Origin of the sequence: Sinobacterium norvegicum (assembly GCF_923077115.1) — a bacterium.
GTDB classification, from domain to species: Bacteria; Pseudomonadota; Gammaproteobacteria; order Pseudomonadales; family Sinobacteriaceae; genus Sinobacterium; species Sinobacterium norvegicum.
The window spans coordinates 57672-114877 of the sequence record NZ_CAKLPX010000004.1; the positions used below are offsets into that span (position 1 = coordinate 57672).

The 57206-nt window shown below is 51.5% G+C and carries 58 protein-coding genes, 1 tRNA gene and 1 other RNA gene (2 of these 60 cut by a window edge); 19 read left to right on the forward strand and 41 right to left on the reverse strand.

Features of this window, described 5'->3' with window-relative positions; all coding sequences use genetic code 11:
- A protein-coding gene (locus L9P87_RS14795) for an acyltransferase family protein (RefSeq protein WP_237445535.1) crosses the window boundary here: on the forward strand, nt 1-1445 show its 3' portion. 487 nt of this gene lie to the left of the window's left edge; 1445 of the gene's 1932 nt are visible here — the last part of the coding sequence; its start codon lies off the left edge, out of view; its stop codon occupies nt 1443-1445.
- Between the two features lie 85 nt (nt 1446-1530).
- Here L9P87_RS14795 and L9P87_RS14800 read toward each other — a convergent pair whose 3' ends face one another.
- The 13 genes from L9P87_RS14800 to rppH form a co-directional block, all read right to left on the reverse strand.
- Nucleotides 1531-2883, reverse strand: coding sequence for a tetratricopeptide repeat protein (locus L9P87_RS14800; RefSeq protein ID WP_237445536.1), 1353 nt, complete (start codon nt 2881-2883; stop codon nt 1531-1533).
- Between the two features lie 11 nt (nt 2884-2894).
- Nucleotides 2895-3500 carry an energy transducer TonB gene (locus L9P87_RS14805; RefSeq protein ID WP_237445537.1) on the reverse strand — a complete coding sequence of 202 codons (606 nt, stop codon included), beginning with the start codon at nt 3498-3500 and terminating at the stop codon, nt 2895-2897.
- Nucleotides 3500-3907, reverse strand: coding sequence for an ExbD/TolR family protein (locus L9P87_RS14810; protein WP_237445538.1), 408 nt, complete (start codon nt 3905-3907; stop codon nt 3500-3502). Before L9P87_RS14810 ends, L9P87_RS14805 begins: the two co-directional genes overlap by 1 nt.
- Before the next feature lie 13 nt (nt 3908-3920).
- Nucleotides 3921-4451, reverse strand: coding sequence for a MotA/TolQ/ExbB proton channel family protein (locus tag L9P87_RS14815; protein WP_237445539.1), 531 nt, complete (start codon nt 4449-4451; stop codon nt 3921-3923).
- Entirely contained in the window at nt 4451-5839 is a 1389-nt protein-coding gene (locus tag L9P87_RS14820; protein ID WP_237445540.1) for a MotA/TolQ/ExbB proton channel family protein, read from the reverse strand. The genes L9P87_RS14815 and L9P87_RS14820 overlap by 1 nt, the downstream gene beginning before the upstream one ends.
- Nucleotide 5840: 1 nt before the next feature.
- Complete coding sequence (locus tag L9P87_RS14825) at nt 5841-6623, reverse strand: DUF3450 domain-containing protein (protein WP_237445541.1); 783 nt, start codon at nt 6621-6623, stop codon at nt 5841-5843.
- A gap of 349 nt (nt 6624-6972) precedes the next feature.
- Complete coding sequence (locus tag L9P87_RS14830) at nt 6973-7479, reverse strand: dihydrofolate reductase (protein ID WP_237445542.1); 507 nt, start codon at nt 7477-7479, stop codon at nt 6973-6975.
- Nucleotides 7480-7561: 82 nt separating this feature from the next.
- Entirely contained in the window at nt 7562-7990 is a 429-nt protein-coding gene (locus L9P87_RS14835) for a DUF3010 family protein (RefSeq protein ID WP_237445543.1), read from the reverse strand.
- A gap of 107 nt (nt 7991-8097) precedes the next feature.
- Nucleotides 8098-8892, reverse strand: a complete 795-nt coding sequence (locus L9P87_RS14840; RefSeq protein WP_237445544.1) for a thymidylate synthase — start codon at nt 8890-8892, stop codon at nt 8098-8100.
- A 26-nt stretch (nt 8893-8918) separates the two neighbouring features.
- Nucleotides 8919-9737, reverse strand: a complete 819-nt coding sequence (gene lgt / locus L9P87_RS14845) for a prolipoprotein diacylglyceryl transferase (RefSeq protein ID WP_237445545.1) — start codon at nt 9735-9737, stop codon at nt 8919-8921.
- Nucleotides 9738-9764: 27 nt separating this feature from the next.
- Entirely contained in the window at nt 9765-10559 is a 795-nt protein-coding gene (locus L9P87_RS14850; protein ID WP_237445546.1) for a sulfite exporter TauE/SafE family protein, read from the reverse strand.
- 59 nt (nt 10560-10618) lie between these two features.
- Entirely contained in the window at nt 10619-12913 is a 2295-nt protein-coding gene (ptsP, locus tag L9P87_RS14855) for a phosphoenolpyruvate--protein phosphotransferase (protein ID WP_435531799.1), read from the reverse strand.
- The gene (gene rppH, locus L9P87_RS14860) at nt 12913-13404 is read right to left on the reverse strand and encodes an RNA pyrophosphohydrolase (RefSeq protein ID WP_237445547.1); all 492 of its coding nucleotides are present in this window, start codon (nt 13402-13404) and stop codon (nt 12913-12915) included. Before rppH ends, ptsP begins: the two co-directional genes overlap by 1 nt.
- A 204-nt stretch (nt 13405-13608) precedes the next feature.
- Between rppH and L9P87_RS14865 the strand changes: the two genes are divergently transcribed.
- Complete coding sequence (locus tag L9P87_RS14865; RefSeq protein ID WP_237445548.1) at nt 13609-14271, forward strand: histidinol-phosphatase; 663 nt, start codon at nt 13609-13611, stop codon at nt 14269-14271.
- A gap of 52 nt (nt 14272-14323) precedes the next feature.
- Here the strand turns inward: L9P87_RS14865 and L9P87_RS14870 are convergent, their stop codons facing one another.
- The 8 genes from L9P87_RS14870 to L9P87_RS14905 form a co-directional block, all read right to left on the reverse strand.
- Nucleotides 14324-15526: a class I SAM-dependent rRNA methyltransferase gene (locus L9P87_RS14870; protein WP_237445549.1), complete on the reverse strand. Its 1203-nt coding sequence runs from the start codon at nt 15524-15526 to the stop codon at nt 14324-14326.
- 119 nt (nt 15527-15645) lie between these two features.
- The gene (gcvH, locus tag L9P87_RS14875) at nt 15646-16035 is read right to left on the reverse strand and encodes a glycine cleavage system protein GcvH (RefSeq protein ID WP_237445550.1); all 390 of its coding nucleotides are present in this window, start codon (nt 16033-16035) and stop codon (nt 15646-15648) included.
- A 122-nt stretch (nt 16036-16157) separates the two neighbouring features.
- On the reverse strand, nt 16158-17801 hold the full coding sequence (locus L9P87_RS14880) for an ABC transporter permease (RefSeq protein ID WP_237445551.1): 1644 nt from the start codon (nt 17799-17801) through the stop codon (nt 16158-16160).
- 2 nt (nt 17802-17803) lie between these two features.
- On the reverse strand, nt 17804-18874 hold the full coding sequence (locus L9P87_RS14885; protein ID WP_237445552.1) for an extracellular solute-binding protein: 1071 nt from the start codon (nt 18872-18874) through the stop codon (nt 17804-17806).
- 156 nt (nt 18875-19030) lie between these two features.
- The gene (locus L9P87_RS14890; RefSeq protein WP_237445553.1) at nt 19031-20269 is read right to left on the reverse strand and encodes a UbiH/UbiF/VisC/COQ6 family ubiquinone biosynthesis hydroxylase; all 1239 of its coding nucleotides are present in this window, start codon (nt 20267-20269) and stop codon (nt 19031-19033) included.
- Between the two features lie 3 nt (nt 20270-20272).
- Nucleotides 20273-21538, reverse strand: a complete 1266-nt coding sequence (ubiH, locus tag L9P87_RS14895; protein WP_237445554.1) for a 2-octaprenyl-6-methoxyphenyl hydroxylase — start codon at nt 21536-21538, stop codon at nt 20273-20275.
- Nucleotides 21531-22859: a Xaa-Pro aminopeptidase gene (pepP, locus tag L9P87_RS14900; RefSeq protein ID WP_237445555.1), complete on the reverse strand. Its 1329-nt coding sequence runs from the start codon at nt 22857-22859 to the stop codon at nt 21531-21533. Before pepP ends, ubiH begins: the two co-directional genes overlap by 8 nt.
- Nucleotides 22860-22941: 82 nt before the next feature.
- Complete coding sequence (locus L9P87_RS14905) at nt 22942-23622, reverse strand: UPF0149 family protein (protein ID WP_237445556.1); 681 nt, start codon at nt 23620-23622, stop codon at nt 22942-22944.
- 215 nt (nt 23623-23837) lie between these two features.
- On the opposite strand from L9P87_RS14905, the gene L9P87_RS14910 reads away from it, so the two are divergent.
- From L9P87_RS14910 to L9P87_RS14925, 4 genes are all read left to right on the forward strand, one after another.
- Nucleotides 23838-24068, forward strand: coding sequence for a TIGR02449 family protein (locus tag L9P87_RS14910; protein ID WP_237445557.1), 231 nt, complete (start codon nt 23838-23840; stop codon nt 24066-24068).
- 4 nt (nt 24069-24072) lie between these two features.
- Nucleotides 24073-24393, forward strand: coding sequence for a cell division protein ZapA (locus L9P87_RS14915; protein ID WP_237445558.1), 321 nt, complete (start codon nt 24073-24075; stop codon nt 24391-24393).
- A gap of 115 nt (nt 24394-24508) precedes the next feature.
- Nucleotides 24509-24685: non-coding RNA, 6S RNA (ssrS, locus tag L9P87_RS14920), on the forward strand.
- 36 nt (nt 24686-24721) lie between these two features.
- A complete protein-coding gene (locus L9P87_RS14925) occupies nt 24722-25306 on the forward strand; it encodes a 5-formyltetrahydrofolate cyclo-ligase (RefSeq protein ID WP_237445559.1) in 585 nt (194 codons plus the stop codon).
- A 5-nt stretch (nt 25307-25311) separates the two neighbouring features.
- Here L9P87_RS14925 and L9P87_RS14930 read toward each other — a convergent pair whose 3' ends face one another.
- Together L9P87_RS14930 and ilvA are read right to left on the reverse strand one after the other, a co-directional pair.
- Nucleotides 25312-25461, reverse strand: coding sequence for a hypothetical protein (locus L9P87_RS14930; protein ID WP_237445560.1), 150 nt, complete (start codon nt 25459-25461; stop codon nt 25312-25314).
- Nucleotides 25462-25682: 221 nt separating this feature from the next.
- A complete protein-coding gene (ilvA, locus tag L9P87_RS14935) occupies nt 25683-27197 on the reverse strand; it encodes a threonine ammonia-lyase, biosynthetic (RefSeq protein ID WP_237445561.1) in 1515 nt (504 codons plus the stop codon).
- A gap of 126 nt (nt 27198-27323) precedes the next feature.
- On the opposite strand from ilvA, the gene rpiA reads away from it, so the two are divergent.
- Nucleotides 27324-27998: a ribose-5-phosphate isomerase RpiA gene (rpiA, locus tag L9P87_RS14940; protein WP_237445562.1), complete on the forward strand. Its 675-nt coding sequence runs from the start codon at nt 27324-27326 to the stop codon at nt 27996-27998.
- Between the two features lie 67 nt (nt 27999-28065).
- Here the strand turns inward: rpiA and L9P87_RS14945 are convergent, their stop codons facing one another.
- Together L9P87_RS14945 and L9P87_RS14950 are read right to left on the reverse strand one after the other, a co-directional pair.
- Complete coding sequence (locus L9P87_RS14945) at nt 28066-28731, reverse strand: fumarylacetoacetate hydrolase family protein (protein ID WP_237445563.1); 666 nt, start codon at nt 28729-28731, stop codon at nt 28066-28068.
- Nucleotides 28728-30131, reverse strand: a complete 1404-nt coding sequence (locus tag L9P87_RS14950; protein ID WP_237445564.1) for an FAD-binding oxidoreductase — start codon at nt 30129-30131, stop codon at nt 28728-28730. Before L9P87_RS14950 ends, L9P87_RS14945 begins: the two co-directional genes overlap by 4 nt.
- A gap of 153 nt (nt 30132-30284) precedes the next feature.
- Here L9P87_RS14950 and serA point away from each other — a divergent pair, with 153 nt between their 5' ends.
- Complete coding sequence (serA, locus tag L9P87_RS14955) at nt 30285-31514, forward strand: phosphoglycerate dehydrogenase (RefSeq protein ID WP_237445565.1); 1230 nt, start codon at nt 30285-30287, stop codon at nt 31512-31514.
- Nucleotides 31515-31579: 65 nt separating this feature from the next.
- On the opposite strand, the gene thiI is transcribed toward serA, so the two are convergent.
- A complete protein-coding gene (thiI, locus tag L9P87_RS14960) occupies nt 31580-33022 on the reverse strand; it encodes a tRNA uracil 4-sulfurtransferase ThiI (RefSeq protein ID WP_237445566.1) in 1443 nt (480 codons plus the stop codon).
- 332 nt (nt 33023-33354) lie between these two features.
- Here thiI and glnA point away from each other — a divergent pair, with 332 nt between their 5' ends.
- The 3 genes from glnA (at nt 33355) to ntrC (ending at nt 37593) form a co-directional block, all read left to right on the forward strand.
- The gene (glnA, locus tag L9P87_RS14965; protein ID WP_237445567.1) at nt 33355-34758 is read left to right on the forward strand and encodes a glutamate--ammonia ligase; all 1404 of its coding nucleotides are present in this window, start codon (nt 33355-33357) and stop codon (nt 34756-34758) included.
- Between the two features lie 338 nt (nt 34759-35096).
- Nucleotides 35097-36170, forward strand: a complete 1074-nt coding sequence (gene glnL / locus L9P87_RS14970; RefSeq protein ID WP_237445568.1) for a nitrogen regulation protein NR(II) — start codon at nt 35097-35099, stop codon at nt 36168-36170.
- Nucleotides 36157-37593, forward strand: coding sequence for a nitrogen regulation protein NR(I) (gene ntrC, locus L9P87_RS14975; protein ID WP_237445569.1), 1437 nt, complete (start codon nt 36157-36159; stop codon nt 37591-37593). Before glnL ends, ntrC begins: the two co-directional genes overlap by 14 nt.
- A 58-nt stretch (nt 37594-37651) precedes the next feature.
- Here the strand turns inward: ntrC and L9P87_RS14980 are convergent, their stop codons facing one another.
- The 6 genes from L9P87_RS14980 to L9P87_RS15005 form a co-directional block, all read right to left on the reverse strand.
- Complete coding sequence (locus tag L9P87_RS14980) at nt 37652-38119, reverse strand: tRNA (cytidine(34)-2'-O)-methyltransferase (RefSeq protein ID WP_237445570.1); 468 nt, start codon at nt 38117-38119, stop codon at nt 37652-37654.
- Between the two features lie 93 nt (nt 38120-38212).
- The gene (locus tag L9P87_RS14985; RefSeq protein ID WP_237445571.1) at nt 38213-39034 is read right to left on the reverse strand and encodes a mechanosensitive ion channel family protein; all 822 of its coding nucleotides are present in this window, start codon (nt 39032-39034) and stop codon (nt 38213-38215) included.
- Between the two features lie 28 nt (nt 39035-39062).
- Nucleotides 39063-40289, reverse strand: coding sequence for an NAD(P)/FAD-dependent oxidoreductase (locus tag L9P87_RS14990; protein ID WP_237445572.1), 1227 nt, complete (start codon nt 40287-40289; stop codon nt 39063-39065).
- Between the two features lie 106 nt (nt 40290-40395).
- Nucleotides 40396-40866, reverse strand: a complete 471-nt coding sequence (gene secB, locus L9P87_RS14995; RefSeq protein WP_237445573.1) for a protein-export chaperone SecB — start codon at nt 40864-40866, stop codon at nt 40396-40398.
- 31 nt (nt 40867-40897) lie between these two features.
- Nucleotides 40898-41161, reverse strand: a complete 264-nt coding sequence (gene grxC, locus L9P87_RS15000) for a glutaredoxin 3 (RefSeq protein WP_237445574.1) — start codon at nt 41159-41161, stop codon at nt 40898-40900.
- A 4-nt stretch (nt 41162-41165) separates the two neighbouring features.
- Nucleotides 41166-41684 (reverse strand): rhodanese-like domain-containing protein, encoded by a 519-nt coding sequence (locus L9P87_RS15005; protein WP_237445575.1) that lies wholly within the window; start codon nt 41682-41684, stop codon nt 41166-41168.
- Nucleotides 41685-41831: 147 nt separating this feature from the next.
- On the opposite strand from L9P87_RS15005, the gene gpmI reads away from it, so the two are divergent.
- The 4 genes from gpmI (at nt 41832) to L9P87_RS15025 (ending at nt 46942) form a co-directional block, all read left to right on the forward strand.
- A complete protein-coding gene (gpmI, locus tag L9P87_RS15010; protein WP_237445576.1) occupies nt 41832-43379 on the forward strand; it encodes a 2,3-bisphosphoglycerate-independent phosphoglycerate mutase in 1548 nt (515 codons plus the stop codon).
- 14 nt (nt 43380-43393) lie between these two features.
- A complete protein-coding gene (locus L9P87_RS15015; RefSeq protein WP_237445577.1) occupies nt 43394-44512 on the forward strand; it encodes a murein hydrolase activator EnvC family protein in 1119 nt (372 codons plus the stop codon).
- A gap of 139 nt (nt 44513-44651) precedes the next feature.
- Entirely contained in the window at nt 44652-45992 is a 1341-nt protein-coding gene (locus L9P87_RS15020) for a S41 family peptidase (protein WP_237445578.1), read from the forward strand.
- 56 nt (nt 45993-46048) lie between these two features.
- Entirely contained in the window at nt 46049-46942 is an 894-nt protein-coding gene (locus tag L9P87_RS15025) for a divergent polysaccharide deacetylase family protein (protein ID WP_237445579.1), read from the forward strand.
- Here the strand turns inward: L9P87_RS15025 and hisF are convergent.
- From hisF to yrfG, 3 genes are all read right to left on the reverse strand, one after another.
- Nucleotides 46937-47710 carry an imidazole glycerol phosphate synthase subunit HisF gene (gene hisF, locus L9P87_RS15030; protein WP_237445580.1) on the reverse strand — a complete coding sequence of 258 codons (774 nt, stop codon included), beginning with the start codon at nt 47708-47710 and terminating at the stop codon, nt 46937-46939. The two genes, L9P87_RS15025 and hisF, sit on opposite strands and share 6 nt — an antisense overlap.
- A gap of 132 nt (nt 47711-47842) precedes the next feature.
- Nucleotides 47843-48250, reverse strand: coding sequence for an RNA-binding S4 domain-containing protein (locus L9P87_RS15035; RefSeq protein ID WP_237445581.1), 408 nt, complete (start codon nt 48248-48250; stop codon nt 47843-47845).
- 3 nt (nt 48251-48253) lie between these two features.
- On the reverse strand, nt 48254-48919 hold the full coding sequence (yrfG, locus tag L9P87_RS15040) for a GMP/IMP nucleotidase (protein WP_237445582.1): 666 nt from the start codon (nt 48917-48919) through the stop codon (nt 48254-48256).
- Between the two features lie 105 nt (nt 48920-49024).
- Between yrfG and nudE the strand changes: the two genes are divergently transcribed.
- Nucleotides 49025-49582, forward strand: a complete 558-nt coding sequence (gene nudE / locus L9P87_RS15045; RefSeq protein ID WP_237445583.1) for an ADP compounds hydrolase NudE — start codon at nt 49025-49027, stop codon at nt 49580-49582.
- A 170-nt stretch (nt 49583-49752) separates the two neighbouring features.
- Entirely contained in the window at nt 49753-50010 is a 258-nt protein-coding gene (locus L9P87_RS15050) for a hypothetical protein (protein WP_237445584.1), read from the forward strand.
- A 35-nt stretch (nt 50011-50045) separates the two neighbouring features.
- On the opposite strand, the gene L9P87_RS15055 is transcribed toward L9P87_RS15050, so the two are convergent.
- Nucleotides 50046-50564, reverse strand: coding sequence for a protein disulfide oxidoreductase (locus L9P87_RS15055; RefSeq protein ID WP_237445585.1), 519 nt, complete (start codon nt 50562-50564; stop codon nt 50046-50048).
- 163 nt (nt 50565-50727) lie between these two features.
- On the opposite strand from L9P87_RS15055, the gene L9P87_RS15060 reads away from it, so the two are divergent.
- Complete coding sequence (locus L9P87_RS15060) at nt 50728-51681, forward strand: glucosaminidase domain-containing protein (protein WP_237445586.1); 954 nt, start codon at nt 50728-50730, stop codon at nt 51679-51681.
- 39 nt (nt 51682-51720) lie between these two features.
- On the opposite strand, the gene L9P87_RS15065 is transcribed toward L9P87_RS15060, so the two are convergent.
- From L9P87_RS15065 to L9P87_RS15085, 5 genes are all read right to left on the reverse strand, one after another.
- On the reverse strand, nt 51721-53079 hold the full coding sequence (locus L9P87_RS15065) for a mechanosensitive ion channel family protein (RefSeq protein ID WP_237445587.1): 1359 nt from the start codon (nt 53077-53079) through the stop codon (nt 51721-51723).
- Nucleotides 53080-53118: 39 nt separating this feature from the next.
- Nucleotides 53119-53194: transfer RNA gene (locus tag L9P87_RS15070), tRNA-Phe, on the reverse strand.
- Nucleotides 53195-53304: 110 nt separating this feature from the next.
- Complete coding sequence (locus tag L9P87_RS15075; RefSeq protein WP_237445588.1) at nt 53305-53577, reverse strand: oxidative damage protection protein; 273 nt, start codon at nt 53575-53577, stop codon at nt 53305-53307.
- Nucleotides 53578-53649: 72 nt separating this feature from the next.
- The gene (gene mutY / locus L9P87_RS15080; RefSeq protein WP_237445589.1) at nt 53650-54729 is read right to left on the reverse strand and encodes an A/G-specific adenine glycosylase; all 1080 of its coding nucleotides are present in this window, start codon (nt 54727-54729) and stop codon (nt 53650-53652) included.
- Nucleotides 54730-54833: 104 nt separating this feature from the next.
- Complete coding sequence (locus tag L9P87_RS15085; RefSeq protein ID WP_237445590.1) at nt 54834-56969, reverse strand: AsmA family protein; 2136 nt, start codon at nt 56967-56969, stop codon at nt 54834-54836.
- Nucleotides 56970-57163: 194 nt separating this feature from the next.
- On the opposite strand from L9P87_RS15085, the gene hisB reads away from it, so the two are divergent.
- On the forward strand, nt 57164-57206 hold the beginning of the coding sequence (gene hisB, locus L9P87_RS15090) for an imidazoleglycerol-phosphate dehydratase HisB (RefSeq protein WP_237445591.1). The gene runs 551 nt beyond the window's last position; 43 of the gene's 594 nt are visible here — the first part of the coding sequence; it begins with the start codon at nt 57164-57166; its stop codon lies off the right edge, out of view.

Below are 57206 nucleotides of genomic sequence, written 5' to 3' on the forward strand. Positions count from 1 at the left end.
AGCATAAGCGCGCTGCAATCATCCTATTACTGCTGCTATCGCTGGTCGTCAGCCTCGTTTTAATTAGCAGCCAGCCAACCTCAACGTTTTATCTACTTCATACTCGAGCATGGGAAATGCTGATCGGCAGCCTGCTAGCAATTGCTCCTATTAATTTAGCCATGCGCCAGCGGCCAATATTGTGTGAAGTTATTTCTCTGTCAGGTCTGATCACTATTGTTAGTTGCATCTTCTTTTATGACGACACAACTGTCTTTCCTGGAGCCGCAGCAATACCCCCTACCGTGGCTGTTGCCGCTATTATTTGGGCAAACAGCTACAGCAACACGTGGGTTAAACGGCTTTGCACCCTCCCCCCCGCTATCTGGGTCGGGTTAATATCTTACTCGCTATACCTCTGGCATTGGCCGGTGATAGCCTACACTCACTATTACCATGTTGGCGAATTCACTCTCGCGCTGAAACTCGGCCTTATTGCTGTTAGCCTTATATTGGCCTACCTGTCCTGGCGATTCATTGAAACGCCTTTTCGTCTGAAACAACTTTTCCCCAGCAATAACGCCATTTTAATAGCGGCAGCCATCGCGTTGATTGCCATCGCTGTTGTGTCACAGACTATCCGCAGAGACGGTGGTTATCCTGAACGACTACCCGAGCATGCCTTTAAGTTTGCCCAGGCATTATCCCGGAGCGATGATCAAAGACGTTGCGCCAACCTTACTAACAGCGCCATTCGGGAGGGCAACATCTGCCAGTTTGGCAACAACCAGGCTAAGCCAACGCTATTAATTTGGGGTGACAGCCATGCTGAGGCCTTGCTTGCGTCTATGAAAAGCGCCGCCGAAGAATCTAATACTGCGGTATTGTTTGCCAGCAAAAGTAACTGCCGGCCAATCCTAGTACCCAGTGAGCCGCATGGCAGGTGCCAACAATTTAATAACAGCATGTTTGCCTTAGCGAGCAACCATGGCATCACTGACGTATTATTGGTTAGCCATTGGAACCGTGCCAGCTATAACGCAGCAAGCTCCGATTCTTTGGCCAGTGCTGAACGCAACGAATTCAAACAACAATTTAATGCCACCGTAGATAAGCTACAAGCTCAAGACATTAGGGTTTGGGTTGCCAAGCAGGTACCGGTGCAAAATACCTTGGACGTGGCACATGAACTCACCAAGCTCGCGATGCAGGGGCTGCCTACAGATACCATCAACCTGCCCATTGCTGACCACCTTCACAAGCAACGCTATGTTAACAATGTCATTGATGCCAGTACCGTCAACGCCCTCGATCCAACACCCTATCTCTGTAGCGAACAATGGTGCCCTGCGGAAGAGAATGGCCTTGCCCTGTACAAAGATTCTGACCATTTATCGGCTCAGGGTGCCCTGAAGCTTGAGCCTATGTTCAAGCAGCTGTTTCTACAGATCAAACAAGCTAAATAAGGGGCTTATTTAGCAGATAATTTCGTCATAAAAAAAGGCGATACTGCCAAGCAGTATCGCCTTTTTATTGAGCGTTTAAGCGAGCTTAAACCTCCAGTGATGCCCTGCGATCAATTTCGCTTTGCAGGTACTTCAACCACTGCTCCTTCATGTTTTTACTGCGCTTATCATCGATAGACTTAAAGACTTTCTTGGCATCATCCAACTTGTTCTGGTTGAACAGTGCCATACCGAGAACGATCTGGGTATTATCTTTGCGTCGGATGCCGCCCTTCTTCAGCGCCTTACGCGCCGCGTCTGCCGCCTTACCGTACTGATCGTCATCGAGATAAACATTGGCTAGTCGCGCCCAGTTTTCACCCTTGGGTGACAGCTTTGCTGCTTTTTCCATCGCTGGAATAGCCTTGTCGACTTCCTGCGCGGCACGATAGGAGTTGCCCAGCACTTCGTAGTTCTTCGCCGTAGGCTCGATCTTCTTCTCTTTCATACCCTTTTCGATGACTTTCGCCGCCTTATAGGGAGTGTCAGAGCCGAGGAACAGATACGCCATATTGAGCAAGTCTTGCTGACGACTCAACATATTAGCCACATAAGCTGTCTCAAGAGCGATCAACTGACGTTTCTCGTTGTTAAGCTCACTGTACATACCGGAGAGCTGAACAAGGTAATCTTTCTTGGGCCAGCGACGAGTCAATTCCTCGAGCACCCAAGCGACCTTCTTCATATCGCCTTTCTCGTAATACAGTACACGCATCAGTAGATACCAGTTTTCCTTCGGCTCTTTGCCTTTGGCCTGGGTAATCTTCATCGCCTGTTCGATCTGGCTCAAGGCCTTATCGTAGTTCTTAGTCTGGTAATAAGCCTGCGCTAACAAGACGCGAGCCGTGGTGTTTTCGTTGGCCGTGGGCTCAACCTTAAACCAGTTTTCCAGCGTCTTAATGGCGTTCTTATAATCTTCGGTGACGAAGTACAACTGACCCATTTGGTATTTGGTGGAGTTTTCCATCGCCAGCGGGATATTAGGCGACTGCGCTAAAATCTTGCGGTAGGAATCCAATACCTTGGGATAATTCTCTTGGCTGTAATAGATAAAAGAATAGAAGTTGTACATCTGAGCAATTTCATAAGCGTTGAATTTGCTACTGCGGCCCTTGAGTTTATCGAGAACGGCAACCGCCTCTTTAAACTGCTCCGCCTCGGCATATTCCTGCGCCTTTTCTAACTGCTCGAAAACCTTGGCGCTCAGCGCCGGGGTCTTGCGGGTTTTTTCAGTATTCTTGGTTTTCTCCGCCGCCATTACCTGGCCGGGAAGACTCCCCTGATATCCGACTTCCTGCATCACCACGGGGCTGGCAACCTGCAGCAGTGACAACACCGCGCCGGTTGCAACTACGCGAGCCAACGGTCGAACCGGCTTTAAACATCTTGCAAGTTTCATAAGACCTCCCGTTACTTCTGTAGCTGATAGGTGAATTTGTTACGCACGCCCGGTACTTCTTGGGCCACACCATCAACAACACGCGGCTTGTACTTGAACTTCAAAGCAGCCTTGACTGAGGCGCGGTTGAAGATACTGCCGGGCTGACAATCTACCGGTTCAGGGTCGCGTATCGAGCCGTTCTTAGTCACGGTATATTCGACGATGCAATAACCCTCGGTACCACGCTCAGCGGCACGGCGGGGATAGATTGGCTGAACCTTTACAATTGGCAGATACTCACCATCGGCACTGGTCAAACCCTTCAAGCCCAACTTAACGTCAGCTTTGGGGGTAAAGGCCATATTCATGCCACCGATTTCAACGTCGATATCTTCAAGATCCGGCGTCTCAAGCTCGGGTGGTGGTGTCTCTGGGTCTTCTGGCTTATCAGCCTTTACTTCTTTGGTGCGAGAGTCTATTTCTGTCTCAGGCATGTCAATCGATGCAATCTTGGTCGGGCCTGAATCATCCAGTGGTGATTCAGAGAACTCGATCAGCGAGTACATGATGACAAATAAGCCGGCAGTCACCATGGCGCCGAGAGCGGCACCAATGGTTAAACGCATAATATTCATTAAGAGTCCTCCGCAGCTAGGGCAATATCGGTAACACCGGCTTCCTTAGCAGCATCGGTAATCAGTGCAAAAATCTCTGCAGTTGACTTCTTATCAGCCTGTATCACCACAGCACCCTTGGGGTTTTCTGCGTGCATACGCTCAATAATAGACTTAACAAAGCGTTTATCGACTTCTTTCTTATCTATCCAAATCTTATCGCTGGCGTTAATCGCGATAAGTATATTCTGGTTCTTGACCTGATTGCGGGTTTCCGCAGTCGGTCTTTCAACATCGATACCGGGCTCTTTAATAAACGAGGCGGTAACGATGAAGAAGATCAACATGATAAAGACAACGTCCAACATAGGCGTTAAATCAATCTGTTGCTCTGCTTCTGGCTTGCGAGCCGAAACGGACTTGGGCATAACAAAAACTCCCCTAGTGATCCGTGGTTAAATGGTCAGCCAACAGCTGATTTTCACGCTCTGCCACTTTCGCCAAATAAGTGTTAATGAAGACGCCGGACAGCGCCGCCACCATACCAGCCATGGTCGGGATAGTCGCTTTCGAGACACCGCCGGCCATAGACTTGGCATCGCCACCGCCGCTGACGGCCATGACATTAAACACTTCAATCATACCGGTCACGGTGCCCAACAAACCCAACAGTGGGCAGAGGACAACCAGTGCATTAATCATCGGTAGACTTTGATTAATATTGAGCGACACACGTGAAATCAACGCTTGACGAATGGCGTGGGCATTCCAGGATTTACGCTCTTGGCGGTTTTCCCAGTCTGACATTGCAGAGTCGATATCGGTTCGAAGCGCGGTACGGTAATACCAAATGCGCTCGAAGGCCAATGTCCACATGACCAAGGTCATGGCGGCGATCCACCAAAGTACGGGGCCACCAGACTCCATAAAAGCCATTAAACGAGTATAAGCATCGAGAATCGTGTAATACATTAGCCGTTCCTCAGTTCAGCCTCAGTATGCTCGGCAATAATACCGGCAGTCTGCTCTTCTAATACGTGGATAATACGCTTAGAACGGCTGGCAACCATGGTGTGCAACAATACGGTTGGGATGGCAACAACCAGACCTAATACCGTGGTGATCAACGCGCTTGAAATACCGCCGGCCATAGCCTTTGGATCACCGGCACCGAAGATGGTAATCGCCTGGAAGGTTAAGATCATACCGGTAACAGTACCGAGTAGACCCATCAACGGAGCAACCGCTGCGATGATTTTTAGGGCGCCTTGGTAGTTCTCTAAGCTCGGAATCTCTTTCAACACGGCTTCGTGTAGTTTCAATTCCAGCGTCTCGGTATCCATATTCGGGTTAGACTTGCTAACAGCCAATACGCGACCCAGAGGGTTGTTCTCTTTCACTTCGCTAGACTTCAGCTGCGAGGTAACCTTGCCGCTGATAGCCGTCAATACTACGATGCGCCAGATAGCTAAGATGAAGGCAACAATACCCAAGGCTGAGATGGCGTAACCAACATAGCCACCCTGATGCCAGCGCTCTTCAATAGACGGGCTGTTGATCAGCGCCGCTAGGAAAGAACCACCTGTTGGACCAGTGGGGTCAAGACCAACGGCGCTTAGACCATCGGTAGAGGTTGCTGCTTTTGCAGCCGCAGAGCGGACAGCGCCGGCAGGCTGACGTGCTAGCTGGGAAAGCTTGCCGTCTTCAAATTTAAGGTAGTTACCCTCTTCGGTGACAGCGTTAAAGCTACCGAAGCGAACCACTGGCTGCTCAACTTTGTCGCCATTAGGCATGGTAACGGTGGCGTCAAACTTGGCAACACGGCCCGATTCGATCATTTCGCGCTGTAGCTCAAACCAAAGCTTTTCGATCTCGGCAATGGTAGGCAGCTCATCGGAAGCGGTCATCTTGGCCACTAGACCATCGAGGAATACATCGCGGTCTGGATACTGAGCAGAGCTCAATGATACGTCGAAGTTTGAACGTGCATCACCGGCAGCAGAGGTTAGGTGGCCGAACAATTCGTTCAGTGTACCCTTACGCTCGTTGTAACGAGCCTCAACTTCAGTCACTTTCACTTCGTTTTCTTCAAACTGCTTCTCGCGAGTTTGCGAAACACCTTCGAGACGAGCAAGCTCAGCACGCGCTTCTTTTAATAGACGCTCTTGATTCTGCTTCTCTTTGGCGAAGCGAGCTTCACGAACTTTGTTTTCTTTGTTTTCTGCATAGCGACCAGATTCAACCTTCTTAAGCAGTTGATTCAGGGTCAGGTCGTCGGCAGCAAAACTACCGGCAGAGGCAACCAAGGCTACACTGGCAACAACGGCGGCAATGGATTTTTTCAATACTGATAATTTCATCTTACTTCGCGGCCTCCGGAGCAGCTACAGGGACAGTCATGATGTTGATAGAAGCTTGCTTCTTAGCAACACGCAGACCCTGACGGATAGCATTCTTATACTGGCTGTTATCTAAGGTAACCCACTGACGGTTTTGCTGATCCCAGGCACCTGATTGTTCAGCATCGGTGGTCTGATAAAGCAGACCGATACGACCAATACGCAGGATTTCTACGTCGCGAGCTTCGCCGTCGATTTCTACGCTGTCTTTATACGCTTCAATCTTACGGCCATATTCGTTTTCGATTTTGTAAGCTTCCAATACCTGACGGAATTTCTCAGCGTCGGTAAGGCTGGCTAGATCGAGATTGCCGCGCAAGAACTCAACACGCTGTTGGCGCTCTTCTAATAGGAAGGGAACATCCAGGGCTACATAATCATCGAGGGCGGCGATCATACGCTCTACCAATGGTAAGATTTGACGCTTAACCTCGGTTACCTGTTCGATGGAATTCTCAATGCTGTCGATACGTTTGTTCTGGTTATCGATTTGACGATCGAGGCGGGCGATATAGACCTTGAGGCCTTCTACCTGCTTTAGTACGTCTTTGTATTCTTGCAGACGGTCACGGGTTTGGTCGCTGATCTTGTCGATCTTAACTTGAGATTTTTGTGCAGCTGCGGTCTTGGCCTGTCCTACCTGGAATACTTTATCCAGATCATCTGCACCAACAGATTGAACCACCAACGCGCTTGCGGCTACGGATGTAGCAAGCGCTAACGTTTTGAATCGATGCATCTTCATAGATGTTCCCTTGGGTTATCTCACGAAATTTATTATTTACAACGTTACTGCAGGGGGGTTACTACTACAGGACGATTTTTCTATGAGTCGCATTCTAATAACTATACACCCTGTTAAGCAATGATCTTCGACAGGTGAAAAGCAAAAGGGTAGTGAGGTAACAAACTGAAGCGGAAAATACTGGAATCTACGTGGAATTGCGTATCAATATAGCGGTTTCGGTAACACCGATAGTTATGTTTTACATTTTTCGTAGTTATGTAGGTGGATAATTACGCATTGTTAAGCTATATGCCAAATACGCTGCGTCAGTATTTCTACTTACGTAACGTATTTGTTACCTTTATGCTCACGCACGAGTATAAAGGCAGAAACTGTAGTCATAGGGGTTGGGTCCCTCGGCGGCAAATCGCTCAATTGAGACCTGGTTCCACTGCGCCCAATCGAGCTCGGGGAAGTAGGCGTCCCCCTCAACGCTGTCACTGTGCACCTTGGTCAGGTATAGATTATCGGTATAGGGTAGCGCCTCTTCGTATAACTGCGCGCCTCCGATAACCATCACCTCGTCTCCGCCCTCGATGATAGCGATACTCTCGGCCATGGCCAACGCCTCGGCCAGACTGTGAACCACCTTTACTCCCTCTGCCTGATAGTCGCTGTTGCGAGTGACGACAATATTGGTGCGACCGGGCAACGGCCGGCCAATCGAGTCGAAGGTCTTGCGCCCCATAATAACCGGCTTGGCCATGGTGACCCGCTTGAAGTACTTGAGATCGTTGGGGAGATACCAGGGCAACTGATTATTACGGCCGATGACGCGGTTGTCTGCCATCGCAACAATAAGAGATATTTTCATAGCGTATTTCACAGGTGAGGAGTGGTCGTAGCGCTTCTGAATGAAGTGCTACGTCTGATACCGAGAGAGGTGTTCTCCCTTCTTACTTAGCCAACCAGCAACCGACATAGGCGGTGATAAAGGCCTGCTCTTGAAACATCTTTAAACCGGTATCGGCAAACAAGATGGGCATCGGCTGCTCTTTCAATTGAGCCTTGATCTCGGCGGCAGTAACAATCTCGACCGGCAGATCATCTATCAACTGCAGTGCCGCTTCCATTTTGAAACCATGGGCGCTGCCGGCAAACTTGCCCTTGGGCTGGCGCTGTTTGATCACGACTTTCTCGACGCCGTAGTCTTCCGCCAACTTCTTCACGGCGAACTGAAAACTGCGCAATTGCTCAGCACTGTTGATATCGACCAAATTCAACTTTCGCGTGCGGCAGTCTGGCAGGCCAAACAACTGGCCGGTTTGCTCAAGCAGACAAATATTTGCCTCATTAGCCTTCATCTCTATACCGAGAATTTTCATGCAAAACCCCTAATCAATAAATGGCGCCATTATAACAACATTAAGCCACAGCACACGTAATAGCGATGGCGGTAACCAATAAAGCGCCGTGTCTGTGTATTCGCCGCTTAAACGGCCACCTTGCCAGCAATATGTGGCTGGGCAACATAATCGACCAGCTCGAAATCATCGAAGGTAAAAGCGAACAAGTCCTTCACATCGGGGTTCATCTTGATTGTAGGCAGTGCCGTCGGTGTTCTGCTGAGTTGTAAATCAACCTGCTCCAAGTGGTTGGAATATAGGTGGGCATCGCCGAAGGTGTGAATAAAATCGCCAACCTCTAAATCACAGACCTGTGCCACCATCATGGTTAACAACGCATAGGAGGCGATATTAAACGGCACACCGAGGAATATATCGGCGCTGCGCTGGTACAGTTGGCACGATAATTTGCCGTCGGCGACATAAAACTGAAACAGGCTGTGACAGGGCGGCAGCGCCATATTTTCGACCTCTGCAACATTCCAGGCACTGACGATGTGACGACGGGAATCTGGGTTGCTCTTAATTTGATTAACCAGATTTTCGATCTGATCAATAGTGCCGCCATCGGGCGTTGGCCAACTGCGCCACTGATGGCCATAAACTGGGCCTAGCTCACCGTTTTCATCCGCCCACTCATCCCATATTTTCACCCCGTGCTCATTGAGGTATTTAATATTGGTATCGCCACTGATAAACCACAGCAACTCATGAATAATCGAGCGCAGGTGAAGCTTCTTGGTGGTCAACATCGGAAAGCCATCGGCAAGGTCGAAACGCATCTGGTAACCGAAAACACTGCGCGTACCGGTGCCGGTACGGTCAGACTTATCACCGCCGTTGTCGCGCACATGTCGCATCAGATCTAAATATTGCTGCATTATCGTTCCTTAAATTTAATCGGGCACTAGGCCGCTTTTGGCTTAGGAATTAACTGGTCGGCGTTACGCTTGTAGGCATACATCATCATCGCAATACCAATAAAAATCATTGGCAGCGACAGTTCTTGGCCGCGGCTCATCCAGCCAAAGGCTTCCAAGCCAAGATGGGCGTCGGGCTGACGGAAGAACTCGACGATAAACCTAAACAGACCATAGGTGATTAAAAACAAGCCAGAAACTGCCGCCCGCGGCCTCGGCTTGGCGGAGAACCAAAAGAGAATCACAAACATCGCAATGCCCTCCAGGCCCGCTTGATACAGCTGCGAGGGGTGCCGCGCCAGCTGCTCTGGGTCGGCAGGAAAGACCATTGCCCAAGAAACATCGGTGGGGCGCCCCCACAATTCTTGGCCAATGAAGTTGCCGATACGACCGAGGCCGAGACCGATAGGCACTATCGGTGCAATATAGTCGAGTAATTCAAACGGCTTGACCGCCGTTTTTTTGGCAAAGGCCCACATTGCGACAATGACACCGAGTAGACCGCCGTGAAAGGCCATGCCCCCCTCCCAAACACGCACCAACCACAGCGGGTCCGCCAGAAAGCGATCCATACCATAAAAGAACACATAACCTAAGCGGCCGCCGACGACGATACCGATGGCACAATAGAAGATTAAATCATCGACCTGCTCTCGCTCTGTCAGCGGGTAGCGACCGGTGGCTGCCCGACGACTGGCCACCCACCAGCCGCCGGCAAGACCAAACAAATACATCAATCCGTACCAGTGAACTTCCAGCGGCCCTAATGCAATGGCTACAGGATCAATTTGTGGGTAAGTCATCATAGCGTTTAATCACATCTCAAAGAGTTACTAAATATTTCTCAGTATAAATTGGCTGCCTATCAGCAACAAAAACAGCGCGAATACCTTTTTTAATTTTTCCGGCTCTAACCGGTGAGCCAGCTTGGCACCCTGGCGAGCAAAAATGGTACTGGTCAGCACAATACCAACAAATGCTGGCCAATAAATATAGCCGGTACTGTATGCCGGCAAGCCTTGCTCGCCCCAGCCCTGCACCATGCTGCTGGTAGCACCGGACAGCGCGATAGGCAGGCCGCAGGCGCTCGAAGTCGCCACTGCTCGTTGCATTTGTACGTTACACCAGCTAAAAAACGGCACAGAAATGGAGCCGCCGCCGATACCAAAGATCGCCGACACCCAACCAATCGCTCCTCCGCTGGCAAACAATAGCGGCGCGCTAGGTAATTCTCGGCTAGGGTTGGGCCTCAGTGACAGACCCATTTGAATGGCGACGATAATAACAAAGATTCCGATCGCAAGCTGCAAAGTTTGCCCCGATAAATGGTGAGCAAATTGAGCGCCAAGCCAGGCACCTAACAAAATGCCCGGCGCCATGCGGATAAACACCACCCAATCGACGGCACCTTTTTCATGGTGAGTCTTCACCGAGCTCAGCGAGGTAATCATAATAGTCGCCAGCGAAGTGCCGACGGCCAAATGGGTTAGCACCTCAGCCGACACCCCTTGCAGCGCGAAGGCAAAGACCAACGCAGGCACGATAATCAAACCACCGCCGACGCCAAATAAACCGGCAATGAGACCGGCAAAGGAACCCAGTAGTAAATAGATAACAATTGACATCATTGGTTCAAACTCTTTATGGCTTAAATCGATAATCAGCGAAAATTAGGCGCAAGGTGTATTCAATGCCTGTTGGGCCGTAGCAACTTGTTAATTCCCATCTTCTGCAACGCGCTATCGACATAGGACTCCACCTCAGAGGCGCACTCCATTCCCTGCACTCCCGCCCACAAGGCGTCGGCCTGATCTTTGCGCATGCTGCGCAATACTGATTTCACTCTGGGCAGGCTGCTGGAACTCATCGACAATACGTTATAACCCATGGCCACTAACAACACAGCCGTGGCGGGGTCACCGGCCATTTCCCCACAGATTGACACCGGCTTACCCGCCGCGGCAGCCGCCTGAGCGACTGACGCCAAGGCTTGGAGCACCGCAGGGTGATAGGCATTATACACCGATGAAACCCGCGCATTATTACGATCCACTGCTAGTAAATACTGGGTTAGATCGTTAGACCCCACTGACAAGAAGTCTACCTTCTTAGCCAAGATACCAGCCTGGTAAACCGCCGCCGGCACCTCGATCATCACTCCCACAGGCGGCATTCGACACACCACTCCCTCATCGGCTAATTCTTTGTGCGCCCGATGAATTAACGCCAACGATTCATCAAGCTCTCGAACACTGCTAATCATCGGCAGCAGAATTCGCATATTATTGAGGCCGACACTGGCCCGGATCATGGCGCGCACCTGAGCCAAAAATATCTCTGGGTGATCCAAGGTTACCCGAATACCTCGCCACCCGAGGAACGGATTATCCTCTTCAATCGGAAAATACGGCAAGCCTTTGTCGCCGCCGATATCGAGGGTTCGCATTGTCACCGGACGCCCTTTGAAGGCCTCCAGCTGGCGGCGATAAATAGCCACCTGTTCCGATTCCGAAGGGAAACGATCATGCAGCAGAAAGGACACCTCAGTACGATACAGCCCGACCCCCTCGGCCCCTCGCTCGATGGCGTGGTGTAACTCTGTTTCCAAGCCGGTGTTGGCCAACAATGGCGTGTGATGACCGCAAAGCGTTTCACAGGGCAGATCTTTTAAGGCCTCGAGACCTCGGCTGACCAGTTTCTCTTCCTGCAGAATCAGCTCGTAGTCGCGACGAATTTCATCGCTGGGGTTGGCCAGGACAGAGCCACTATAACCATCGAGAATCAACTGACAACTATCGAGCTGCGTATGCGGCAGGTCGACCACCCCCATCACAATCGGAATGCCCAGTGCCCTGGCCATAATGGCCACATGGGAATTACTCGAGCCCTTCACCGACACCAGGCCGATCAATTTTTCCTCTGGCACCTCAGCCAGCATCGAGGCAGTGATTTCCTCGCCAACCAAAATAGTATTGTCCGGGTATTCCGCCCGCTGCGCCTCTACCGCGCGCAGATAACTGATCACTCGGCGCCCCAGGTCCTTAATATCGACGGCGCGCTCACGCAGATAAGGATCATCCATTAAATCGAAGACCTTGGCGTGCTCGCGGACAGTTTTTGCCACCGCCCACTGCGCCCACTGTCCCTGCTCTATCTTGGCCACCACCTCGCCGCCAAGAGCCTTGTCGTCAAGCATGCTGAGATATACGTCGAATAAAGCCAACTCTTCCGGTCGCAGCTGGTTTTTAACGTTGCTCTTCATCTGCTTGATATCGCGGCGCACCATGGCCAAAGCCTTACCAAAGGCCAGGGTTTCCCCCTTGCTGTCCTCTGTCGCTCGGCGAGGTATCGACTTTAAATCAAGCTGTTGCGAGATAACCACAGCGCGACCAATGGCCACACCCAGGCCGCCTGCGGTACCCTTAAATGTTGTCCCTCGCAACGGGCTATCGACGCCGTCAATGGCACCGGTGGCCTCCGCGTGAGCAATAAGCGCCGACAACTGGGCGGACATGGTCACCAGAAAGGCTTCATCGGCCTCATCGAAGCGTCTTATTTCTCGCTGCTGCACCACCAACACACCAAGTACATTCCGGTGGTGAACAATGGGTACACCCAAAAAGGCGTGATAGGCCTCTTCGCCAAGTTCTGGAATCGGCTCAAAATTGGGGTGTTTGGAGGCATCTTCAATGTTGACCGTCTCCTCACGAGCGGCCACAAAACCTACCAAGCCCTTATCGACGGCCAGGGTGACCTTGCCCTTACAGGATTGGTTAAGACCCTCGGTCGCCATCAACTGATAGCGGTTAGTCTTGGCGTTGAATAAATAGACGGTACAGACTTCGGTGCGCAGCGCTTGCTGCACTCGATTGACAATAATATCGAGGACTGTCTGAAGGTCTCTGGCGCTGTTGACCTCTTGCACGATTCTGCGCAGATCGACTAATTTATTGCCCTCGTCCATCCTTGATGATTTTTTCACTACGCCCCCGCTCGATACAGCCGATAATGTCTCGGCGCCAGCTCTTTCATCGCCTTGCGATACACCTCTCGCTTAAACGAAATCACCTGGCCTAACGGGTACCAGTAACTGACCCAGCGCCAGCCGTCGAACTCTGGCCGCTGCTGACAACTGACATCGATCGACTCGTCCGGTGCCAACATCTGCAGCAAAAACCACTTTTGTTTTTGGCCGATACAAATTGGTGGTGAGTCATGCCGGATCAAGCGCTGCGGTAGACGATAACGCAACCATCCCCGCGTACAGGCCAATACCTTAACATCACTGGGCTGCAGGCCGATTTCTTCGCGCAACTCGCGGTACATTGCCTGCTCGGGAGTCTCTCCCTCACCAATACCGCCCTGAGGGAACTGCCATGATGTCTGGCCTACTCTTTTAGCCCACAGCACCTGACCGCGATGATTCGCCAGCACGATACCTACATTGGGTCTAAAACCATCAGCGTCTATCACCACCGCTCCTTTTTATCAGTGAATAATCAGCATATTAGCCATTCAATACTATAGCTAAACACAAATTTGTTAATGCTGCTATTGTTCCACAACTCAGGCCATTCACAAAACCCTCATTGAGCCTCTGTAAAATTGCCGGTATGCTTTGCGCCAATCAACAAGCGCACTGCAGTTCTATTACACCCGCTTTAGAAGGTACTCTCTGTGACTCTAGCTATTTTCGACCTCGACAACACCCTTATCTCCGATGACAGCGACCACCAGTGGGGCGAGTTTCTTATCGCCAAGCAACTGGTTGACGCCGAGGCTTTTAAAATAGCCAACGATCAATTTTACGAGGACTACAAGGCTGGCTGTCTCGATATAGTAAAATACCAAGAGTTTGCCCACGCACCACTGACCAAATACAGCCAGCAAGAGCTGGCCGAGCTGCACCAGCAATTTATGCAGGAGGTCATTGAGCCGTTGATTCTGCCTAAGGCTGTTGCCCTTATTGATCAGCACCGCCAGCAGGGCCACACCCTCTTGATTATCACCGCCACCAACCTGTTCGTCACCGGCCCCATTGCCGAGCGTCTCGGTATCCCCAATATTCTTGCCACCGAGGGCGAAATAATCGATGGCCGCTACACCGGCAAAATGCAGGGCACGCCCTGTTTCCAAGCCGGCAAAATCACTCGCCTGGATCAGTGGTTGTCTGAGCGTGATGAAGCAACTGCCGACGCCTATTTTTACAGCGACTCACACAATGATTTACCGCTGCTGGAGCAGGTCGACAACCCGGTTGCTGTAGATCCGGACGAGACACTCAGAGCCACTGCAGAGCAGCGCGGCTGGAAAATCATCAGCCTGCGTGACCAACAATAACAGACATAAAAAACGGCGCTGATAAGCGCCGTTTTTTTATGCTCCGCCGAAGTTAATCCGCCGGTAGAATTCTCGCCATTACCGTCTTAATGTATTCCGTCTCTGGTATAGAGGGGTGGATCGGGTGATCGCAGCCCTGGCCGAAACGCTCAAGTAACTGCGATTGGCGGTCGATATGACGAGCCGCGCCGCGGACCACGTCGGTCAATTTATCAACCGGCAGATGCATCGAACACGAGGCAGAGAACAGAATGCCATCCTTCTCTAGCAAGCGGATAGCCAGCTGATTGATCTTGGCATAGGCTTTTTCACCCTTGGCCGCATCTTTTTTACGCTTGATAAAGGCCGGCGGATCGACAATCACGATATCGAACTTCTCGCCCTCAGCGAGCAATGCCTGCAATGCTTCGGCAGCGTTGCCCTGCAGTGTGCCTACCTTGTCGGCAACACCGTTAAGCTCGGCATTTTTTTCAACCCAGTCAAGAGCCTTTTCCGAGCTGTCGACACAAACCACCTCGCTGGCGCCAGCCACCGCGGCTTGAATACCCCAACCACCGATATAACTGAACACATCCAGCACACGCTTCCCCTTAGAGAGCTGTTGCAGGCGAGCACGGGCGGGGCGGTGATCGAAAAACCATCCTGTCTTTTGGCCGCTGAGAATGGGGGCAATAAACTTAACGCCATTTTCAATGAGTTCAACCTCATCACCAATCTCGCCATGCACAACCTCAACATACTTATTAAGGCCTTCAGCATCGCGGGCGCCGGTGTCATTCTTCATCACAATGGCGCGGGGCGACAGTACTTTCAACAGCGCCTCAACCACCTGATCCTTGACCAGCTCCATGCCGGCTGTCGCTATTTGAACACAGACGACATCTTGGAATCGGTCGACAATCAAACCGGGCAAACCGTCGCTTTCGCCGTAGATTAAACGATAGCTGGGTTGTTCAAACAGACGTTCACGTAAAGACAGCGCCACTTTCAGCCGATGCACGATCAGCGATTTATTCAGTTCGTGCTTGCTGTTGCGCGTCACAATACGGGCACAGATAAGATTGGCCGGATTAACATAGGCAACACCCAACGACTTGCCGCCGCTATTAGTGACATTCACCTGCTGGCCGTTTTCAAAGTTTTTTAACGGCGTAGCGTCAGTATCTACCTCGTTACTGTAGATCCACAGGTGACCGGCTTTAATGCGGCGATCACTACGAGGTTTGAGCCTGAGTTCAGCGAGCTGAGATGACATGGTAATACCCATAAAAAAGACAAAAAAAAAGGCGATTAGGCTGAGATATTAACCAAAGCCTAATCGCCGAGACCAATTATAGTAAAAACTCGCTTGGTCTGTCTGCTTTATCGGACGATTTATTCGTCTTCGCAGAGTTGTTCATAACCCTCAGCATCGAGCAGATCGCTCAATTCTGATTCGTCAGTAATCTGCAATTTAAAGAACCAACCGTCGCCATAGGGGTCTTCATTCGCGCTTTCTGGTGTTTCTTCTAAGGCTTCGTTAACCGCAACCACGACACCAGAAATCGGAGCATAAAGATCAGAGGCGGCCTTAACCGATTCAACAACACCTGATTCATCGCCGGCACTGAGCTCGGCACCAACTTCAGGCAGTTCGACAAAAACGACATCGCCCAGTGCTTCTTGCGCGTGATCGGTAATACCGATAACCGCTGTGCCGTCATCTTCTAAACGGATCCACTCGTGGGAAGAAACATATTTCAATTCAGAAGGTGTGTTGCTCATAAGAAGCCTCTTATCAAACGATAATTTAGTAAAGCCTGCGATTTTACTCTGCCAATCGGCAAAAGCAATACTCGTGGGCCAGCATTTCGCCAGTTATGGTGACTATCTATTTAGTCAATACACTAACGGGAGCGGCTAATCAGCACAATCACGGGGATCAAGCCGGCCAAAACCAGTGTTACCGCCGGCACAGCCGCCCGCTCCCACTCGCCTTCGGCGGTCATTTCAAAAATCCGTACCGCCAGGGTATCCCAGCCAAAGGGGCGTAGCAGCAGTGTCGCCGGCATTTCCTTCATCACATCGACCAATACCAGCAGCATTGCAGTCAACACGCCGGGGCGCAGCATTGGCAGATAAATGCGGCCGATGAGACGCCAGGAGTTTGCACCGAGTAATTTGGCGGCCTCGGGCACCGATGGACGTACCCGCTCGATACTGGACTGCACCGGCCCCATTGCCACCGCCAGAAAACGAACAAAGTAGGCCAGCAACAAACCCGCCAAGCCGCCGACTAATACCGGCGCGGTGCCACCACCCAACGCCTGCTGCAGCGGGACCAATAACTCGCGATCGATAAAACCAAAACTCATCACCACGCCGACAGCCAACACCGAACCCGGCAGGGCATAACCCATGCCAGCCACCGTTGTTGCCGCCTCGGTTAAACGATTGCCATAACTGCGCTGGGCAAAGGCGATCAGCAAGGCGGCGGTAACAATAATTGCCGCAGCGCCGAAGCCTAGAATCAGTGTGTGTTTTAACAGCTGCAAATAACGGCCACTGATTTCTGTTTCGATCACCTCCATGGCCCAGAGCGCCAGCTGAATCACCGGTATGACAAAGCAAACAACAACAATCGACCAGCAATAAAACGCCACTAAGTAACGTCGAGCGCCGGTCAATTTTATTCGGTAATGGTGTTGAGGCCGACGCCCCTGCTCATCCCGGCCACCGTTGCGGGCATAACGCTCGGTCATCAAGGCCAACACCACGAATAACATTAACAACGAGGCCAATTGCGCCGCAGCCTGTAGGTTGAACAAGCCAAACCAAGACTTATAAATCGCCGTGGTAAAGGTATCGTAATTAAAAACAGAAACCGCCCCGAAGTCGGCCAGGGTTTCCATCAAGGCCAGCGCCAAACCCGCCACAATTGCCGGCCTCGCCATCGGTAACGACACCTTGAAAAAGGCCTGAGTATTATTTAAACCCAATACTCTAGAGGCCTCTATCACATCGCTGCCCTGCGCGACAAAGGCACTGCGGGCCAGCATATAAACGTAGGGATAGAGCACCGCGGTCATTATCGCGACCACGGTGAAATGGTTGCGCACATCGACGCCAAAGCCTGGCTGGATACTGCGTATTGCCTGCTGTATAGGCCCCATATAATCCCACTGCCCCAACACCACGAAGGCCAATACATAAGTAGGGATCGCCAGCGGTAGCATCAGAGCCCACTCGCAATATTGACGGCCAGGAAAATCACAGAGGGTGGCAAACCAGGCCAGGCTGACCCCCAACACAGTGACGCCAACCCCCACACCAACCAGCAAAATAGCCGTGTTGATCAACAGATCAATTAACTGCGTTTGGTAGAGATGACGCCAGACATCGCCCTGAATATCACTCCAGCTAAAAGCGATGACGGCAACAGGCATTAAAACCAAAAAACCCGCCAGTAGCGGGATCAGTCGCCACAACATTCGGCGAGTATTGCCAGAGCGGGCAACCAGGGCCCGCTCTGCGGTAACACTAGAGGACATTATTAACGATAGCCTACCGTGTCCATCAGCATAACAGCCTCAGCCTGACGCTGACCCGCAATACCAATATCAACATCATCCTCTTTGAACTCACCCCAGGCCTGCACCTCGGCAGAAGACTTCATCGCTGGATTAACCGGGAACTCTTGGTTGATGTCCGCCAGAATTTGCTGCGCCTCACCCTCGCTCATCCATTCGATGAACTTGATCGCCTCGGCACGGTTTTTGGCATATTTAGTAACACCAGCACCAGAAACATTGACGTGGATACCGCGATCATCCTGGTTAGAGAAGAAGATCTTCAGCGGCAACTCCTCACCCTTGTCTGCCGTCGCTTTTTGCAAACGACCGAAATAATAGGTGTTTACCACGGTGACATCACACTGACCTGCTATCACAGCCTGCATCGCCTGCGTGTCGTTAGAGAAAGGTGCGACAGCCAGATTATCGACCCAGCCGGTCAACACTTCCTTGGCCTTATCCGCGCCATTGGCCTCGATCATCGTGGCGACCAGTGATTGGTTGTACACCTTTTTCGAGGTGCGTAAACACAGGCGACCCTTCCACTCTTCATCGGCCAAGGCCTCATAGGTGGAAAGCTCTTCAGGGCTGACACGATCGGGGGCATATACGATAACGCGGGCACGCTTTGAAATAGCAAACCAACGGTTTTGCTCATCCTGTAGGTAGGACGGCACGTTTTGCTCAAGTGTGGCGGACTCAACAGGGCTTAATAAATCCTGTTCGGCAGCGTACCAGAGGTTGCCCGCATCGACGGTAACAAAGATATCGGCCGGGGTATTCTCACCCTCAGCCTGTAAGCGGGTAATCAACGGTGCCGCCTTATCGGTGACATACTGGATATTGACACCAGTCTCGGCGCTGTAGAGATCAAACAATGGCTTGATCAGATGTTCTTTACGCGAGGTATAAACGACCAATTCTTTCGCCGCCTCAGGCGCTGCTTCAGGCTGGCTCTGTTCCGTTGCCTGCTTATCGCCGCTACAAGCTGTCATCATGGCAGAAACTGCAGCCACAGAAAGCAACGATATGGATATTTTCTTGAAAGTCATTATGTTTCCACCATGAATCTATTTTAAAGAAAAAGAATGATAGCGATTATCATTTGCGCTATCAAGTCTTTGACCATGATCTGGCGCTATAAAAGTGCAAATACTTACAAAAAGTATGGGATTAACTTGATTTAGCAGGAGGGCAGCGCCACCGGATTATATTTCGGTGGCCTGCTTAATCAGATAGCGCTTGATACCGGCAACTGACGACACCAGCCGCATGCCACTGTTGCGCAGCCAGCGAACCGGCAGTGCCGGCTGATTAAATAGCCGCTTCAAGGCCTCCATCAACGACATCATACGCAGATTATCGGCCATTCTGCGGCGCTGATAACGCGACAGCGTTGCCGTGGAACCCAGGGCAGTATGACGCTGTTTGGCCCGCAAGATTTCCTCGGCCAACACCTCGACATCCTTCAGCCCCAGGTTGATACCCTGACCAGCCAATGGATGAATAGTATGGGCCGCATCAGCCACCAGCGCTAAACCAGGCCGGAAATAGTCTTTGGCATGACGCTGGCGCAGCGGGAAACTAAAACGTCGACTAACGGCGCTGATATCACCGAGGCGATGCTCGAACTCTCTCGCCAACACCGCGGTGAAATCATCATCTGACAACGCCATCATCTGCTCGGCCCGCTCTGGCGGCAGCGACCAGACGATCGACAATTTGCGCTCTGACTCGCTGGCCAAAGGCAGCATTGCCAACACGCCATCATCAGTGAAACGCTGCCAGGCTGTCGCCTGATGAGGTTTGCTGGTTTCGACAGTGGCGACAAGGCCGCAGTGATTATAATCCCACTCGCGGGTCTCGATGCCCGCCTGTTGGCGCAGTGGTGAGTTGGCACCATCGGCGGCAACAATCAGCGCCGCTGACAACTGCTGACCATCGGCTAACTGCAGTTGCCAGCTGTCGCCAACCGGCAACAATTGCTCAACCGCCGCCGGGGCGATGACGTCGATATTGCGCGCCTGGCTGACTCTAGCCATTAACGCAGCAATGGTAATTCTGTTTTCAACAATGTGGCCAAGCACATCGCAGCCGGCCTCCGCCGCATCGAAGTCTAAGCTGGCTGTACCCTCGCCATCCCAAACTCTCATCGAATAGTAGGGGCTTACCCGCGCCGACTCGATGGTAGACCAAACCCCCAACGAGGTAAGAAAACGCTGCGATTTTGGTGTTAAGGCACTGACCCTGGGGTCAAAGCCATCGATGCTGTCGATACATTCTGGTAACTCAGCCGAGCTGGCAAACTGCTCAATCAACGCCACCGTGATGTCGGTATCAGCCAAGGCCGCGGCCATTGAACTTCCCGCCAAACCGCCACCGACGACAATCACATCATAATCAATCGTATTACTGTCTGCCGCTGCGCTTCGTATACTGTTTACCATGATTTACTTAACACCTACCAATAGATGATTGGTTTGCTCAATACCCGCCGCATGCCGGACAAAAGGCTGTTTCAGCAACTCGATATTGTCGAGCATTAACAGCCCCATCTCTCGGGCAATCGACAGCGGCCAAAACTCAGAGGCAAACACCTCCGGCAACAGATCACTGAAGCCAGTAATCATCCGCTGATCCAACTGCTGCCTGTGCAAATACTGATTCAACACCGCAATCGATGCGATTGATTGATCGGCTTTTTGGGCCTCTGCCAAGGTTAATATTAACGCCGTAATATCACGCAGCGCCAGATTAAAGCCCTGCCCCGCCACTGGGTGCAGCAGGTGGGCGGCATTACCCATGACAACAATACCGGTTCGTACCTGCTCACAGGCCTCGACCAACTGTAAGGGATAACTGAAACGCTCGCCCACAGCCTCAATTTTACCCAGGCGATAGCCAAAACGACGCTGTAGTTCATCGATAAAAACAGTCTCATCACAGCTTAGCCAGTCATCGATCTCTTCTTCCGGTCGCGACCACACCAGCGCCGAGCGTCGCTCCGTTGCAGCGCCACCAACCAGCGGCAATACCGCCATTGGACCGTCGCCCCCAAAGCGCTCAAAGGCCCAGCCTTGGTGATCGTCAGCCGTTTGAATGTTGGCCACGATAGCCGCCGCCCGATAGGACTTTTTACGGTATTGAATACCCAGGGATTGCGCCAGTTTAGAGCCGACACCATCGGCAACAATCACTAACTTGGCGGTGAGCTGGCTCTGCTGCTGTTCCGCCTTACCGGTGATATCAAGCCGGTTAAATCCTTCGCATGGCGTCACCTTGTCGACAGTCGCCGGTGCAATAATTGTCAGACCTTGCTGCTGTTGCATCGCTGCCATCAACACCCGACCCAGCCACTGGTTCTCGACAACATAACCCAGGCTTTGCGGCTGCTCGGCATCCATTACCATGGTGGCGGGACGGGCGGCTCTGGAGACGTGAATATGGTCGATCGGCTGACAGTGCTGCGCCAACTGCGACCAAATACCCAGCTGCTCAAATATGGCTTTGGCGCCGCCGGCCAAGGCAGTGGAGCGAGCATCGAAACTGGGTTGATAAACCGGCTTGGCCGCATCGGTCGACATCGGAAAACCCTCGACTATCGCCACCGACAACGCCGGCAAATAACGCCCCAGCGTCACCGCCAGGCTGGCACCCACCATACCGCCACCGACGATGACGATATCAAAGTCGACTGCCTCATCGGTCTTAGTCATTGGCTGCGGCCATTAACGCTTCAATCTCGGCAATCGTTTTGGGCACTGCCGCAGTAAGGTTTTCACAGCCATTGGCCGTTACCAAAATATCGTCTTCGATACGGATACCAATCCCCCGCCAACGTTCATCCACTTCAAGGTTGTCCGGTGCCACATAAATGCCGGGCTCAATGGTTAACGCCATGCCCGGCTGCAGTGGACGCCATTGGCCATCGACACGATAATCACCGACATCATGAACATCCATACCCAACCAATGGCCGGCACGGTGCATATAGAAAGCAGTGAATGCCTGACTCTCAATCAATTCGTCGACACTGCCGGTTAACAGGCCCAGCTCAACCAAGCCCTGGGTAATCACCTCGACGGTGACCTCGTGGGCACGATTCCACGGCACACCCGGCTTAACCACCTCGATAGCGGCCAGTTGAGCCTTTAAACACAGTTCATACAGTGCCTTTTGTTCGGCACTGAACACCCCGTTGACTGGGAAGGTTCGTGTGATATCGGCGGCATAGTGTTCGAGTTCACAGCCGGCATCGATCAACACCAGATCACCATCGTTAAGCATTTGATCATTCTCGATATAGTGCAATATACAGGCATTGGCACCACCACCGACAATAGTGGTGTAAGCTGGAGACTTGCTGCCATTTTTAGCGAAGGCATAGAGAAACTCTGCCTCCAGCTGGTACTCCATCATACCGGGCTGGCAGACACGCATGGCCTGACAGTGCGCCTCGGCACTGATTTGACCGGCGCGGCGCATAATCTGCTGCTCGGCCTCGCTTTTAATCAGTCGCATTTCACGCAACAGCGTCGACACATCGGTGAATTGGCTCGGAGCCAGAACACCGGTTCTGGCCTTCGCCCGCACCGCATTCAACCACGCCACCACCTGCTGGTCGAAGGCTTGGCTGACGCCGACGGTGTAGTAAATACTGGCCTTATCTGCCAGCAATTCTGGCAGCTGCTGGTCTATTTCACCGATTGAATAGGCCTGATCTGCACCATAGGTTTCTTCGGCGCCCTGTTGACCGGCACGCTTGCCGTCCCAGATCTCTTTGGCCGGGTCACGATCACGGCAAAACAACACAAATTGCCCCGTGCCGTTTTTGCCATCTGGAATCAATACCGCCATCGCCTCCGGCTCATTAAAGCCAGTCAGATAAAAAAAGTCACTATTCTGACGGTAAGGATATTCAGCATCACCGTTGCGAAGAAAGCTCTCGGCGGAGCTGATGATGGCAATGCTATTACCGTCCATTTGGGACATTAAGGCTTGGCGGCGAGCACTGAATTCGGTCATTGAGATAGGCATAGTTTCACGCAGATATAGTGTCGATAGATTCGTTGTTGTTATTCACTGGCAGGGCAGGGCCTCACCAGCTTACTATCATATATTAATGCAGCGGTTTGTCACCGCGGTTGAACAGCTCGCCAACAGAGCTTATCGCCTCTTCATGAGCCTCTCTGTTTGCCTTCTGGTCGGCTGAGTCCATGTCGGCCTCACCCTTGTTACTCTCACCGGCACACTCCAAAAACACATGCAGCGCTGCTAAGCGAACATATTCGCTGACTTCCAGGTAGTCAGCCTCAAGCTTAGGGTCATCTTCATCATCCAAACCAATTTGGGCAATAGCGGCCAAATCGTGCAGCGCCTCTCTGGCATCATCTGGCCAAGTAGCAATAATGGGGTCGGTAATACCCGACTGAGCAAAGCCCGATAGAAAACCCTGACACCAGTGCCCCAGTGACTCAATGCGAATGGCGACATCATGGTCTTCATCGGGTAACAGTAAGCCGAAGGAGAGGCTCTCATCCGTCAAGGCATTGGCAATGGTTTGGCCAATTTCGACCAGCTCTTGCTGCTGCAATGAATTGGCCTGATACTCTACGTCAATCAGCTCAGCCATAAAATTGGGCCAGCCACCATCGGGTTCTTTCTTATCCTTGATACAACCTGCCAGCATGCCACTGACACTGCCATGGAATTCAGCGGCGGAAACCAGGGAGCCAAGCTCGACCAACAGGTCACAGACATCATCAAAATCCAGCGGCTCAGCTTCGTATTCAGTAGTCATGGTTTCTCCACTACGACAAAACTCTTATATTAGCACTAAAGCCCTGCAGACTATCAGCGAAATACGCAACATCGACAATCAATTCATCTATTCACTCAAGCAATTGATTTTATCGACATCTTTACAACGATTTAAGCATCGAAAGTTGACCGGGTAATACTGGCAAATTATAGTATGCTATCAGCTATCAATTTCTTAATACTGCAGCGATTTTAATGGACGAAGACGAAATCAACATTCTCGAAGCCAAAGTCAATAGCTTACTGGCTTTTAGCGACAGGTTATTAGAAGAGAATGAACAGCTAAAACGCCAGCAACGTCAGTGGGCCGAAGAGCGCGTGCAGCTGCAAAACAAGAATAATCAAGCCAGTGATCGCATCAAGACAATGATCGATCGACTTAAAAAAACAGGTGATAAAACAACACCTTCCGATAGTTTGAAATAACGCCATGTCAAACAATACTGTAACCGTTAACATTCTAGACCGCGACTACCAAATCAGCTGCGGCGAAGAGCAACAACAAGAGCTTAGCGACAGCGCCAAAAAGCTCGATCAATCGATGCGTGATATTCGCAACGGCGGCAAAGTGATTGGCCTAGAGCGCATCGCCATCATGGCCGGACTCAATCTTAGCCACGAGCTGATTCAACAAGGCAATCAAGACAGCGGACTTGAAAGCAAGCAGCAACAGCGTATTCGTGCTCTCAATATCAAGCTCGATAAGGCGATTGCCAAACATCAGCGCCTCGCCGCCGACCAGGGCCAATAGTAAGCTATTGGCTGCCTTTACTTTTATCCAGCAATCACCCAAAAGCCCTTTATTAATAGCATAATATTTATTTCATCCAGGGTGCATTCGGGTCGTAAACCGCGCTATAATCAACCATACCCTGGGGTATTGGCCAGTTCGCAAGTCCTCGAGCCGATAATCTATACCCCGGTGTCCTCCAGCTAGTGTTGGTGTGCATGTCCGCTCGACGGAAAGCCTAATGCATTACTGAGGCCACCACCTTGAACTTTACGGTTCAAGGCCAAGCCAACAGCGGTACCTTGGGGTCACTCTTCTTCTGCAAGACATCATTCAGCAGCGCCTTTTAATGCCAGATTCTACGCCGACAACCCAACTCCTGCGCCAGCAACTGCGCAGAAAACGACGCCAACTCAGCAGCAATCAGCAGCGAATAGCCAGTCGCACTGTCTGTCACAGTATCATTAAACTGAAAGAATTCCGGCGCGCTCAGAGTATCGGACTCTATTTGGCCAACGACGGCGAAATTGACCCCTGGCCACTGTGCCAAGCTGCACTATCCGCGGGAAAGAAAGTTTACCTACCCATCGTTGGCGACAATTACACACTGAGTTTTCATCGCTACCAACGCCACCAGCGCCTGCGGCGCAATCGCTACAATATCCAAGAGCCTCTTCGGCGCACACGTAGAATAACGTCACTCAAGACGCTGGACCTACTCATTATGCCGCTGGTAGGTTTTGACCGGTATCGCAATAGAATAGGTATGGGCGGCGGCTTCTACGACAGAGCTCTGTCATTCAAACAACGCCACAAACACAAAAAACCCAGCCTTTTTGCCATTGCCCATCAGTTTCAACAATGCCAACCACTCTCGCCACAGTCATGGGACGTAAGAGTCGACAAGGTTATCAGCGACAAGGCGATGTATTAATAGCCTTAGCGACGAGTGGCGAAGGCTGTATCGGAAATAATCGGCTGCAACTGAGCGCGCTCTGCCTCTGTAGTCATCGAAGGGGCGACGGCGGTAATCAAAACACCGAGAGTAAATACCACGGCCAAGATAGTGAGGAGATCTGGTTTAGCCAACTGCGTTCCCCTTCAAAGTTATCATCATATTTTTCTTATTATTATTTGAATTAAAGACAGGGTGTTTATTACAGGAGGTTATACTAACGTAAAAGAAATCGACGCGCGAGAGACCACTGTCACAACTTTCGCCGAATAAACAGTCATTTTCTTTTTATAAGCGACACCTCAGGGTGAAAGAGCGGCAGAAAACCGCCCCAAACCATCGCCCAGGTGTGAGATTAACCCATGAACAGCTGGTAGGCCTCGTTATCGGTCTCTTCGTTGTAGCGATAACCCAGCTGCCGCAAAAACTGCTCCAGCTCTGGCTTATCCTCGGCTTTCGCCTGCAGACCGACCAACACCCGGCCGAAGGCCGCGCCATGGTTACGGTAGTGGAACAGCGTGATATTCCACGAGCCACCCAGCTTGGTCAAAAAACGCATCAGCGCGCCGGGACGCTCCGGGAACTCAAAGCTGTAGACCAGCTCGCTGCCCACCTGTGGCGCATGACCACCGACCATATGGCGAACATGAAGCTTTGCCACCTCATTATCGGTTAAATCGACAACGGCATATTCCAGTGCGTTTAAATCTGCCAACAACAGCGCCCGATCCGAGCCGCCGGCGGCAATTTGCACCCCCACATACACTTGGGCAGAACTATCATCGCTGTAACGATAGTTAAACTCGGTCACGCTGCGCTCACCCAAGGCCTGACAGAACGCCTCAAAGCTACCTGGGCGCTCGGGAATAGTCACCGCCAACACCGCCTCGCGTTGCTCGCCGATTTCCGCCCGCTCCGAGATATATCTGAGACGATCAAAATTAGTATTGGCACCACTGTGTATTGTCACCAAAGTCTGACCGGTCACCCCAGTTTGCTCACAGTATTTTTTAAGTCCTGCCAAACCAACAGCACCCGCAGGCTCTGAGATAGAACGGGTATCGTCGAAGATATCCTTGATCGCCGCGCAGATTTCATCGGTACTTACAGTGATCACCTCGTCGACAGTTTCACGGATAACCCGGAAGGTCTCCTCGCCGATTTGAGCCACCGCCACGCCATCGGCAAAGATACCTACCTCAGGCAAAACCACACGCTCATCGGCAGCCATCGCAGCGGCCAGACAGGCCGAATCCTCGGGCTCGACACCGATGATTTTGACCTCTGGACGGACATACTTGATGTAGGCAGCAATACCAGCCAGCAGGCCTCCGCCACCAACAGGCACAAACACCGCATCAATATCACCCTGATGCTGGCGCAAAATTTCCATGCCTATCGTGCCTTGACCGGCAATAACAGCCGGGTCGTCAAACGGGTGTATATAGACCATGCCTTTATCGGCGACTAATTGTTTGGCATAGGCAGAGGCTGCATCATAAGCGTCACCGTGCAAAACCACCTCTGCACCACGCGCCCTTACTGCATCGACCTTGATCGCCGGTGTTGTCTTCGGCATTACGATAATCGCCTTAACCCCGAGATGTTTGGCCGACATGGCCAAGCCCTGCGCATGATTACCCGCCGATGCTGCCACCACACCACGGCTGCGCTCCGCCTCAGTCAACTGAACCATCTTGTTATAAGCGCCGCGAAGCTTGAAAGAATAGACCGGCTGCAAATCCTCTCGTTTCAAGAACACCTTATTACCCAACCGTTCAGACATAATCAGTGCAGGACTCAACGGTGTCTCTATCGCAACGTCATAGACGCGGGCTTCAAGGATTTTTTTTACGTAAGACTTGGGCATGTTCATTCCAACGGTTTCGGGATACTGCGTGTTTTCTTGTATGGTAAATCATTTAATAGGCGTCAATAAAGCCGCAAGACGCTATAATCAGCTATTCATTTCATCTATGCGCCAGAAACAGACATCATGACTCAAGACGAACTCAAAAAAGCGGTGGCGCTTGCCGCCATCGACTACATCAAACCCAAGCTTCATCGCGACGCGATTATCGGCATTGGCACGGGCTCAACCGCCAACTGTTTTATCGATGCACTGGCCGAATACCGCGACGATTTTGCTGGCACTGTTGCCAGCTCTGAGGCTTCGGCACTACGCTTGGAAAGCCACGGCATCGAGGTATTCGAGCTCAACAGCGTCAACAGCATCAGTGTATATATAGATGGCGCCGACGAATCTAACCACCAGTTACAGCTAATCAAAGGCGGCGGTGCCGCCCTGACCCGCGAGAAAATCGTCACTGCCGTAGCCGATGAATTCGTCTGTATCGCCGACGAAAGCAAACTGGTTAAGACTCTTGGCGACTTCCCACTACCGGTTGAAGTCATCCCAATGGCTCGCTCTTATGTCGCCCGCGAACTGCTCAAGCTAGGCTGCAGCCCAGTCTATCGTGAAGGCGTGGTCACCGATAATGGCAATATCATCATCGACTGTTACGACTTCCCCATCGACCAGCCATTCAACACCGAAAAAGCGATTAACAATATTGTCGGCGTCGTCACCAATGGTTTGTTTGCCATCAAGGCTGCCGATGTCTTACTGCTGGCCACCCAACAAGGCGTCAAAACTCTACGCGCTGAATAACCTACTATTCGTCAGCGATAAAAAAGGCAGCCTAGGCTGCCTTTTTTATCGCCGTTGTTACCGCAGACTAGGCAACAGAGACCGACCACTGATAACGTTCCTCGAGCGACAACTGCAGTTGATCGCCACTGGTCAGCGCTGACACGCCAGCCGGCGTGCCGGTCAACACCACATCCCCGGGCATCAGGGTAAATGATTGGCTCATCACCGCCAGCAAATCAGCAATTTTATGCATCATCATTGCCGCCAGACCATCCTGCTGCAAGCGACCATTCTTATGCAGACTAAACTGCAGCTTTTGCAAATCAGCAAACTCAGCCACCGGCACAAAAGACGTCAAAGGACAGGCGCCATCGAATGCCTTGGCGATTTCCCATGGCTGCCCCTTCTTCTTCAGAGCTGATTGCACATCACGCAGGGTTAAATCCAACCCTAGGCCAACAGCGGTTACTGCCGCCATCGCCTGCTCGCTATCCGCCCGCGTCAGACGCTGACCAATCAACAGAGCAATCTCAAGCTCATGATGCACCTCACCGCGATCTGCCGGTATCACAATCGGCTGATCAACAGCCACCACTGCAGTCTCTGGCTTGATAAACAGCAGCGGCGCCTCGGGGATGTCATTATTAAGCTCTCGAATATGATCCAAATAATTACGACCAACACAGACCACCTTGCCTACCGGCAGGTCGATGGGTTCACCACTGACTAAACGGTGTTGATAATCGCTCATAGATCGAACACCTTGCCAGGGTTCATCACATTCTGCGGGTCAAAAACCTTTTTAACGCTCTTCATATACTCAATTTCGACAGCGCTTCGAGTGTACTTAAGATAGGGTTTTTTCACCAAGCCGACGCCATGTTCAGCCGAGACAGAACCATTGTAGCGCTGCACAATCTCGAAGATTTGCTTCGACACCGCCTCACATTGGGCGACAAAGTCCGCCATCGGCGTCTCGTCGGGGCGCAGGATATTCAAGTGGGCATTACCGTCGCCAATATGCCCAAACCAGACAATTTCAAAATCGGGATAACCGGCCTGAACCAGCTCATCAACCTCGCCAATAAACTCAGGGATACGCGACACGCTCACCGACAAATCATTCTTGTACGGTGTCCAACGGGCCAGCGTCTCAGAAATGTCTTCTCGTAGGCGCCACAGATTTTGCGCCTGCTGCAACGATTGACTGATGACACCATCAACCACCCAACCCTCTTCCATGCAATGCTCAAACAGCGACATCGCGTGCTCTAATTCTTGCTCGGTCAACGATTCAAATTCAATCAGCGCATAGTAATCGCAGACACTGTCGAATGGTCGTTGCAAGTCTTGATGATCGACCACTTTCTGCAGGGCTTTTTCCGAGAAAAATTCAAACGCGGTGAGATCGATCTTACTTTGGAAGGCGTGGAGCACATTCATAATCGATGAGAAATGCTCAACACCCAAGACCAGTACACTGAGATTATGTGGCTGACGCGTCAGACGAATAGTGGCCTCGACAATCAAGCCAAGAGTCCCCTCGGCACCGATAAACAACTGACGCAAATCATAGCCGGCATTGTTCTTTAGTAGCCCGTGATTGAGCTCAAGAATTTCTCCACTGCCTGTCACAACCTTTAAACCTAACACCCAGTCGCGGGTCATGCCGTAACGGATGACCTTTATGCCACCGGCATTAGTAGCAATATTACCGCCAATCTGCGACGAGCCGCTGGAGGCAAAATCTACGGGATAAAAAAGCTGATGCTCCTCGGCATAGTTCTGTAATTGCTCAGTAATCACACCGGCCTGGCAGACCACGCTTTGATCGACAACGCTGAGATCACGAATCTCGTTCATCGCATCGAAGGCGATAACAACCTCACCATTAGTTGCCACGGCGCCGCCAGAAAGACCGGTACGACCACCGGATGGTACGATACCAAAGCCTTCTGCATTGGCCAGTTTAACAATCGCCTGCACCTGCTCGACAGTCTTCGGCAGGACAATCACTGAAGGGTCTGGGGTATAGATGCGCGTCCAGTCCTTACCAAAAGTCTGTAAGTCATCATCGCCAAGCAGTACTTTCTGCTCGCCGACTATCGCTTTTAAGTGATTGATTATTTCAGAGGATACTTTATTACTCATGACTGATTCCGAACCACAGGTGTTGATATTATCGCCACTATTCACCGTTAAAATGGTATCTAGGGCGAGTTTATAGGTGATTGATGCGGCGGCTATGTTACCATACGCGCACAAAAATTCTGCTAGTTCTCACAATGAAGTTCGGGGAATAAGATGTCTAAGACCTCGCTCGATAAGAGTAAAATTCGTTTTCTTTTATTAGAAGGCGTACACCAGTCAGCCGTTGATACCTTGGAAACGGCCGGTTACACCAACATTGAATACATCAAAACAGCGTTGGCTGGCGACGAATTAATCGCCAAGATTCGTGATGCACACTTTGTTGGCTTGCGTTCACGCACCCAGCTAACCGACGAGGTTCTCGCCGAGGCGAAGAAACTTATTGGTATCGGCTGCTTCTGCATCGGCACCAATCAGGTAGATCTAACATCAGCAATGAACCGCGGTATTGCCGTGTTCAATGCACCGTTCTCCAACACTCGCTCTGTGGCTGAACTGGTTATTGCCGAGGCAATATTATTGCTACGCGGCATTGCCGAAAAAAGCTCCAAAGCCCACCGCGGTGTTTGGGATAAATCTGCCACTGGCTCTTATGAGATCCGCGGCAAGACGCTTGGCCTGATTGGCTATGGCTCTATCGGCATGCAATTGTCTGTCATCGCAGAATCTCTCGGTATGAAAGTGCACTTCTACGATACTGTTAGCAAGCTGCCCCTGGGGAATGCGATTCAGATGCCGACACTACAGGCGCTTCTTGAAAGCTCTGATATCGTCAGCCTACACGTGCCTGAAACCGCCTCGACCAAGGACATGATTGGCGCCGAACAGATTGCCCAGATGAAAGATAACGGCATTCTCATCAACGCCTCACGCGGTACTGTTGTCGATATCGACGCCTTAGCTGCCGCGCTTGAGTCGAAGAAGCTGGCCGGCGCTGCCATCGATGTATTCCCGACCGAGCCCAAGTCAAACAACGAAGAGTTCGTTAGCCCACTGCGCGCTTTCGAGAACACCTTCCTGACGCCACACATTGGTGGCTCGACCATCGAAGCCCAGGCAAATATCGGCCTCGAAGTTGCCGAGAAACTGATTCGTTACTCCGATACCGGTGCAACGACATCTTCCGTCAACTTTCCAAGCGTTGCGCTGCCGGCCCATGAAGGCGTACACCGCTTGCTGCACATCCACGACAATCACCCAGGCGTTATGTCAGCGATCAACAAGGCGTTGTCTGATAACAATATCAACATCCTTGGCCAGTACCTACAGACTAACGATAGTGTTGGTTATGTGGTGATCGATATCGATCAGGATTTCTCAGAGCTGGCTCTGAACAAACTGAGTGCCATCGACGGTACGGTTCGCTGTCGCGTACTATTCTAAGTACACACTTAGTCAGCAATAAAAAAGGAGGCCTAGGCCTCCTTTTTTATTGTCTCGATTTCACCCTATGGCCGGTAGACCGATACGTTATGGTAGCCTTCATGCTTTAGATGCGAGGCGTGTAGCCGGCTCATCGTGCCCTTCTCACAGTACAGCATATAGTGCTCGCTCTGATCGAGTTCAGCGTACTTACCGTGCAACTCGAAGAAGGGTATATCCAACACCTCGTTCTTAGCCAACCGCAGCGGCGACAACTCCCTTTCGGTCGGATGGCGCACATCGATGACGATACTCTCGCCAACGGGGAACGGCATTACCTCGACATCCTCGATTTGCTCGCTCAGATCTATCTCATCGATATTAATCAGTTTGGTGTCTGCCACCGCCTTATCCAACACCGAAAAATCGAACTTGCCCTCTTCCCGCTCAATCTTTTCAGGCTTTGCCTTAGTGGTCGGCTTGACCGAGATAACACCACAATATTCTGGCATGTTGGCAGCAAACTCGGCGGTGCCGATCTGTTCGGCCAACTTGATGATTTCCGGCTTGTCCATGGTAATCAGCGGACGCAGCACCAAGCTGTTGGTCACCGAATCGATCACACTGAGGTTGGTCAGTGTCTGGCTCGACACCTGGGCCACACTCTCACCGGTGACCAGCGCCTGAACCCCCATTTGCTCGGCAATCTGGGTGCCGGCACGCAGCATCATACGCTTCAGAATAACCCCCATCTGAGAGTTGTCTACATTCTTGAGAATCTCGCCAACGACACCATCGAAGGGCACCGAGATGAAACGCACTCGATGTGAGGCGCCATATTTTTGCCATAGATACAGGGCAACTTCTTTCACCCCTATTTCGTGGGCGTGACCGCCGAGATTAAAGAACAGGAAATGCGTGCGCAGACCCCGCTTCATGGTCAAATAGCTGGCGACATTTGAATCGAAACCACCGGATATCAATGAGATAACTGGGTCGAGACTGCCTATTGGGAAGCCACCCAAGCCCTCGTGTCGCTCATTAATAACAAACAGGATGTCGTCGCGAACCTCTAATTGCACAGTAATCTCCGGCTTGCTGAGCTTAACACCCAGTGCCTCAGTGTGCTGGTTCAATCCGCCCCCTACATAGCGTTCGATATCGCCAGACTTAAACTCATGCTTGCCGGCACGTTTACAGCGCACAGCAAAGGTCTTGCCCGCCAAGCGCTCTCCCCAAATAGCCTTGGTCTTCTCGAAAATGTCGTGTAAATCACCCAGCGGGTATTGCACCACGTCATTGAAATAGGCAATCCCGGGGGTATTCGACAACACCTCGACAAAGCGGGGTAGCAACGCATCCTGCTCGCTGACGACAACCAGCTTGTCCCAATCCCGGATGACCTTCACATCGGCATCAACATGACGCAACAGCGTGCGCACATTATCTGTCAGCATGCGCACAAACTGCTTACGCACAGGCTTACTCTTTATGGTGATTTCGGGGAAAAACTTGACGACAAACTTCATAATAGCCCTAGAGATCAATAACAATATTTGTTCATTATAAAACACTTGATTGTCGCTGTACTTATCCTTAAGGTCTATACGGTAAAAAATGCACCAAAGCACCAAAAAAGAGCATTGACGCATCATATTGGTGCGACTAATGAGCCGAATTAGCGCGTTTTCCCCAAACAGGTGCACAATCCTTTGCAAAGTGCTTGAAATTGCGCCGATATCGACTCTGGCACGCCTCTTGCTTTTGTAAAGCCATATTTATAAACTCTCGGCATAAACCGAAGAGTTTTAATACTAAAAGAAATGGCACTAGCCGTAATATACCGACCGAGGACGTATTTATGTCACGCACAGTTAAACTAATCGCTGATAACGATATCAAATGGGTAGACCTTCGCTTTACCGACTTTAAGGGTAAAGAGCAGCACGTCACCATTCCTGCTTCAGAAGTAGGCGAGAGCTTCTTCGAAGACGGTAAAATGTTTGATGGTTCTTCTATCGCTGGCTGGAAAGGCATTAACGAATCAGACATGGTCATGATGCCTGAAGACTCTTCTTCTTACATCGATCCCTTCACCGAGTCTGCCACCGTTGTTATCATCTGTAACATCGTTGAGCCTACTACTATGCAGGGCTACAACCGTGACCCTCGCTCTGTTGCTGGCCGCGCTGAAGAATACCTACGCTCTACTGGCATCGCCGATACTGCACTGTTCGGTCCCGAGCCTGAGTTCTTCGTTTTTGACGACGTTAAGTGGAATGTTGATATCCACAGCACCAGCTACCAGATCAACTCTGAAGAAGCAGCTTGGTCTAGCAACAAGTCATTCGCAGACGGCAACATGGGCCACCGCCCTGTTGTTAAAGGCGGTTACTTCCCCGTACCACCACTGGACAGCCTGCACGACCTTCGTGGCGCCATGTGTGACGCGATGGAAGACATGGGTCTAGAAATCGAAATTCACCACCACGAAGTTGCCACTGCTGGTCAGTGTGAAATCGGTGTAGGTCCAGCCACGCTGACTAAGAAGGCTGATGAAGTTCAGATTCTTAAGTATGCTGTACACAATGTTGCTCACGCCTACGGCAAGACGGCTACCTTCATGCCTAAGCCTCTGGTTGGCGATAACGGTTCTGGTATGCATGTTCACCAGTCGCTTTCTAAAGACGGCGTTAACATCATGGCTGGCGATGCCTATGCTGGCCTTTCTGAAACTGCCCTGTTCTACATCGGCGGTATCATTAAGCACGCTCGCGCAATCAACGCTTTCGCCAACGCCTCAACCAACTCGTACAAGCGTTTGGTTCCTGGCTTCGAAGCGCCTGTTATGCTGGCTTACTCTGCTCGTAACCGTTCTGCTTCAATCCGTATTCCTTTCGTGCCAAGCCCTAAGGCCAGCCGTATCGAAGTACGTTTCGGTGATCCATCAGCCAACCCATACTTAGCCTTTACCGCTATGTTGATGGCCGGCCTTGACGGCATCCAGAACAAGATCCACCCAGGCGAAGCTGCAGACAAGGATCTATACGACCTTCCTGCTGAAGAAGCTGCCGAGATCCCAACTGTTGCTTCAAGCCTAGAGCAAGCACTACAAGCGCTAGACGCTGACCGTGCCTTCTTGAAAGCCGGTGGCGTAATGGACGACGACATGATCGACGGCTATATCGCATTGAAGATGGCCGAAGTTGAGCGTCTTAACTCTACAACTCACCCTGTTGAGTTCGAGATGTACTACTCAGTTTAATCACTCGATTAAATACGAAAAAAGGCCTGCTTTTGCAGGCCTTTTTTGTTGGCTGGTAAAAAGTCTGACCGCCAGACAGCAGCACTATAACCCTAACCATATGATTACCATTTTGCTTTGGCACTATTTTGGTGCGCTCACTCTTGCTAGTATCGATCGTGCTGACAAGGGCGGTCTTGGCCATGATGGCAAACTGACGCCATCACGGATGCCCCAGCAAACAATGCCTCATTCGGCAGTAATCCTCCGCGCCCACCTAAGTTGGTGTAGTTTTTGCTAAGCCTATAGTAATGACTAGCAAATATAGTTTTAAAACAATGGGGACTGGTAGTTAAACAATGATGAACAACGACTTACATGGCCTGCTTCTCGACAACCTGACAACGGCAGTCATGTTGTTAGATTCATCGCTGCGTATTACCTACCTCAATCCCGCCGCACGTATGCTGCTCGACTCCAGCGGTCATCGGGTACTCGGCCTGGATTTCAGCCTGTTGGTTCATCAAGACAGCGAATCTGTCAAAGCCCTGCGTGAGGCTGTCGATGTCGGTCGCTCGTTTACCAAGCGTCAAACCCTGCTGCAATTGCCTAATAGCCTCAGTATTACCGTCGATTACTCGGTAACACCGACTGAAGTCGGCAAGCAACCGGCACTGTTAATCGAACTGCAGCCAATGGATAGGATGCTGAAAATTTCACGCGAGGAGACGCTGATTGCCTCGCAGCAAAACAGTCGCACGCTGATTCGCGGCCTCGCCCACGAAATAAAAAATCCGCTTGGCGGCTTACGCGGTGCGGCACAATTACTGGCCCGTGAATTAAACGACGATGAGCTAAAAGACTACACCACGATTATTATTGAAGAGGCCGACCGGCTGCGTAATCTAGTCGACCGCCTACTGGGCCCCCATCGCATTCCGCAGGCAGCAATGACCAACGTGCACGAATGCTTGGAACGTATTACCACCTTGATCTCGGCAGAAACCGATGATGCTATTCACTTTGTCCGCGATTACGACCCCAGTATTCCACCACTTTATGCCGATAAAGAACAGTTGATTCAGGCGGCTTTAAACATCATCAGAAACGCCATGCAGGCCCTGGATGGTCTTGATAATCCGACCATTACGCTGCGCACCCGCGTACTGCGCCAATTCACCATCAGCAATATTCGCCACCGCCTGGTCTGCAAGATCGAGATCATCGACAACGGCCCCGGCATCCCCGCCGAGCTGGCCGAGACGATCTTCTTTCCAATGGTCACTGGACGCGCCGAAGGCAGTGGCCTCGGTCTGTCTATCGCACAATCTATTTTAAGCCAGCATCAGGGTCTGATCGAATGCAGCAGCGAGCCTGGCCACACCGAATTCTCAATGTATATCCCCTTGGAGCCATCAAATGAGCAATCATAATAATATTTGGGTAGTCGATGACGACCGCTCAATCCGCTGGGTATTAGAAAAAGCGTTGAATCAGGCGGGTATCGACACCACCAGTTTTGACTGCGCCGAGGCGGTTTGCCGCCAGCTTCCCAACGAGCGCCCCGACGTGATTATCAGCGATATCCGCATGCCGGGCATCGACGGCTTAGAACTACTCGGCAAGATCCACGAGACCTACCCCAATCTGCCGGTTATTATCACCACCGCCCACTCCGACCTAGATTCCGCCGTCGCCTCCTACCAGAGCGGTGCCTTCGAGTATCTGCCCAAGCCCTTCGATATTGACGAAACTGTGGCCATGGCAAAGCGGGCGCTGGCTCACAGCAAGGAGCAACAGCAGGAAGCCGCCTTCAGCGAAGATGTAATCGAAGAAACCGAGATCATTGGCGAGGCCCCAGCGATGCAGGAGGTGTTTCGTGCCATCGGCAGGCTGTCACACTCCAATATCACCGTCTTAATCAACGGTAACTCCGGCACCGGTAAAGAGCTGGTGGCACAGGCGCTTCACCGCCACTCACCCCGCTCAGAAAAACCATTCATCGCCCTCAACATGGCCGCCATACCGAAAGATTTGATGGAGTCCGAACTGTTTGGCCACGAGAAGGGTGCCTTTACCGGCGCCGCAGCACTCCGTCGGGGTCGCTTCGAACAGGCCGACGGCGGCACGCTGTTTCTCGATGAGATCGGCGATATGCCGGCCGAGACCCAGACTCGACTGCTACGCGTGCTGGCGGATGGCGAGTTTTACCGCGTCGGCGGCCACACCCCGGTCAAGGTCGACGTGCGTATTATCGCCGCCACCCACCAGGACTTAGAGCGCCTGGTGGCCGAACACAGCTTCCGTGAGGATTTATTCCACCGCCTCAATGTGATTCGCATCCACATCCCGACGCTGGCCGAGCGCCGCGAGGATATTCCCCGTCTGGCCAAGCATTTCTTCAATGCCGCGGCGGAGGAGCTGGCGGTGGAGACTAAAATATTAACCAGCGATACCGAGCAGTATCTCGCCGGCTTGAATTGGCCGGGTAACGTTCGCCAACTGGAAAACACCTGCCGCTGGGTGACTGTCATGGCCTCCGGTCGCGAGGTTCATATCGGCGATCTGCCGCCAGAGCTGCTCAATCAGCAACCCGAGGAGAAGGGGGCTTCAAACTGGCAGGATGATTTACGCAGCTGGGCCGAACAAGAACTTAATGGCGGCAAAAGCAAGCTGCTCGATACCGCGGTGCCGATTTTCGAGCGCATCATGATCGAGAGCGCGCTCAAACACACCAATGGCCGACGCCGCGACGCCTCGCAACTGCTCGGCTGGGGGCGCAATACACTGTCGCGTAAGATCAAGGAACTGGGTATGGACGAGGGCGGCGAAGAGCTGGAAAGCGAAACCGCTTAGCACCAGGCCCTCAACCAAGGCCGCGGAATAGCATCGACGGCCTCAATACTGGCGGCGCTTACTCGGCAGCGCCAGCGTAATCGAGCTGGCGCCAGGCCTCGTAGCTGATAATAGCCACCGAGTTAGACAGGTTGAGGCTGCGGTTATTCGGCTGCATCGGAATCTTGATCCGTAACTCGGGCGCAATCGTTTCCATCACCGCCGGCGCCAAGCCGTGTGTCTCGGCACCGAACAACAGTACATCACCGGCCTGATAAACAATATCGCTATGACTGCGGGTACCCTTGGTGGTACAGGCAATAATCCGACGGCCTGCCATCGCCTCGGCGAAGGCCTGATAGTGAGGATGGATCGTGGTATTGTCCAGATCGTGGTAATCGAGGCCGGCACGGCGCAACTTCTTCTCTTCTATATCGAAACCCATTGGCTCGATCAAATGCAGGCGGCAACCATTATTGGCGGCCAGGCGCATTATATTGCCAGTATTGGGGGCAATCTGCGGTTCAAACAGGGCGATCTCAAACATAACAACCATCATTCTTTGGCGACTTATCGATGGCCGCTATCTTAATACGTCGACCGTTATTTACCTACCGAAACTACACCTCTGTATGCCTCTCTATTCGCTCGTACCCTCTGGCAACCGCTTTGGCGCGGCGATATGAATACCGTGAGCGCGCAGCGTATTGTAGACGGCCATATTAATGGTGAACTTCTCTTGGTAATACGATTTGGTTGGCACCCAGCAGCGGATGCCGATGCAGATATTACCCTCTTCGAAGGCCTCGATACCGACCTGAGCCTGAGGGTCATCGATAATATTACCATTGTCACTCAGGCACTGGTTAATCAGCGCAACAACCTGCTCGGGGCTGTGCTGTTGGTCGACATGTAACAGCGTCTCGACCATCTTATATTCGAAGGTATTTTGTAATACCTCACCCACCGCATAGCGGTTAGGGATGGTGATTAACACCTTATCCTCGGTGATCAGCAGCGTCGCCGCCAGTTTAATATCGACTATTTGGCCGGTATAACCATAAACGACGATGGTATCGCCAATCTTAAATGGCCGGGTAAAGATGATCGCCAGACCGGCGGCGTAATTCGATAACAGTCCCTGCACAGCAAAGCCAGCCCCCAAACCTATCGCACCAATGGCGGCGATAAACGGCGTCACACTGATGCCAAACTTACCCAGCGCAATAATGACAAAGCAGAACAGAATCATCGCCTTCAAGGCATTGGCGATAAAATGACTGAAGGTGATGTCGATATCTTTGCGTTCGAGGTATTTAACCGCCGACTTACTCACCCAATTGGCCACCACGGCGCCAACAATTAAAATTAGAATCGCGCCAATAACCTGCATGCCGTAGTCGACACCAAAATTGATCAGGCTGTTATAGGCCTCGCCTATATAGGCCGCTTCTTGCTCCATGACACTCTCCATTGCTTAGTCTTTCAATCTAACGGCATAACTCTGCCAACACCCTGACTCGGCGTTCACTCTTGTCGACATAGGGGTTGTTTTTATCCCAGGCGTAGCCAGCCAATACCGAGCTGATCATCCCCTTTATCTCTGTGTTCTGCGGCCCATAGAAAATAATATCCTGCAACTCGTGGCTGTACCAGCTACTGACAAAGGTGCGAAACACATCGACGCCCTCGCCCAGTGGCTGGGCAAACTGCTGTTGCCAACAAACCTCTTCGCCCCGAAGTTGCCGAGCTAATAATGAGGCCGCCATACTGGCTGATTTCACCGCAATGGTAACCCCGGATGAGAATACGGGGTCGAGGAATTCACCGGCATTACCCAACAGCGCAAAGCGTTGACCATGCAGAGTTTTCACATTGGCGGAATAGCCGGTAATTTGCCTAACCTCGGTATCGTATTGTGCATCGACTAACAGCGCCGCCAAGCTCGAATCTTCGCTGACGATCTGCTGCAGTAATTGTTTCGGCTCCAGTTGATATTGCGCCAAGAACTCAGGCGTCGCCACCACGCCCAGTGAACAACGACCATCACCAAAGGGAATTAGCCACAGCCAAACATCCCGATGCTCGGGGTGAACCGTCACTAGAATTTTATGGCGGTCGTGGTCGGCACAGCTAATGTTGTCTTCAATATGGGTAAACACCGACTGCCTAACGGGGAAGTCCGAGGGCTGATGCAGATCGAGCAAACGCGGTAATACGCGGCCAAAGCCGCTGGCATCGAGAATAAACTGGCCGAAGAACCTCTGTTCCTCACCAAGGCTGTTTTTACATTCAACAGCAGCGAAGTCTGCCGTGATATCGACGGCGGTAATCTCATGCTGATAACGAATATCGGCGCCCTGTTCGGCGGCACTGTCGGCCAGTATTTTGTCGAAGTCTGCTCGCTGCACCTGATACGTCGTGTCCGGCCCCGGGCTGAACTTGTCGCTGAAATCAAAATCGCTGTAATGCGTCTGATAGCGGAAGGCGGCGCCGTTCTTGAATTGAAAACCGGCGTTGTCGACCGCTGCCAGCATACCGGCCTGCTCGAGATAGACCATGGTCTGGGGTAGCAGACTTTCGCCAATGGAGAAACGCGGAAACCGCTCTCGCTCCAGCACTAACACCTTAAAACCCTGCTGGCAAAGCAGCGCCGCGGCAACAGCTCCCGAGGGGCCTGCCCCTATGATAATGACATCGGCATCGAAACGGTGCATCAATCCTTACTCTCAGCTATTTATTATTCGATTTCATTAGTTTACACGCATAAAAAAACCTTGTGAGATTAATCACAAGGTTTTTATCAGTCACACTAAGCCGCGCTTAGTTTGGCTTCTGTTCGTCCTGCTTAACCAGGGCTTGCTGGTATAACGCTTCGAAGTTAACCGGCGCAACCATCAGTGGAGGGAAAGAACCCTTAACCACTAGGCTGTCGATGGTTTCACGGGCATACGGGAACAGAATGCTTGGGCATAAGCTACCAAGAACCTGATGCAGCTGCTCGCCTTCCAAGCCCTTGCACAGGAAGATGCCGCCCTGTTGTACTTCTACCAAGAAGGCAGTTTCATCTTCTTGCTTGGCAGTGACGGTCAGGGTTAAAACAACCTCGTAGTTGTCATCGTCCAACTTGCTGTTGCGGGTGTTAAGGTCAAGATTAACCTGTGGACGCCACTGCTGAGTAAACGCCTTTGAGCCCTGAGGAGCTTCAAATGATAAATCTTTGATGAAAATGCGCTGTAGGGCGAACTGCTGACCTTCTGGACCGTTTGCTGCCGCTTGATTTTCTTCTGCCATGTTATCCTCTTTTATCTGTTTTATTAGCCGGTTAACCGGCAAGCTTTGCTAACATCGGGTCTAGATCGCCATTGCGATCCAGCGCCCATAAATCGTCTGAGCCACCAACATGGGTGTCGCCAATCCAGATTTGAGGCACGGTGTTACGGCCACTTTTGTCCATCATGGTTTGACGAATATCCGGTTTGCGGTCGACAAAAATTTCTTCGACGTTGACCCCTTTGCTGTCGAGGATTGACTTGGCTCGATGGCAATACGGACAAAACGCGCTGCTGTACATTACAACTTTGGACATCACTCTACGCCTTTACTAAAGGCAGATTCTGCCCCTTCCACTCTAACATACCGCCTGTGAGGCGATAAACCTGCTGATAACCTGCAGCCTTTAATGCTTTGCCGGGCGCGCTGGATGCGGTGCCCTGCTTGTCTACAACAATAATGGGGACGGTTTTGTGTTTTTCCAACTCCACCATGCGATCATTTAATTTATTTGCAGGAATGTTAACGGAATCAACTATATGGCCAGCGCCAAATTCTTTGCTATCGCGGATATCCACCACCACACCGTCCTGTTTGTTCATCATATGAGACAATTGCTGCGGTGTAATCGTCGGCCCAGCCTTGCGTGCTTCATACATCATTAACAGGGTTGCCAAGACTAAAAATGCCGTGACCAGTATCCACTGCTGTCCAAAAAATTCAAAAAACAATGCCATTGCGGTTATCCCGATGAGTGTCAGTAAATGATACGTATATTGTATTCGAGGCGGCATTATACACAGCCTTGCCACCACCAACAAAGTGGTAATATCCACCACTATGTAACGCCTCCAACCATGCTGCTCAACTCACCGTTGTCAGCGCTGCCAATAGCCATGGCCGTCATCAGCAGGTAGAATATCGGAAAATTTTTGCCCCGGCGGTCAGCCGCCTAACATTGGCCCAAAACAACAAGTATTAAACCTATGACAAACAGCAAGAAAACGCCGATTGCACTGATTATTCTCGATGGCTGGGGCCACCGTGAAGCCACTGACTACAACGCCATCGCCCACGGCAATACGCCGCACTGGGATAAGTTAATTGCCGAGCGACCACACACGCTGATCTCGGCTTCCGGCGAGGATGTCGGCTTGCCCGAGGGTCAAATGGGCAACTCCGAAGTAGGTCATATGAGCCTCGGTGCCGGCCGCATTGTCTATCAAAATATCAGCAAGGTTGACCAGGCAATCAAGACCGGTGAATTCGAAACAAACGCCGTGCTAGTCAAATCGATCGATGATGCCGTTGCCGCCAATAAGGCCGTTCACCTCATGGGGCTGCTATCTCCCGGTGGTGTCCACAGCCACCAGCGCCATATTATTGCCGCCATTGAATTGGCTGCCAAACGCGGTGCAAAAGCCGTCTATCTCCACGCCTTTCTCGACGGTCGCGACACACCGCCGCGCAGCGCCGAGACATCGATTGCCGCCATCGATGACGTCTTTAGCACCTTGGGCTGCGGCCGTATTGCCTCGATTATTGGCCGCTACTACGCCATGGATCGCGACAACCGTTGGGATCGCGTCAGTCAGGCCTACGAGCTGTTAACCGAGGCCAAGTCAGAATACAGCTTTGCCTCTGCCACCGAGGGCTTGAATGCCGCCTACCAACGTGATGAAAATGACGAATTCGTCGCCGCCACCGTCATCCAGACCGCCGGCCAGCCAACAGCAACCATTAACGATGGCGACAGCGTGCTGTTCATGAATTTTCGTGCCGACCGCGCCCGTGAGATTACCCGTGCCTTTGTCGACACCGACTTCGATGGCTTCGCACGTAATACCGTGCCTGCGGCCAGTTTCACCACACTGACCGAATATGCTGCCAGTATCAAAGCCCCCTGCGCCTTCCCGCCGGTATCACTCGACAATGTCCTCGGTGACTATCTTGCCAAGCAGGGTAAGACCCAACTGCGCATCGCCGAAACCGAAAAATACGCTCACGTCACCTTCTTCTTCAGCGGCGGCCAGGAAGAGCTGTTCGAAGGTGAGCAGCGCATTTTAATCAACTCGCCCGATGTCGCAACCTACGATTTGCAGCCTGAAATGAGTGCGCCCGAGGTCACCGAGAAACTGGTTGGCGCCATCGAAGGCGGCGAATTTGATGTCATTATTTGTAACTATGCCAACGGCGATATGGTCGGTCACACCGGTGTCTTCGAGGCAGCCGTCAAGGCCGCAGAGGCAATTGACCAGAGTGTTAAAGCCGTCACCGACGCCATCGAGCGAGTTGGGGGACAATGTTTGATCACTGCCGATCACGGTAACTGTGAGCAAATGCTCGATACGGTCAGCGGTCAAAAACATACCCAGCACACCACCGAACACGTGCCGCTGGTTTATGTTGGCCCGCAGGACATCAGTCTTAATAGCAATGGCCGCCTGTGCGATATGGCGCCAACCCTGTTATCGCTGATCAACGTCGAGCAGCCCAGTGAAATGACCGGCGTTTCTCTCGCCGTAAAACAATAAGAGTAGCCACGACTATGAAAACAGGGCAATGGCTGATTGCCATATTATGCCTGGTGTTTAGTGCCGGTATGCCGTTCCATGCCGGCGCCGATGAAGTTGACGACATTAAAGCTGAAATCAACAAACTGCAAAAATTGCTCAAGCAAACCAAGGGCCAGCGCAGCGAGTTACAACATCAGCTTCAGCAATCCGAAACCGATATTAGCACCATCCAAAAAGAAATAAGAACAATCCAACAGGGTATTAAAAAGGAGAATAAAAACCTCGACCAACTGCACAGTGAACGTCAAGAATTGCAGCAGTCCAAGGCCGAGCAACAACAGGCCGTTGAACAACAGCTAACCCAAGCCTACCAAAACGGTAGGCAGCAAAAACTGAAACTGCTGCTTAACCAGCAGGACCCCACCACCGTTGCTCGGCTGATGATCTATTACGACTATCTCAGCAAAGCCAATATTGCCCAGATTCAACAGTACAACCACACCATTGCACGGCTCGACCAAATCGAGCCGGACATGGTCGCCAGCCGAGACAAGCTCAGACGCGACCACGACAAGCTCAGCCTCCAGCGACAAAGCCTCAAAAAACAACAGTTCAGCCGACGCCAAACCCTGACGCAAATCGAAAAAACAATTAAAGATAAAGACAAAGAGCTGCAGCGCGAACAAATCCAACTCGAACAATTACTTAACACCATGCAGCAAAACCTCGCCGACATGAAGCTACCCGGCGACTATACACCGTTCAAAAAACAAGCAAAATCAATGCCGTGGCCTACCAAAGGGCAGTTGCTCAACGGCTTTGGTGGCAAGCGTAACAGCGCCGGTTTGCGCTGGCAGGGGGTCAATATTGCCGCCCGAGAAGGCGCCGACGTGCAGGCGATACACCGAGGCCGTGTGGTGTTTTCCGACTGGTTTAAAGGTCTCGGCATGTTGGTTATTGTCGATCACGGTGATGGCTACCTCAGCCTCTACGCCCACAATCAGGCTATCTTTCCCGCCCCTGGCGACTGGGTTCAGCGAGGTGAAGCCATTGCCACCGTCGGTAATTCCGGCGGCCAAAAAACCTCTTCTCTTTACTTCGAAATCCGCCATAACGGCAAGCCCCAAAACCCTAAGAAATGGTGTAAATAGCCGTTTTAAACCTCAATTCCCCTGCAAATAATAATAATTGCTTACATTTGCCCGTCTAAAATATACAGTATAGAAAAGCTCTCTAACCCTCTGTTTATTTCGGTTACAGCCATCGCTACTATTTTTGGAGTCAGTTTTAATGCCGCTGTTTCAACACCTGATCAAAACCGCCGCACTGTCTGCCGTTTTACTGTCGACACCACTGGCTCTGGCCGATGACACCACCAGCACTGAGCCCACGCCACCGCCGGCGCAATTACCGCTGGAAGAGTTGCGCATTTTTGCCGATGTCTTTAATCAGATTCGCCAGGCCTATGTCGAAGAAGTCGACGATAAAACGCTACTTGAAAACGCCGTCAAAGGCATGTTAACCGGACTCGATCCACACTCAGCTTATCTTGACGCCAAGACCTTCGACGATATCAAAGAGAGCACCAGTGGCGAATTCGGCGGCCTCGGTATTGAAGTAGGCATGGAAAACGGCTTTGTTAAAGTCATCTCCCCCATTGATGACACCCCCGCCTCCAAGGCCGGTGTCGAGTCCGGCGATCTTATTATCCAAATCGACGACAAGCCTATTAAAGGGTTGAGCCTCGATGACGCGGTCAAACTGATGCGGGGCGCCAAGGGCAGCAAAATCACTCTCACCATCGTCCGCGAGGGCAACGACAAGCCCTTCGATCTGGTGTTAACCCGGGCTATTATCAAGGTAACCGCGGTGCGCAGCAAAATGCTGGCGCCAGATTATGGCTATCTGCGCATCGCCCAATTCCAAGGCGCCACTGGTGACAACACCACCAAAGAAGTGAAAAAACTCATCGCCGAAAACCAGCAACCGCTAAAAGGTCTGGTCATTGATTTACGCAACAACCCCGGCGGGGTTTTACAAGCCTCGGTCAAAGTCGTCGACAACTTCATTAACAGCGGCTTGATTGTCTATACCGAGGGTCGCCTGCAAAACAGCGAAACCCGCTACAGCGCCACCGAGGGTGACATTCTCAATGGCGCGCCGATTGTCGTGCTGATCAATGGCGGCTCAGCCTCGGCCTCTGAAATCGTAGCCGGCGCCCTGCAGGATCATCGCCGTGCCGTAGTCATCGGCACCGACAGTTTTGGCAAGGGCTCGGTACAAACCATCGTACCGCTGACCGAAGACAAGGCCATCAAGCTCACCACAGCACTCTACTTCACCCCCGATGGTCGCTCGATTCAAGCCCAGGGCATCAACCCCGATATCGAAGTGCAGCGGGTTAAGATTGAGGCCATTGATGACCGCCGTAGAATTACCGAGGCCGATTTACAGGGCCACCTCAACAACGGCAACGGTGGCGATGAAAGCAATTCGGCTGAGCGTGAAAGACGCAAGGCTAATCAGTTAATTAAAGATGACAATCAATTGTTTGAAGCATTGAACCTGCTTAAAGGCATCAATATTTTAAAGCCGGCCGCGCCGGTTGCAGAGACCGACAAAGCGGCCTAACAATTGCCACCCACCACATTTTAACAGCTCCGGCGTCAGTCGGAGCGGTATGATTGATGACTTATTTACGTTCTGCCCTGCTAGTCCTAATACTGCTTAGCCATGTTACTGCCGCCGATAATTCCGTGGCGACAGCTGCCACCGCCCAAAAGACCTTCAAACTGGTATTGATCATCGATGATCTTGGCAACAACTATGCCCAGGGTCAGCGCGCCGTCGAATTACCCGGCCTCGCTACCATGGCAGTTTTACCCCATCGCCCCAGCAGTAAACGACTTGCCCGCAATGCCTTTGAGCAGGGCAAAGAAGTCATTCTGCACGCGCCGATGAGTAATGTGCACGGTAATAATTTGGGGGCCGGTGCTCTGACGCTGAATATGCCCGAGCAACAGTTGCTAGAGACCCTGCGCGATAATATTGCGTCGATTCCGCACGTGGTCGGAGTCAATAATCATATGGGCAGCGAACTGACCTCTGACCGTCAAGCGATGTCGCTGGTCATGGCGGAATTACAGACGCAGCAGCTTTATTTCGTTGACAGTCGCACCACGATCGAGACCGTCGCCGCCGAGCAGGCTGAATTGCTGGGCTTGCCGAGCATGGAGCGACAGGTGTTTCTCGATCACGTGATCAATACCGAGGCCATTGCTAATGAGTTCCAACGCTGGCTCAAGTTGGCCGAGAAGAACGGCGTCGCCGTCGCCATCGGCCACCCCCACGAGGCCACGATGAGCTACCTAGAGCAGCAGCTTCCGACACTGGCCGCAGCCGGATTCGAGCTGGTGACACCGTCACAGCTTTTACTGTCGCAACAGACAGGGGCAGAGGTATTCGAAGAGCGTGAACTAGCGTCAGCGACTGAGTTACCGGCGGAGCTGCCGGCCGACAAGAAAAAGCCCCAGCCTATCCTGGAACTTTATCGGTCACTGCTAAAATTGAGCAGTTTATAGCCGGACGTCGACACCCTGGGCACGCATAAATGCCTTTGCCTCGGGCACGGTATATTCACCAAAATGAAAAATACTGGCCGCCAGTACCGCATCAGCCTTACCTTCGACCACACCGTCAACCAGGTGCTGCAGGTTGCCAACACCACCGGACGCGATGATGGGGATATTAACCGCATCACTGATAGCGCGGGTCACACCGAGGTCGAAGCCATTCTTCATACCATCTTGATCCATACTGGTCAGCAAGATTTCTCCGGCGCCGTATTCGGCCATCTTAATGCCCCACTCAACCGCATCAATACCGGTCGGCTTACGGCCTCCGTGGGTAAATATCTCCCAGCGTGGCGTCTCACCGGCAACAGAAACCTGCTTGGCGTCGATGGCGACGACAATACACTGAGAGCCAAAACGACTGGCCGCTTCCTTGACAAAATCCGGGTTGAAGATAGCGGCGGTGTTGATGGCGACCTTATCGGCACCAGCATTAAGCATTAATCGAATATCATCACATTGACGAATCCCGCCACCAACAGTCAGTGGGATAAACACCTCACTGGCCATCTTCTCGACTGTATGTACCGTGGTATCCCGGCCCTCGGAGCTGGCGGTAATATCGAGAAAGGTAATCTCATCAGCACCTTGCTGATCATAGCGTTTGGCAATTTCAACAGGGTCACCGGCATCGCGGATATCCAAAAACTTAACGCCTTTGACGACACGGCCCTTATCAACATCTAAACAGGGAATAATACGCTTTGCTAAGCTCATACCAACTCTCAATTCTTATCGCTAATATTGCTGGGGCTTTGATTTGTTAAGCACACCCACAGCTCGTTCAACCAAGGCGGCCAATATTACCAGAGACCGCTGCCGCTGACACGGCTTGTTACTGTTTCAACATTATTCCTGATCCTGCCGCATGGCGTCTTTAAAGCCATGGATTAGTCGCCGATCACGTTTGTTAGGCCGCCGCTCTGTATGCACCATACCGGCGTTTTGTTGGCGGCGTTGCTCGCTGTTCATCGCTCGCTTGGCAATGCTGTCATCGGTCTCGCGGTACAGTTCCTTGGCTACGTCAAAACCACGACGCTGATCCGATAGCTGCTCGACAAAAACCGTCTTCACATCGTAGCCCTGGCGAATAGCCAGTTCGCTGCCGACAACAACCTCCTTGCTGACCTTGCAACGGGCGCCATCGAAATGCACCTTGCCCCCCTCAATCGCCTGCTTGGCCAGTGAACGCGTCTTATAAAAACGGGCTGCCCACAGCCACTTGTCGAGCCGAATTTTTTTACTCTTATCAGGCATGAATTACTCTCCCTCTACTGGCGGCATGATTTCATCGAAATGATGAAATTGGGGGTAGCGCAGATCTGACCGGCAGGGATTTTTGCTGTCGGGCTGGGACAGCGTCAATAAATGTTTAATGCCAAACGCCTCTGCGCTGGCCAAAATGTTTTCAGTATCATCAATAAACAGCGTTTTATTGGGTTCAAACGGGAACTGCTGCCGCAGCTGCTGCCAAAACTTAGCCGACTCCTTCGGTTCGCGGTAATCATGAGAGGCTACCATGGCATCGAACCACGGCCTTAAATCGACCTTTTTCATTTTTAAGTCTAAGCCGGCTCTGTGCGCATTGGTGACCAATATCACCTGTTTATTTGCTGCCTTTAATGCCTGCAAAAATTCGATGACAAAAGGCCGGGGGGCGATTAAATCAGCTATCTCGTCCTTTAAACCGACAATGTCCACATCGAGCTCGGCCTGCCAGTAATCGAGGCAGTACCAGTCCAAACTACCCTTGGTATCCATGATTTTGCCATACAGCAGGTCCTTGGCAATATCGTAGGGCATAGCTTTGAGCTCGCTATAGCGCTTGGGCAAATGCTGCAACCAAAAATGATTGTCGAAATGTAAATCCAACAACGTGCCATCCATATCCAATAGCACCGTGTCTATCGCCTGCCAATCGACCATGTAAACCTCTTCAATAATTCCTGGGCGGCGTTTTATACCGGGCCGCTATTTTAGACCGTAGTGGTGTTGTTATACTAGCGCCTTCTCACTAACGACGACGCCTTTATGAGCGAGCAGCAGCCCCCCAAAATCATCGATCAACAATGGCTTACTCACAGCAAGCTGTTTCATGTTGAGCAATTAGACCTGGCGTTTAGTAACGGCGAGCAACGGCGCTATGAACGGCTCAACCCAGGCCGCCATGCCGGGGTGATGGTGCTGCCTATTCTCGACAACCATTCACTGATATTGATCAAAGAGTTTGGCGCCGGTATCGACCAATATTACCTGTCCTTCCCCAAGGGCGCCGTCGATTCAGGCGAAGATATCCTCGACGCCGGCCTGAGAGAGCTGCAAGAGGAGGCGGGCTTTGCTGCCAAACGCTTAACACCCTTGAAGCAAATCTCGTTATCGCCATCCTATATGGGCAATCAGATGCAGTACATTGTCGCCGAGGACCTCTACCCCAGCGCATTGCCTGGCGACGAGCCAGAGCCTTTAGAGGTAATTCACTGGCCGCTGAGTGAGATTGACCAGCTCGCGCTACACCCGCAATTTATTGAATCCTATGGCTTGGCAGGGTTGGCGCTACTACGCGCACATCTATCGGCAGGTAAAAAATAGCTCGGCCAATTTTCTAATTGTTTGCTTTCAGAGGCTTAGCATTTTCAACCACCGCCAAACTTGCACAGAGTGTTAACCTCTCCTATTTTTATAGCACAACAGCACTCTCGCCATGACACAAACGTATGGCCGAGTCACAATAATGTGGTTAGCTTGCAGGACGCAAAACAATGAAAACCCAACGCCATAGCGCCGAAGACCGTCGCGAACAACGACGCCGCGCACTGCTTCACCTACACCTAGAAAACACTGAACAGCTTCGCGATAAGCTACAGCAAGAAATACACTCTATCGATGACAAACTGCAGGACTTAAAAATCGCCAGCAACAACGTCAATTTTGGTCTGATGCAAACCTACGTCGAGATGCTACACAGTCGCCAATCCCTGTTTCGTCAATTAGACTCTGGTAAACCGCGACTCTGGTAAGTATCGAAACAAAAAGGGCGCCCGCACCCTGCCGGCTACCCACTGAGCCCTGCCAGCCAAAGCCTCACCCGCATGCCCCAGCTTGATGTAATGCCCGAGGTTACCTGATTGACCTCGCCGCTTTGATTGATGATGAAAATACTCGGCGTCACTGTCACGCCCCACTGCTTAGCATAGAGTCCGTGCTCATCATTAATGGTCAAAAAATCATAACCCTGCCTGGCTAAATGCTGATTGACCTCGGCGTTATCCCCAGAACTTAGCGCCATAGTAACCACCTGATAATCATCGGCGATGGTATCAACTGCCGGCGAGACTACATTACAGATAGGGCACCAACTGCCCCAAAAATACACCAGAACCGGGCCCTTGGATAACTGCTCGCTGAGATTAAAGCGCTCACCTGCAATTGTCGCCACATTAATTTCTGGCGCCATACCGCTGACCATATTGCGCTGCTGATAAAATGCCGCAGCCATTGCTGCCAGACAAATAATGACAAGAGTTTTTGCCGTCGACGTCCAAAAAGAAGACTGTTTCCAAAAAGCGGGCATTAGCACAAGCTCATAAGATTAGAGATATTATATGACTAACTATTAACCTTTAAGTTCCCGTTGATAAGGTGATTTACCACTAGTAATCGTCGAGATCTTCTCCTAGTCTTAGCAACTATTTTGAATATTTCACCCATTAAATTACGCTATTAAGGATGTTTACATGAGGCTGTTTTCGACCGCTAAATTGGCGCTTAAGACTCTGCTGACAGCGGTAAGCGTCACCGCCGTATTAACCGGCTGTGATGAACAACCAAAAGAGCCGAGGGCGGCTGCCGAACAGGCTGAACGACAAATATTGCAAGAGACCGTATCGACACCCGAGGAGCTGTTAGCCCTCTTCCAACGTCTCAGCTATACCAACGAGAGCTGGCAGCAGGGCATCCATCAGGTGCCTCGGCTGATCGCCGGCGATATTACAGAAAACTGGCAACATATTTCTAATACCATCCCCGTACAGCAGAAGAAGAATATCTTTTTCCGGCTAATGGCACCGCTGATTTTAATCTCTAACGAAAACATTATTGCCGAGCGCCAACTGATTCAAAACGGCGACCGTGACAGCGCTGAGGTCAAACAAATAGCCATACGCTATCGGGTGCTCAAATCGCTGAATGACAGCCTTGATGAGAACAGCTATGCCGAATTGCTTAGCCGTGTCGATACCGTGCCGCCGTCATTGGCGCTGGCGCAATCCGCCGAGGAGAGTGGCTGGGGCACTTCACGTTTTGCCGCCGAGGGTAACGCCTTGTTTGGCCAATGGGACTTCAGCGGCAAGGGTATGATTCCTGAACGTCAAAGAAAAGAGTTGGGCAACTATGGCCTCGCTCGCTTCGACTCGCCTCTGGCCTCAGTTGAGGGCTATATGCTTAATCTCAACACCACCGGCGCCTATCAAAACCTACGCGACCTTCGCCAACAACTCAGGGCCGACAAGCAAAAAGTCACCGGCAAGGCGCTGGCGACAACACTGGACAAATACTCTGAGCGCGGCCAAGCCTATATCGACGGGTTGCAGCAGATGATGTCGTTTAATCGATTGGCGGCCACCGATGAAGCGTACCTGTCAGACAGCCCTGAAATCCAATTGATTACCGTGCCCGCTAACGCAAAATAGCCCGTGAGGGCGAGACAAGACATCGCCCTCTAAAACACCTTAATCAATACTTTCCAGCACCGCCTTCACATCACCTCCGGCCGGCTTCTGGTAGATTTTGAGGTCAAACTCCGGTGCTATCGCCATAATATGATCAAATATGTCCGCCTGGATGTCCTCGTAAACGCCCCATTCCGTCGTCGTGGTAAAACAGTAAATCTCTATCGGCAACCCCTCGGAGGTAGGCGATAAATGTCGCACCAACAGTGTCATATCTTTATGAATGTCCGTGCGCTGCTTTAAATAATTATAGATATACGCACGCATAGTGCCGATGTTAGTCAGCTTGCGACGGTTAATCACGTCCTCTTCGCTGCTGGTGACAGTACTGTTTGCCAGCTGAAGTTCGGACTCTTTGTGAGCCAGATAGGGCTTTAACAATTCGACCTGCTTGAGCTTCTGTTGTCTTTGCTCGCTCAAAAAACCGATGGTTGCGGTATCGAAGTATAACGAGCGTTTGATACGACGACCTCCGGACTCGCTCATGCCCCGCCAGTTTTTAAAGGAGTCGCTGATCAATCGATAGGTCGGGATGGTACTGATGGTCTTATCCCAGTTTTGTACCCGCACCAGGTGTAATTCGACATCGACGACATCACCATCGGCACCAAAGGCCGGCATTTCAATCCAGTCTCCCACACGCACCATATCCTGGGCCGATAGCTGAATACTGGCCACCAAGGACGATATAGTGTCTTTGAATACCAACATCGTCACCGCCGTCATCGCGCCCAAACCACTGAGGAAAATAGTGGGCGATTGACGAAGAATAATCGACACCACCAAGATACTACCAACAACCCATACAAAGATTTGTACCAGCTGAATAAAGCCTTTGATCGGCCGCTGCTTAGCGTTGGGGCGCTGTTCGTATATGCTGTTAAACGCGTTCAACAAATAATTAACGGTCAGCACTAGAATCAAGCTCATATAGACAAAGACGGCATTACGTATCACCAGATCAAATTCCGGTGGCAGGCTGGGAATTAAATCGATGCCCCAGTAGATAATTATCGCCGGTAATAGCTGTGCTAGGCGGTGGATAACCCGGTGATCGACAATGGCGTCATCCCAAGTTGTCTTGGTCGAACGGGCGTATTTAACAATGCCTCGCTTGAGGTACTCTTTTAAAAATATATCGGCCACCAAGGCGGCAATAATAATCGCGGCAACACTCGCAGCGTCAGGCATAAGCGGATGAATATCAGCAAGATTGCTAAACATTTTTATTCTACTCTCGGCAATAATCGGGGGTTGAATGACTATAGCATTGCTGGCCACAATATTGGATGCCAGCGAGAGGGGGAATCGTAGAACCGTCGACCCGTGGGCAATCAGACCGGCATAAATAACGCGCATAAAAAAAGCCGTTACCTTGCGATAACGGCTTTTTAAATATGGTGCCCGGAGACAGAATCGAACTGCCGACACGGGGATTTTCAATCCCCTGCTCTACCGACTGAGCTATCCGGGCGTTGTCTTGAAGACGGGGCGTATTAAACAAGCTCAGCCCCAATGAGTCAAGCGCTGAAATAGAAATTAAAGCAATATTTTCACTATTTCTCCCAAGCCATCAATATCTGCTTATTTTTCAGGCGGAACGTAGCCTTCAATCTTCTCAATCTGCTCATTGCTGAGGAATTTCTCAAGCTGCTCATCGAGAAAGACCTTGGTCGACGGGTCTAAAACGTTTAGCTGCTTTTCATTAATTAGCATGGTTTGTAAGCCCAACCATTCCATCCACGCCTTTTTTGATACCGTCTCAAAAATCTTCAACCCCTTTGGACCGGGATAAGGAGGACGAGCCATTGCCTCTAATTCTTGCTGGTACTTACGGCAGACTACGGTATTACTCATGACTCTCTCCACAGATCGAACGAAAATTAAGCCGCCATTATAACTGAGAAGCTGAATTTAGCGACTACGGTATTAGGGCAGTAACGCCAACTCTTCAAATAGCTTGGTCACCGGCGCCGGCAAACCCAGTACATCGCGCTCGGCGCTAAACCACACCAGGGGCTGATCGGCAACTGCGTCACAATGCCCTAGCAGTCTCAAACGGCAGGGAACAAAGTCGAGGTGGTAGTGGCTAAAGGTATGACGCCGCTGCGCCATCGACTCCACCAGTTCCACCCTCAGGTTTAACCGATCGGCACAAAACGCAATAATATCATCATCGCTTTCACACTGCGGCAGCGACCACAGACTACCCCAAATCCCCGTCGGTGGTCGTTTCTCCAGCAAGACCTCGCCGCTATCGTTTTCAATCACCAACAGCTTCGCTGTCTTTACGGGTATTTGCTGCTTCGGTTTTTTACCCGGGTATGACAACGGATCGCCGGCGCGGTTGGCCTCACAGTCATCTTTGAGCGGACAGTCCGAGCAGCGGGGTTTGGACCGAGTACAAACTGTCGCGCCAAGATCCATCATCACCTGGGTGTAATCATGAAAGCGGTAATCGGGCGTATAATGTTCGGCAATCTGCCACAGCTGTTTATGAACCGCTGCCTTACCTGGCCAACCCTCGACCCGATGGTAACGAGCCAAAACTCTCTTCACGTTGCCATCTAAGATCGCTGCCCGCTTTCTAAAGGCGATGGAGACTATTGCGCCAGCAGTCGACCTACCAATTCCCGGCAGTGTTTCCAGCTGTTCGACCGTATCGGGGAAATCGCCAGAGAACTGTTGGACCACCTGCTTAGCAGCCTTGTGTAAGTTACGCGCACGGGCGTAATAACCCAGCCCAGCCCACAGCGATAACACCAACTCTTCCTCCGCCTCAGCCAAGGCTTGCACCGTCGGTAGCAGCTCAGTGAAACGCTGAAAATAATCGATAACCGTGGCAACCTGGGTTTGCTGCAGCATGATTTCAGACAACCAAACACGGTACGGCGTTATATTTTGCTGCCAGGGCAGCGTTTTTCTACCGTAATCATCAAACCAAGCCAGGGTACGCTGCTGAAAATATTCGGCATCGCTCAGCATATCAAGAGGGGAGTTTTGTGACATAAAACGGACAGTCTCGTTATCGTTAGGGACTAAGCCGACGCCGTTGTGGTGCGATCATTAAACGCCGATGTCAGCCTAACATCGGCGCTATTGTAGCTTGATTACTAACGTTTAAGCCATTTGTTCAGCGCGTCATTTACGGCACCTTCAGCCTTGCGCTTCACTTCCTTGGTGGCTAGATCGGTCATGATCTTGCCCATTTGCTTCTCATCGACACCACACATGCTGGCTGGGTCATCGCTCAACTTACCGGTACAGCGCATTGGCCAATAAATATCGCGGTAGCGTTCGTTGACTCGGCAGCTGTTAACGCCTTTTCCATCATCACTGCCAGCAATCTTCAAACCAAGGCCGTAATCGACAGCCTCAGTGGCTAAATTCACCACACCATCGCCCTTGAGCATCATATTGGTAAGTCCACCACTGAGCTCAGTATTGCTGATCTTCTGACCATCGATGCGCACCTTACCGACGATGTCAGTTAATGTGGTGTGCTCAGACCACTGCCCAGTTAAATCATCGCCGTTGATCAGGGAAATGGCCTGACAGACATTCTTCTCCAGATTGAAACCCTCGGCACGGCCTTTGCGAAGACGGAAGTTAACATTGCCCTTGGCCTGCTTTTCCAGTGCAGCGGTGGTATTGCCTCGGCTGGTGATATCCATCGTCATATTGGCATTACCAAATATCCAATCGGTTTCGGCAACAGCGACCAAGACGGGATTGACCTCCACGCCCTGCACAGTATTTTTCAGCGACAGCTTCGGGGTGTCTGTTTTGACATCGAGCGCAGCCTGAGCATCAATCGTGCCCTGATAAGCCTTGGCCTTGAGAGAGTTTAGCTTTAGCAGCCCCTTATACGCCGTCAGCTGCAACTTGGCATCGGTCAGGGTTAGACCACTGGCCATCAGTTTATTAAGGGCAAAGCGGAAATCAACATCGAGCCCGCGTAGCTCCTCAACGGGGAATAAAAGCTCTTCCCCAGCATTGGCCGGAGCCTTGTTGCCACCGCTGGTATCGGCTGGCGTCTCACTGGCCGACGGCGCCTCTTCATCTGCCGGGGGCAGATAGCGGTCAAGGTCCAGTTGGTCGAGTACCAGGTTGGCGGCAATGCGACCACTGCGTTTGTGGTTGACCGTGGCCAAGCCAGTCAGCTGAGATTTATCGATAGTTAAGACGATGTCGTCGATCTTTATTTGTTCACCGCGCAAAGCCAGCACCGAGCTAAAAGCTATGTTGGTCAAAGCATCGTCGGCCGCCATCGGCGGCAATGTCTGCCCCAGCTCTTTCGCCAGTTTTGCCGCGTCGAAGGCGGCTACTTTGAGGTGGCTATCGAGCTGTAGGGTCTGCGACCACTGTGAGGCAGTCAGGTCACCGGAGGCATCGATACCGTTGAGAATAAGCTGCCAGAACTCGATGCTAACGGTTTCTGCGGCCACATCAGCGGTGACCTCTTTGAGCGCAAAGGTGGCTTCAACCTTCTGCCCTGCCAAGGCGTCGCCGTCGGCATTAACGGTGATTTTACCGTCGCCGATACTGACATTGTTATTATTCGCCACCGCTAAATTAGCCGCCAATTTTAACTGGGTAGTAAGCTGTGGCTCTGAGACTGAAAGAGACAGGCCTGTTTCAATAGGAAAACTATTGCCCTGCAAGTTAACGCCGCTGGCCTTGAGGAAAAAACCTGTCAACGCCGTCTCGGTACCCGCCTGCTGATCACGGTAGAGAATATCCGTGTCAGTAATATCGATAACATCGACATTAATAGCCATCGATGACTCGTCACCTGCCGGCTCCGCCTCGGTGCTCGGGGTGTTACCAGCACCCGGTTCTGCCGCCGGGCTATCGCTCGCCGCCATCACCTTCTCCCAGTTGCCAACCCCCTTCTTATCCAACACCAGGGCTAATTTCAGGCCGGCCAAGCTGGCCTCTTCTATCTCAATGCTGCCAGAGAGCAGCGGCATGACGGCCACACCTAAGCGCAAGGAATCCAGCGCCGCCAGGGGGTTCTCATCACCGGGTAATTGATAGCTGAGCTGACCCAGTTCAAGCTGCAGCTTTGGAAATATATGCAGCTGCAACGCGCCGTCGATCGTCAAGCTACCGTTGGTTTGCTGCTCAACAATCTTAGTGATTTCTGTCTTTAACCTCTGCTCATCGATCACAACGGTTAACAACACCCAAATGGCGATAAAAACAACAGCAACAAACCCTGTCGCAATCATTAACAAGCGCTTCATGACGCCTCCCTAGCAAGTAAAAATAATTCCAATAACTCGTGCTCATAGCATAGTCTGTTATGGCAACCTATATTAGCGCCTGAATTAGCCGCGTGTTTAGCATATAATGGTTGTTTTTGATGGGTTTGGGTATCCTAATAACGCCTAAATTACTGAAAATTATCGTTGGATTATATAAACGGAGCAGATACACCATGGCCGATCGCCAAGCCAGTGTTACTCGTAACACCTCAGAAA

Bases quoted from the DNA above. Each gene is read 5' to 3' on its own strand.
- rpiA (WP_237445562.1), top strand. From the start codon at position 27,324: ATGACTCAAGACGAACTCAAAAAAGCGGTGGCGCTTGCCGCCATCGAC.
- L9P87_RS15075 (WP_237445588.1), bottom strand. From the start codon at position 53,577: ATGAGTAATACCGTAGTCTGCCGTAAGTACCAGCAAGAATTAGAGGCA.
- L9P87_RS15015 (WP_237445577.1), top strand. From the start codon at position 43,394: ATGAAAACAGGGCAATGGCTGATTGCCATATTATGCCTGGTGTTTAGT.
- L9P87_RS14905 (WP_237445556.1), bottom strand. From the start codon at position 23,622: ATGACTACTGAATACGAAGCTGAGCCGCTGGATTTTGATGATGTCTGT.
- L9P87_RS14825 (WP_237445541.1), bottom strand. From the start codon at position 6,623: ATGAAGATGCATCGATTCAAAACGTTAGCGCTTGCTACATCCGTAGCC.
- ubiH (WP_237445554.1), bottom strand. From the start codon at position 21,538: ATGACTAAGACCGATGAGGCAGTCGACTTTGATATCGTCATCGTCGGT.
- mutY (WP_237445589.1), bottom strand. From the start codon at position 54,729: ATGTCACAAAACTCCCCTCTTGATATGCTGAGCGATGCCGAATATTTT.
- serA (WP_237445565.1), top strand. From the start codon at position 30,285: ATGTCTAAGACCTCGCTCGATAAGAGTAAAATTCGTTTTCTTTTATTA.
- L9P87_RS14890 (WP_237445553.1), bottom strand. From the start codon at position 20,269: ATGGTAAACAGTATACGAAGCGCAGCGGCAGACAGTAATACGATTGAT.
- glnL (WP_237445568.1), top strand. From the start codon at position 35,097: ATGATGAACAACGACTTACATGGCCTGCTTCTCGACAACCTGACAACG.
- glnA (WP_237445567.1), top strand. From the start codon at position 33,355: ATGTCACGCACAGTTAAACTAATCGCTGATAACGATATCAAATGGGTA.
- L9P87_RS14915 (WP_237445558.1), top strand. From the start codon at position 24,073: ATGTCAAACAATACTGTAACCGTTAACATTCTAGACCGCGACTACCAA.
- L9P87_RS14950 (WP_237445564.1), bottom strand. From the start codon at position 30,131: ATGAGTAATAAAGTATCCTCTGAAATAATCAATCACTTAAAAGCGATA.
- L9P87_RS15020 (WP_237445578.1), top strand. From the start codon at position 44,652: ATGCCGCTGTTTCAACACCTGATCAAAACCGCCGCACTGTCTGCCGTT.
- L9P87_RS14910 (WP_237445557.1), top strand. From the start codon at position 23,838: ATGGACGAAGACGAAATCAACATTCTCGAAGCCAAAGTCAATAGCTTA.
- L9P87_RS15085 (WP_237445590.1), bottom strand. From the start codon at position 56,969: ATGAAGCGCTTGTTAATGATTGCGACAGGGTTTGTTGCTGTTGTTTTT.
- thiI (WP_237445566.1), bottom strand. From the start codon at position 33,022: ATGAAGTTTGTCGTCAAGTTTTTCCCCGAAATCACCATAAAGAGTAAG.
- L9P87_RS14810 (WP_237445538.1), bottom strand. From the start codon at position 3,907: ATGCCCAAGTCCGTTTCGGCTCGCAAGCCAGAAGCAGAGCAACAGATT.
- ntrC (WP_237445569.1), top strand. From the start codon at position 36,157: ATGAGCAATCATAATAATATTTGGGTAGTCGATGACGACCGCTCAATC.
- L9P87_RS14805 (WP_237445537.1), bottom strand. From the start codon at position 3,500: ATGAATATTATGCGTTTAACCATTGGTGCCGCTCTCGGCGCCATGGTG.
- L9P87_RS14820 (WP_237445540.1), bottom strand. From the start codon at position 5,839: ATGAAATTATCAGTATTGAAAAAATCCATTGCCGCCGTTGTTGCCAGT.
- L9P87_RS15060 (WP_237445586.1), top strand. From the start codon at position 50,728: ATGAGGCTGTTTTCGACCGCTAAATTGGCGCTTAAGACTCTGCTGACA.
- L9P87_RS15050 (WP_237445584.1), top strand. From the start codon at position 49,753: ATGAAAACCCAACGCCATAGCGCCGAAGACCGTCGCGAACAACGACGC.
- L9P87_RS15025 (WP_237445579.1), top strand. From the start codon at position 46,049: ATGACTTATTTACGTTCTGCCCTGCTAGTCCTAATACTGCTTAGCCAT.
- pepP (WP_237445555.1), bottom strand. From the start codon at position 22,859: ATGCCTATCTCAATGACCGAATTCAGTGCTCGCCGCCAAGCCTTAATG.
- secB (WP_237445573.1), bottom strand. From the start codon at position 40,866: ATGGCAGAAGAAAATCAAGCGGCAGCAAACGGTCCAGAAGGTCAGCAG.
- L9P87_RS15065 (WP_237445587.1), bottom strand. From the start codon at position 53,079: ATGCGCGTTATTTATGCCGGTCTGATTGCCCACGGGTCGACGGTTCTA.
- L9P87_RS15035 (WP_237445581.1), bottom strand. From the start codon at position 48,250: ATGCCTGATAAGAGTAAAAAAATTCGGCTCGACAAGTGGCTGTGGGCA.
- L9P87_RS14830 (WP_237445542.1), bottom strand. From the start codon at position 7,479: ATGAAAATATCTCTTATTGTTGCGATGGCAGACAACCGCGTCATCGGC.
- yrfG (WP_237445582.1), bottom strand. From the start codon at position 48,919: ATGGTCGATTGGCAGGCGATAGACACGGTGCTATTGGATATGGATGGC.
- L9P87_RS15055 (WP_237445585.1), bottom strand. From the start codon at position 50,564: ATGCCCGCTTTTTGGAAACAGTCTTCTTTTTGGACGTCGACGGCAAAA.
- L9P87_RS14835 (WP_237445543.1), bottom strand. From the start codon at position 7,990: ATGAAAATTCTCGGTATAGAGATGAAGGCTAATGAGGCAAATATTTGT.
- lgt (WP_237445545.1), bottom strand. From the start codon at position 9,737: ATGATGACTTACCCACAAATTGATCCTGTAGCCATTGCATTAGGGCCG.
- gpmI (WP_237445576.1), top strand. From the start codon at position 41,832: ATGACAAACAGCAAGAAAACGCCGATTGCACTGATTATTCTCGATGGC.
- L9P87_RS14880 (WP_237445551.1), bottom strand. From the start codon at position 17,801: ATGTCCTCTAGTGTTACCGCAGAGCGGGCCCTGGTTGCCCGCTCTGGC.
- hisF (WP_237445580.1), bottom strand. From the start codon at position 47,710: ATGAGCTTAGCAAAGCGTATTATTCCCTGTTTAGATGTTGATAAGGGC.
- ilvA (WP_237445561.1), bottom strand. From the start codon at position 27,197: ATGCCCAAGTCTTACGTAAAAAAAATCCTTGAAGCCCGCGTCTATGAC.
- L9P87_RS14945 (WP_237445563.1), bottom strand. From the start codon at position 28,731: ATGAGCGATTATCAACACCGTTTAGTCAGTGGTGAACCCATCGACCTG.
- L9P87_RS14985 (WP_237445571.1), bottom strand. From the start codon at position 39,034: ATGGAGCAAGAAGCGGCCTATATAGGCGAGGCCTATAACAGCCTGATC.
- gcvH (WP_237445550.1), bottom strand. From the start codon at position 16,035: ATGAGCAACACACCTTCTGAATTGAAATATGTTTCTTCCCACGAGTGG.
- L9P87_RS14840 (WP_237445544.1), bottom strand. From the start codon at position 8,892: ATGCAGCAATATTTAGATCTGATGCGACATGTGCGCGACAACGGCGGT.
- L9P87_RS14870 (WP_237445549.1), bottom strand. From the start codon at position 15,526: ATGTCATCTCAGCTCGCTGAACTCAGGCTCAAACCTCGTAGTGATCGC.
- L9P87_RS14925 (WP_237445559.1), top strand. From the start codon at position 24,722: ATGCCAGATTCTACGCCGACAACCCAACTCCTGCGCCAGCAACTGCGC.
- L9P87_RS14885 (WP_237445552.1), bottom strand. From the start codon at position 18,874: ATGACTTTCAAGAAAATATCCATATCGTTGCTTTCTGTGGCTGCAGTT.
- L9P87_RS14990 (WP_237445572.1), bottom strand. From the start codon at position 40,289: ATGCACCGTTTCGATGCCGATGTCATTATCATAGGGGCAGGCCCCTCG.
- nudE (WP_237445583.1), top strand. From the start codon at position 49,025: ATGAGCGAGCAGCAGCCCCCCAAAATCATCGATCAACAATGGCTTACT.
- L9P87_RS14815 (WP_237445539.1), bottom strand. From the start codon at position 4,451: ATGTATTACACGATTCTCGATGCTTATACTCGTTTAATGGCTTTTATG.
- L9P87_RS14800 (WP_237445536.1), bottom strand. From the start codon at position 2,883: ATGAAACTTGCAAGATGTTTAAAGCCGGTTCGACCGTTGGCTCGCGTA.
- L9P87_RS14850 (WP_237445546.1), bottom strand. From the start codon at position 10,559: ATGATGTCAATTGTTATCTATTTACTACTGGGTTCCTTTGCCGGTCTC.
- grxC (WP_237445574.1), bottom strand. From the start codon at position 41,161: ATGTCCAAAGTTGTAATGTACAGCAGCGCGTTTTGTCCGTATTGCCAT.
- L9P87_RS14980 (WP_237445570.1), bottom strand. From the start codon at position 38,119: ATGTTTGAGATCGCCCTGTTTGAACCGCAGATTGCCCCCAATACTGGC.